Origin of the sequence: Collinsella sp. CLA-ER-H2 (genome assembly GCF_040092405.1) — a bacterium.
In the GTDB taxonomy this organism is placed as follows: Bacteria; Actinomycetota; Coriobacteriia; order Coriobacteriales; family Coriobacteriaceae; genus Collinsella.
Map to the genome: position 1 here is coordinate 1 of NZ_JBBNLO010000006.1, position 57,085 is coordinate 57,085.

Annotated in this window: 53 protein-coding genes and 2 tRNA genes (1 of these 55 cut by a window edge); 7 read left to right on the top strand and 48 right to left on the bottom strand. The window is 59.1% G+C overall.

The annotated features are described in order from the left end of the window. Window positions 1-256 precede the first annotated feature (256 nt). Window positions 257-739 (bottom strand): PTS sugar transporter subunit IIB, encoded by a 483-nt coding sequence (locus AAAX59_RS02655; RefSeq protein ID WP_349070410.1) that lies wholly within the window; start codon window positions 737-739, stop codon window positions 257-259. Between the two features lie 207 nt (window positions 740-946). On the opposite strand from AAAX59_RS02655, the gene AAAX59_RS02660 reads away from it, so the two are divergent. Continuing rightward, window positions 947-1,022 (top strand) — tRNA-Thr (locus AAAX59_RS02660). Between the two features lie 213 nt (window positions 1,023-1,235). Here AAAX59_RS02660 and AAAX59_RS02665 read toward each other — a convergent pair. The 3 genes from AAAX59_RS02665 to AAAX59_RS02675 all read right to left on the bottom strand — a co-directional run bounded on the left by AAAX59_RS02665 (window position 1,236) and on the right by AAAX59_RS02675 (window position 3,783). Then, window positions 1,236-1,709, bottom strand: a complete 474-nt coding sequence (locus AAAX59_RS02665; protein WP_349070411.1) for a YhcH/YjgK/YiaL family protein — start codon at window positions 1,707-1,709, stop codon at window positions 1,236-1,238. 197 nt (window positions 1,710-1,906) lie between these two features. Then, window positions 1,907-2,842 carry a hexose kinase gene (locus AAAX59_RS02670; protein WP_349070413.1) on the bottom strand — a complete coding sequence of 312 codons (936 nt, stop codon included), beginning with the start codon at window positions 2,840-2,842 and terminating at the stop codon, window positions 1,907-1,909. Window positions 2,843-2,901: 59 nt separating this feature from the next. Then, the gene (locus tag AAAX59_RS02675) at window positions 2,902-3,783 is read right to left on the bottom strand and encodes an aldose 1-epimerase family protein (RefSeq protein ID WP_349070414.1); all 882 of its coding nucleotides are present in this window, start codon (window positions 3,781-3,783) and stop codon (window positions 2,902-2,904) included. Between the two features lie 157 nt (window positions 3,784-3,940). Here AAAX59_RS02675 and AAAX59_RS02680 point away from each other — a divergent pair, with 157 nt between their 5' ends. Further along, window positions 3,941-4,525: a hypothetical protein gene (locus tag AAAX59_RS02680; RefSeq protein ID WP_349070416.1), complete on the top strand. Its 585-nt coding sequence runs from the start codon at window positions 3,941-3,943 to the stop codon at window positions 4,523-4,525. Window positions 4,526-4,600: 75 nt separating this feature from the next. Here AAAX59_RS02680 and nagA (AAAX59_RS02685) read toward each other — a convergent pair whose 3' ends face one another. From nagA (AAAX59_RS02685) to AAAX59_RS02730, 10 genes are all read right to left on the bottom strand, one after another. Continuing rightward, on the bottom strand, window positions 4,601-5,770 hold the full coding sequence (gene nagA / locus AAAX59_RS02685) for an N-acetylglucosamine-6-phosphate deacetylase (protein WP_349070418.1): 1,170 nt from the start codon (window positions 5,768-5,770) through the stop codon (window positions 4,601-4,603). 117 nt (window positions 5,771-5,887) lie between these two features. Further along, window positions 5,888-7,054, bottom strand: a complete 1,167-nt coding sequence (gene agaS / locus AAAX59_RS02690) for a tagatose-6-phosphate ketose isomerase (RefSeq protein ID WP_349070419.1) — start codon at window positions 7,052-7,054, stop codon at window positions 5,888-5,890. Between the two features lie 111 nt (window positions 7,055-7,165). After that, the gene (locus AAAX59_RS02695; RefSeq protein ID WP_349070420.1) at window positions 7,166-7,900 is read right to left on the bottom strand and encodes a GntR family transcriptional regulator; all 735 of its coding nucleotides are present in this window, start codon (window positions 7,898-7,900) and stop codon (window positions 7,166-7,168) included. A gap of 87 nt (window positions 7,901-7,987) precedes the next feature. Continuing rightward, a complete protein-coding gene (locus tag AAAX59_RS02700; protein WP_349070422.1) occupies window positions 7,988-8,416 on the bottom strand; it encodes a PTS sugar transporter subunit IIA in 429 nt (142 codons plus the stop codon). Between the two features lie 81 nt (window positions 8,417-8,497). Next, window positions 8,498-9,121, bottom strand: a complete 624-nt coding sequence (locus AAAX59_RS02705) for a hypothetical protein (protein WP_349070423.1) — start codon at window positions 9,119-9,121, stop codon at window positions 8,498-8,500. Window positions 9,122-9,309: 188 nt separating this feature from the next. Then, on the bottom strand, window positions 9,310-10,149 hold the full coding sequence (locus AAAX59_RS02710) for a PTS system mannose/fructose/sorbose family transporter subunit IID (protein ID WP_349070425.1): 840 nt from the start codon (window positions 10,147-10,149) through the stop codon (window positions 9,310-9,312). After that, window positions 10,139-11,026, bottom strand: a complete 888-nt coding sequence (locus tag AAAX59_RS02715) for a PTS sugar transporter subunit IIC (RefSeq protein ID WP_271743207.1) — start codon at window positions 11,024-11,026, stop codon at window positions 10,139-10,141. Before AAAX59_RS02715 ends, AAAX59_RS02710 begins: the two co-directional genes overlap by 11 nt. Window positions 11,027-11,119: 93 nt before the next feature. Then, window positions 11,120-11,584, bottom strand: a complete 465-nt coding sequence (locus AAAX59_RS02720; RefSeq protein WP_271743206.1) for a PTS sugar transporter subunit IIB — start codon at window positions 11,582-11,584, stop codon at window positions 11,120-11,122. Between the two features lie 2 nt (window positions 11,585-11,586). Beyond that, window positions 11,587-13,383, bottom strand: coding sequence for a beta-galactosidase (locus AAAX59_RS02725; RefSeq protein WP_349070427.1), 1,797 nt, complete (start codon window positions 13,381-13,383; stop codon window positions 11,587-11,589). 414 nt (window positions 13,384-13,797) lie between these two features. Next, window positions 13,798-14,028 (bottom strand): PTS sugar transporter subunit IIB, encoded by a 231-nt coding sequence (locus AAAX59_RS02730; protein ID WP_349070429.1) that lies wholly within the window; start codon window positions 14,026-14,028, stop codon window positions 13,798-13,800. A gap of 160 nt (window positions 14,029-14,188) precedes the next feature. Here AAAX59_RS02730 and AAAX59_RS02735 point away from each other — a divergent pair. Next, window positions 14,189-14,264: transfer RNA gene (locus AAAX59_RS02735), tRNA-Thr, on the top strand. Window positions 14,265-14,460: 196 nt separating this feature from the next. Here the strand turns inward: AAAX59_RS02735 and AAAX59_RS02740 are convergent. The 17 genes from AAAX59_RS02740 to tmk form a co-directional block, all read right to left on the bottom strand. Continuing rightward, a complete protein-coding gene (locus AAAX59_RS02740; protein WP_117654927.1) occupies window positions 14,461-14,934 on the bottom strand; it encodes a YhcH/YjgK/YiaL family protein in 474 nt (157 codons plus the stop codon). A gap of 32 nt (window positions 14,935-14,966) precedes the next feature. Next, complete coding sequence (gene nagA, locus AAAX59_RS02745) at window positions 14,967-16,136, bottom strand: N-acetylglucosamine-6-phosphate deacetylase (protein ID WP_349070431.1); 1,170 nt, start codon at window positions 16,134-16,136, stop codon at window positions 14,967-14,969. A 143-nt stretch (window positions 16,137-16,279) separates the two neighbouring features. Continuing rightward, complete coding sequence (locus AAAX59_RS02750) at window positions 16,280-17,011, bottom strand: GntR family transcriptional regulator (protein ID WP_195543929.1); 732 nt, start codon at window positions 17,009-17,011, stop codon at window positions 16,280-16,282. A 232-nt stretch (window positions 17,012-17,243) separates the two neighbouring features. Continuing rightward, entirely contained in the window at window positions 17,244-18,734 is a 1,491-nt protein-coding gene (locus AAAX59_RS02755) for a PTS transporter subunit EIIC (protein WP_349070433.1), read from the bottom strand. Between the two features lie 521 nt (window positions 18,735-19,255). Then, window positions 19,256-20,338 (bottom strand): hypothetical protein, encoded by a 1,083-nt coding sequence (locus AAAX59_RS02760; RefSeq protein WP_349070435.1) that lies wholly within the window; start codon window positions 20,336-20,338, stop codon window positions 19,256-19,258. A gap of 126 nt (window positions 20,339-20,464) precedes the next feature. Further along, complete coding sequence (locus AAAX59_RS02765; RefSeq protein ID WP_349070436.1) at window positions 20,465-21,550, bottom strand: isocitrate/isopropylmalate family dehydrogenase; 1,086 nt, start codon at window positions 21,548-21,550, stop codon at window positions 20,465-20,467. Window positions 21,551-21,556: 6 nt separating this feature from the next. Further along, on the bottom strand, window positions 21,557-22,255 hold the full coding sequence (locus tag AAAX59_RS02770; protein WP_349070438.1) for a hypothetical protein: 699 nt from the start codon (window positions 22,253-22,255) through the stop codon (window positions 21,557-21,559). Between the two features lie 15 nt (window positions 22,256-22,270). After that, complete coding sequence (locus tag AAAX59_RS02775; protein WP_349070439.1) at window positions 22,271-22,699, bottom strand: hypothetical protein; 429 nt, start codon at window positions 22,697-22,699, stop codon at window positions 22,271-22,273. Between the two features lie 5 nt (window positions 22,700-22,704). Further along, on the bottom strand, window positions 22,705-23,784 hold the full coding sequence (locus AAAX59_RS02780; RefSeq protein ID WP_349070440.1) for an NAD(P)-binding domain-containing protein: 1,080 nt from the start codon (window positions 23,782-23,784) through the stop codon (window positions 22,705-22,707). Between the two features lie 98 nt (window positions 23,785-23,882). Beyond that, window positions 23,883-24,836: a DegV family protein gene (locus tag AAAX59_RS02785; protein WP_349070441.1), complete on the bottom strand. Its 954-nt coding sequence runs from the start codon at window positions 24,834-24,836 to the stop codon at window positions 23,883-23,885. A 79-nt stretch (window positions 24,837-24,915) separates the two neighbouring features. Continuing rightward, complete coding sequence (gene raiA / locus AAAX59_RS02790; RefSeq protein ID WP_035137685.1) at window positions 24,916-25,500, bottom strand: ribosome-associated translation inhibitor RaiA; 585 nt, start codon at window positions 25,498-25,500, stop codon at window positions 24,916-24,918. A gap of 317 nt (window positions 25,501-25,817) precedes the next feature. After that, window positions 25,818-26,843 (bottom strand): transporter substrate-binding domain-containing protein, encoded by a 1,026-nt coding sequence (locus AAAX59_RS02795; protein WP_349070504.1) that lies wholly within the window; start codon window positions 26,841-26,843, stop codon window positions 25,818-25,820. Window positions 26,844-27,576: 733 nt separating this feature from the next. Further along, on the bottom strand, window positions 27,577-28,689 hold the full coding sequence (locus tag AAAX59_RS02800) for a hypothetical protein (RefSeq protein ID WP_349070443.1): 1,113 nt from the start codon (window positions 28,687-28,689) through the stop codon (window positions 27,577-27,579). Window positions 28,690-28,699: 10 nt separating this feature from the next. Beyond that, window positions 28,700-29,506 carry a phosphoribosyltransferase family protein gene (locus tag AAAX59_RS02805; RefSeq protein ID WP_349070444.1) on the bottom strand — a complete coding sequence of 269 codons (807 nt, stop codon included), beginning with the start codon at window positions 29,504-29,506 and terminating at the stop codon, window positions 28,700-28,702. Window positions 29,507-29,607: 101 nt separating this feature from the next. After that, complete coding sequence (ricT, locus tag AAAX59_RS02810; RefSeq protein WP_349070446.1) at window positions 29,608-31,302, bottom strand: regulatory iron-sulfur-containing complex subunit RicT; 1,695 nt, start codon at window positions 31,300-31,302, stop codon at window positions 29,608-29,610. Then, window positions 31,293-32,420 carry a DNA polymerase III subunit gene (locus AAAX59_RS02815; protein ID WP_349070447.1) on the bottom strand — a complete coding sequence of 376 codons (1,128 nt, stop codon included), beginning with the start codon at window positions 32,418-32,420 and terminating at the stop codon, window positions 31,293-31,295. Before AAAX59_RS02815 ends, ricT begins: the two co-directional genes overlap by 10 nt. Before the next feature lies 1 nt (window position 32,421). Then, window positions 32,422-33,105: a dTMP kinase gene (gene tmk, locus AAAX59_RS02820; RefSeq protein ID WP_349070449.1), complete on the bottom strand. Its 684-nt coding sequence runs from the start codon at window positions 33,103-33,105 to the stop codon at window positions 32,422-32,424. A gap of 239 nt (window positions 33,106-33,344) precedes the next feature. Between tmk and AAAX59_RS02825 the strand changes: the two genes are divergently transcribed. After that, window positions 33,345-34,334, top strand: a complete 990-nt coding sequence (locus AAAX59_RS02825) for a zinc ribbon domain-containing protein (RefSeq protein WP_349070451.1) — start codon at window positions 33,345-33,347, stop codon at window positions 34,332-34,334. A 93-nt stretch (window positions 34,335-34,427) separates the two neighbouring features. Here the strand turns inward: AAAX59_RS02825 and AAAX59_RS02830 are convergent, their stop codons facing one another. From AAAX59_RS02830 to AAAX59_RS02860, 7 genes are all read right to left on the bottom strand, one after another. Beyond that, on the bottom strand, window positions 34,428-37,019 hold the full coding sequence (locus AAAX59_RS02830; RefSeq protein WP_349070452.1) for a DNA topoisomerase I: 2,592 nt from the start codon (window positions 37,017-37,019) through the stop codon (window positions 34,428-34,430). Window positions 37,020-37,073: 54 nt separating this feature from the next. After that, entirely contained in the window at window positions 37,074-37,757 is a 684-nt protein-coding gene (gene hypB / locus AAAX59_RS02835) for a hydrogenase nickel incorporation protein HypB (RefSeq protein ID WP_117583579.1), read from the bottom strand. Between the two features lie 55 nt (window positions 37,758-37,812). Continuing rightward, entirely contained in the window at window positions 37,813-38,169 is a 357-nt protein-coding gene (gene hypA, locus AAAX59_RS02840) for a hydrogenase maturation nickel metallochaperone HypA (RefSeq protein WP_117565013.1), read from the bottom strand. 6 nt (window positions 38,170-38,175) lie between these two features. After that, window positions 38,176-38,967 (bottom strand): twin-arginine translocase subunit TatC, encoded by a 792-nt coding sequence (gene tatC / locus AAAX59_RS02845; protein WP_022093860.1) that lies wholly within the window; start codon window positions 38,965-38,967, stop codon window positions 38,176-38,178. Further along, a complete protein-coding gene (locus AAAX59_RS02850; protein ID WP_349070453.1) occupies window positions 38,967-39,548 on the bottom strand; it encodes a twin-arginine translocase TatA/TatE family subunit in 582 nt (193 codons plus the stop codon). The genes tatC and AAAX59_RS02850 overlap by 1 nt, the downstream gene beginning before the upstream one ends. Window positions 39,549-39,701: 153 nt before the next feature. Continuing rightward, window positions 39,702-40,016, bottom strand: a complete 315-nt coding sequence (locus tag AAAX59_RS02855; RefSeq protein WP_035137695.1) for an STAS domain-containing protein — start codon at window positions 40,014-40,016, stop codon at window positions 39,702-39,704. A gap of 51 nt (window positions 40,017-40,067) precedes the next feature. Continuing rightward, window positions 40,068-41,372 (bottom strand): aminotransferase class I/II-fold pyridoxal phosphate-dependent enzyme, encoded by a 1,305-nt coding sequence (locus AAAX59_RS02860; RefSeq protein WP_349070455.1) that lies wholly within the window; start codon window positions 41,370-41,372, stop codon window positions 40,068-40,070. A 150-nt stretch (window positions 41,373-41,522) separates the two neighbouring features. Here AAAX59_RS02860 and AAAX59_RS02865 point away from each other — a divergent pair, with 150 nt between their 5' ends. Continuing rightward, window positions 41,523-41,777, top strand: coding sequence for a hypothetical protein (locus AAAX59_RS02865; protein ID WP_055285533.1), 255 nt, complete (start codon window positions 41,523-41,525; stop codon window positions 41,775-41,777). Window positions 41,778-42,109: 332 nt separating this feature from the next. On the opposite strand, the gene nhaA is transcribed toward AAAX59_RS02865, so the two are convergent. The 7 genes from nhaA to AAAX59_RS02900 all read right to left on the bottom strand — a co-directional run bounded on the left by nhaA (window position 42,110) and on the right by AAAX59_RS02900 (window position 49,689). Then, window positions 42,110-43,468 carry a Na+/H+ antiporter NhaA gene (gene nhaA / locus AAAX59_RS02870; RefSeq protein WP_349070457.1) on the bottom strand — a complete coding sequence of 453 codons (1,359 nt, stop codon included), beginning with the start codon at window positions 43,466-43,468 and terminating at the stop codon, window positions 42,110-42,112. Window positions 43,469-43,733: 265 nt separating this feature from the next. Next, window positions 43,734-44,657, bottom strand: a complete 924-nt coding sequence (locus AAAX59_RS02875; RefSeq protein WP_195246639.1) for a manganese-dependent inorganic pyrophosphatase — start codon at window positions 44,655-44,657, stop codon at window positions 43,734-43,736. A 166-nt stretch (window positions 44,658-44,823) separates the two neighbouring features. Then, complete coding sequence (locus AAAX59_RS02880) at window positions 44,824-45,777, bottom strand: ROK family protein (protein ID WP_349070459.1); 954 nt, start codon at window positions 45,775-45,777, stop codon at window positions 44,824-44,826. Between the two features lie 241 nt (window positions 45,778-46,018). Beyond that, a complete protein-coding gene (locus AAAX59_RS02885; protein WP_199411192.1) occupies window positions 46,019-46,351 on the bottom strand; it encodes a PTS lactose/cellobiose transporter subunit IIA in 333 nt (110 codons plus the stop codon). A gap of 9 nt (window positions 46,352-46,360) precedes the next feature. Further along, entirely contained in the window at window positions 46,361-46,663 is a 303-nt protein-coding gene (locus AAAX59_RS02890; protein WP_055285538.1) for a PTS sugar transporter subunit IIB, read from the bottom strand. A gap of 161 nt (window positions 46,664-46,824) precedes the next feature. Next, complete coding sequence (locus AAAX59_RS02895; RefSeq protein WP_035137701.1) at window positions 46,825-48,168, bottom strand: PTS transporter subunit EIIC; 1,344 nt, start codon at window positions 48,166-48,168, stop codon at window positions 46,825-46,827. 120 nt (window positions 48,169-48,288) lie between these two features. Then, entirely contained in the window at window positions 48,289-49,689 is a 1,401-nt protein-coding gene (locus tag AAAX59_RS02900) for a glycoside hydrolase family 1 protein (RefSeq protein ID WP_349070461.1), read from the bottom strand. Window positions 49,690-49,992: 303 nt separating this feature from the next. On the opposite strand from AAAX59_RS02900, the gene AAAX59_RS02905 reads away from it, so the two are divergent. Together AAAX59_RS02905 and AAAX59_RS02910 are read left to right on the top strand one after the other, a co-directional pair. After that, entirely contained in the window at window positions 49,993-50,712 is a 720-nt protein-coding gene (locus tag AAAX59_RS02905) for a GntR family transcriptional regulator (protein WP_271759259.1), read from the top strand. Window positions 50,713-50,779: 67 nt separating this feature from the next. Beyond that, a complete protein-coding gene (locus tag AAAX59_RS02910; RefSeq protein WP_271759260.1) occupies window positions 50,780-51,718 on the top strand; it encodes a type I phosphomannose isomerase catalytic subunit in 939 nt (312 codons plus the stop codon). A gap of 239 nt (window positions 51,719-51,957) precedes the next feature. Here the strand turns inward: AAAX59_RS02910 and AAAX59_RS02915 are convergent, their stop codons facing one another. The 3 genes from AAAX59_RS02915 to AAAX59_RS02925 form a co-directional block, all read right to left on the bottom strand. Beyond that, window positions 51,958-52,725, bottom strand: coding sequence for a hypothetical protein (locus AAAX59_RS02915; protein WP_271759261.1), 768 nt, complete (start codon window positions 52,723-52,725; stop codon window positions 51,958-51,960). Continuing rightward, window positions 52,713-53,735, bottom strand: coding sequence for a hypothetical protein (locus AAAX59_RS02920; RefSeq protein WP_271759262.1), 1,023 nt, complete (start codon window positions 53,733-53,735; stop codon window positions 52,713-52,715). Before AAAX59_RS02920 ends, AAAX59_RS02915 begins: the two co-directional genes overlap by 13 nt. 469 nt (window positions 53,736-54,204) lie before the next feature. Further along, window positions 54,205-57,085: the 3' portion of a UvrD-helicase domain-containing protein gene (locus AAAX59_RS02925; protein ID WP_349070462.1), read on the bottom strand. Its footprint extends 20 nt past the window's final position; only the last 2,881 of its 2,901 coding nucleotides appear in the window; the start codon falls outside the window, past its right edge; it ends in the stop codon at window positions 54,205-54,207.

The following is a 57,085-nucleotide window of genomic DNA, read 5'->3' on the forward strand; positions in this document are numbered from 1 at the left end:
CGGGCACTTGGAACGGGGGAAACGGCGGTCGACGAAACTGGAGAGGAGGTATTACGAGCTCCTGTGCGAATTGGAGAGAACGCTCCCGCAAACTGCCTCTTGACAACTTATAGGAGCGTCGGTTTTGTTTTTCTCAAATTCGACATGTTCGGCGATAGCCGATCAAACGTAGTAAATGGGCATAGTTTTTGACAGACGGCATCGCGCGCGTCCCTCGCAAGGGCAAAATGATCCGTTTTCCTCCGTCCCCAAGGGATCAGTTGAACAGATTGCCGATGGGGTCGGGGGCGGAACTGGGGAGATAGCGGATTTCTAGCTCTACGCCAAGCTTTTGCAACTCTTTGAAGGCGGCGATGTCCGTATCGTCTACGGCAACGGCAGTCGTTGCAGAGCGCTTGCTCTCCCCCGCCTGCATATGGCCGATGCTGATCTTGCTTATTGGCACACCGCCCTTAACCAGCGCGAGCGCATCGGAGGGCGAGGCCACCATGATCAGAATCCATTGGCGCGACGTCGCGGTGTGGATAATGTCGATGGTCTTTTGCACCGAGAAGAACCGTGTCCAGACGCCATCGGGCGTGGCCACCCTCATAGGGGCCCACTTGCGAGCGTCCGCCGCGATCTCATCGTTGACGATTAAAACAAGGTTGGAGCCCACGGCTTCGTTCCACAGCTCAACGTCTTGCCCGTAAATGAAACGGTCATCGATACGCGTGAGAAGGATCTTGGGTTGAGCCATGGCTGCCCCATTCTGTTTGAGACCCATATGAGCGGGACGTCGACCACCAGCTCAATAGCAGGTCAAGCGCCAAATGGACGCCGCAGACATCACGTCTCCAATATTAGTGCATTTAAAGTGAGAAAAGCCGTCAGAGCACTTGCGCCGATGTGCGATGTCCCGTATCATAGACAGCCGTTGACGTCCCAGTTGCGTCACCACATGGCCGCCAGCGTAGCTCAGTTGGTAGAGCACCGCTCTCGTAAAGCGGGGGTCACCGGTTCGAGCCCGGTCGCTGGCTCCATTGCACAAGATAGCCGCCTTCGGGCGGCTTTTTTGTTGCCGATTTGAGTGCGCTTGCGCCAACCCACGCATCGCTGCGTCGACCGCTTCCTACTCAAAAACAGAAAACCCCACCAAACGTGATTCCCCTTGGGGAAACACGCTTGGCGGGGTTGTAGCGTGATTCCCCTAGGGGAATCACGCCATCAGACGAACAGCTCAGCCGAGCAGTTCGCTACTCCTCCCAGTAGGCGTCGACAAGCAGCTTAAAGCAGATCTTCTTGACCGGCTGTGCGCCATCGCCCGGGAACTCGAGCGTGGGCATGTGAGGTTCGCCGGCAACGAACAGTGCAAACTTGTCGTCGGCAAGATCGCCGGCGATCGAAGCGTCGGAATCGACCAGATCGTAGTCGTCCTTCTCGTCAAACTCCTGGACCAGCGTCAGGCTGCCCGTGGCAACCTTAAAGGCCTCGCGACCCTCGACGTCGATCTGCAGGTCGTGATAGCGCTGATGCGTCTCATAGTGAGCCTCGGCCTCGGGACGCGTCGTGGGAGCCATGACGTTCGCAAAGACCTTGTCTCCCAGAATCGGATGGCTGCCGACCTCGAGCTCCGCCGGGTCGTTCTCCTCGAGCCAGTCGATCAGCACGTCGAGGCCCTTGAGCATTCCGCGGTACTCCTCGATATCGCCTAATGCACCGTAAATCATCTAAATCCCCTCTCGGATCGTTTCTTTGGCGGCTACTCGGCAAACGCGTTACCGACGCTGTTGCCACCCACATGCGTCTCGACCAGGGTAAGGTCGGGATTGAACACGACAGTGTCGGCGTCGCGCCCCGGCATAATGCTGCTGCACTTGTCGTCGACATGAGCTAGCAACCGATGCCGGGGCCGCAGCACAAGCTCCTACAGCTCGGTCACGACAACGCCGTTGTAAACCTCGTCCCAACGATCCATGACCAAGTGGCCAGTCATGGGATCCATGGCATTGAGCTTGCCGCAGGTGTTGGCGGTACGCAGCACCGTCTCGTCATCGGCTCCGGCAGCAATCGCATGTGCGAAGCCGGCAATGGTCGAATCGCCAGAGCCCGTAGCGTTAACGGCGGGGATATCGGGGGTCTTGGCGCGGAACGCACGGCCATTGTGGAAGCCCACGGAGCCGGCAGCGCCCATGGACACGACGACCCAGGGGATATCGGAGAAGCGGGCGTCAGAGGCGAGCGCGGAACGGAGCTCGTCCACATCGTCGGTGGTAAAGCTCGTGCCCAGAAGGCCGTTAATTTCGGTCAGGTTAGGCTTAACCAGCTCAGGCTTGACCTCGGACTTGAGCGCGGCCTCGAGCGAAGCACCCGAGGTATCGAGCAGCACCTTGGCGCCGGCGTTCTCGGCAATGCCCGTGATCTTGGCATAGTAGTCTGCCTCGACACCGCGGGGCAGCGACCCCGAAATAGTGACGACGTCGGCCTTGCCCGCAAGCTCGGTAAACTTGGCGGTAAAGGCATCGAGCTCCTCGGGGGCAATTGTCGGGCCGCTCTCGAGCAGCTCGGTCTGGTTGCCGGCGTGGAGGATGTTGAGGCAAATACGGGTCTCGCCCTTGATGGGCACAAAGTCGTTGTTAATACCGTTGGCGTCCATGAGCTCGGCCATGTAGGCGCCCATGTGGCCGCCGAGCAGACCGGTTGCCACAACGTCGTCGCCCAGCTGACCCAGTACACGGGCCACGTTGAGGCCCTTGCCGCCGGCGGTCTTTTCGGGCGTCACACGGTTGACGTCGTCGATAATGAGCTCATCGAGCTGATAGCGCGTATCGACAGACGGGTTCATCGTAACGGTGAGGATCATTTTTAGCTCCTTATCTCGCAGGCTCCTTATGCCTTGCAAAACGAATTGGCTACATGCGACTACAGAATCTCGATTGTGAACGAGCGCACGATGGTTTCTTTGGGCTTGGCGATAAGGCAGCCGCGCTTATGCTCAAGCACGTCATCCTCATCGGAACAGGTCGAAAGACCGCCCCAGGGTTCAACTGCCACAAAATCGCCCTCGGGCTTACTCCACACAATGAGATACGGGAAACCCTCAAAGCTCAAGCGAACGCCCTTGTCCTCGCCCTTCTTGGAAAGCGTGACCTGACGGCTCTCGAGCACGTCAAAGATGGTCTCCGCGAAATCGAAGAGCTCGTGCGATAGGGGCAGCGTCTTTCCCACCATGGGGTTCTTGGAGCGGTTAGCTACATCAATCAATCCGGTCGAGGGTACGGCGGTGCAAAGCTCCGCTGCCTCGTCTTTCTCGAAGCGCAACTCGTAGTCCGTATAGGCCTCGCCCTCGTCGAGCGGGCACCTAAAGCCGGGGTGTCCACCGATAAAGAACGGCATGTCCTCGGCGCCCTCGTTGGTCACTTCATAGGAGACACGCACGGCAGCGTCCTCGAGCGTATAGCGGGCGACGAGCTTAAACGGATATGGATAAGCGCTCAGCAATGCAGCGTTATCCTCAGATGCCAGGCACATCGCCAGCTCGTTTGCGTTTTGGCTCAACAGCTTCCACTCCTGCTTGCGCGCAAAGCCGTGGCGGGCGAGCTTCACATGATGCCCGGCAAACGTCATGGCGCTACCATCGCGCAGGCCTCCGCAAATCGGAAAGCAGACCGGCGCCTGGCCGGACCACACCGCGGGATCACCCTGCCACAAATACTCGCGTCCGTCAGCCTCAATCGAGGTAAACGAGCCGCCAGCCGTGGAAACCTTAATAGAAATCGAATCGTTGGAAAGAGCGTATTCCATTGCCCATCCTTTCGAACAACTGCTTTTTGCTCGCAAGTACCCGTCTCGGCCCTGACCAAGGGACAAAACCCGCACGCTCATCGATGTGCCCGGTATCCCAGCCATGCAACGGGGCACCATACAGACATTGATGCAATTACAGCTGAAAGGCCTTCTTATGCGAACCATCATCCTCTACGCCTCGCGCCATCACGGCAATACGAAAAAGCTCGTGGACGCCGTCGTTGAGGCGCACCCCGAGATCGATACCCTCGACGTCAAGACGCTCGGCAAAAACGAGTATTCCGACCTGCACGAATATCATCTAATCGGTGTTGCCACGGGCATCTATTACTCCGAGATCGACAAGGACATGGCGCATGTGCTCACTAACGTGCTGCAGCCGCAGGACAAGGTGTTTGGCCTTATGACCTGCGGTGGCAAAAACAAGTGGTACGGCAAGGATATCGATGATATCTGCCGCATGAGGCGGGCCATCTTTATGGGTGCCTACGGCTGCCCCGGCTTTGATACGTGGGGGCCGTTCAAACTCACCGGCGGTGTCCAAAAGGGACACCCGACCGCTGAGGAAATTAAGGGCGCCGTCGACTTCTTCGACAAGATCGAAGACGAGTATGGCGACATCATCGTCGAAGAGTACGCCAAGCGCGAGAAGCGCCTAGCATACGAGAAGGAGCATCCTGCAGGAGGCCTGGTGGCCGGCGTTAAGCGCACGGCAAAGAAGATCGCTAACAAGCTGTAACTGTGAAGGTACTTTTGAGCGTTTAACCCATACGGCGGGTCCGAGCAGATTCGGGCCCGCCGTCTTTTTCTATCGTTACTCGGTAAAGGCGTTGCCGACGCTCTGGCCGCCAACGTACGTCTCGACGAGAGTGAGCTCATGGTCGAACACGACAAAGTCGGCGTCGCGACCCGGCATGATGCTGCCGCACTTATCCTCGATGTGCGCAGAGCGAGCCGGCACCTCAGTTGCCATGCGAATGGCGATATCGGCGCTGGCAATGCCCCAGTCGACAATGTTCTTAACACCCTGGGCAAGCGTGAGCACCGAGCCGGCAATGCTCTTGCCGTCGGCGAGCCAGCACAGGTTGTCCTTCATGATGACGTCCATGCCGCCGCTGGTGTAGCTGCCCTCGGGCATGCCGCCGCAGCCAAGGCAGTCGGTAATGAGCACCGTGTGCTGCCAGCCCTTGGCCTGCAGCAGCGCCTTGATGGCGGCAGGGTTTACGTGCTTGCCGTCGCAGATGATCTCGGCGTAGGTCTCGGGCGTGGACATGGCGGCGCCCACGACACCGGGCTCACGGTGATGCAGGCCGCGCTGGCCGTTATAGGTATGCGTAAAGCAGCTGGCGCCGGCGTTGATGGCGGCGATGCACTCATCGTAGGTGGCGTCGGAGTGACCGATGCTGGTCACCACACCCTTGGCGTTCAGAGCAGCCGCATAAGCAGCGGCACCGTCGCGCTCGGCCGCCATGGCGCTCTTAACGATGCGACCACCCGCAGCCTCCTGCCACTGATCGAAGACCTCCTCGGAGGGATCGATCAGGTAAGCGGGGTTCTGCGCGCCCACGTGCTTCATGGTAAAGAAGGGGCCCTCCAGGTAGATGCCCTGAATGCGAGCACCGCAGAAGTCGGGGCCGCGACCCTCGTCCGCCTGAGCGATAGCGGCGCAGGCGTCCTTGATCTGCTCGACGCCATCGGTGAACGTCGTGGGCAGCCAGCTGGTGGTACCGCGACGGGCGAGCTCGGTCGAGCTGATATCGATGCCCTCGGGATCGTTATCGGTAGTTGAGTGGTTATAGAAGCCATGGATGTGAGTATCGACCATACCCGGTGCGATCCACGATCCCGTGTAGTCCTTAATCTCGCAAGAGGGCCCGTCGGCCTGCCAGGCGCCAAAAACGCCATCTTCGACCATAAGATAGCCGCCCAGTTGCGGGCCTGCCGGCAAGAAGAACTTGTCAGCCTTAATTGCGTACGCGCTCATATGCACTCCTCGCTTCTAAAGCAGTTGACCGTGGTGATGCTTATACCCAGCTCACGTAAAACAAAAAGCGCCCGCCCGCCGTTATGAGCGGACGGGCGCCCTTACAGTGGGACGCGATTAAGCGGTGAAGGGGTGGATCGTCACGCCCTTAACCACGCGGTTGACCGTGCCGGTGGGGCTCGGCGTATCGGGCGTGTTGCCCACGCGCACGGAGTTGAGCAGGCTGATAGCCTGGGCAAACATCACGAACGGCAGAGCAAGGTAGCCCTCGGGAAGCGCCTCGTAGCCCTTAAAGGTGAAGGACTCGCCCTCGTAGACGGTGGCACCTTCCTGCTGAACGGCGATGGTGTGCTGAGCGATCTCGTCGCCACCAATCTCGTTGAGGATGTCGATGTCGTACTGACGGGTGTAGGCGTCGTTGTTGACGAACACGAAGACGAGTGTCTTATCGTCGACGAAGGACTTAGGTCCGTGACGATAGCCCATGGAGGTGTCGTAGGAAGTAGCGACCAGACCGTGAGCGAGCTCGAGGATCTTGAGCTGGCTCTCCTGGGCAAGGCCACCGAAGGAGCCGGAGCCCAGGTAGGTCACACGGTTGAAGTCGCCAGCCAGGTAATCGGCAATCTCGGGCTCACGGGAGATGACCTCCTCGCCCATCTTGGCGATGGTCTCGACCCACTCGGCCTTCTGCTCGTCAGAGGCAGTGTCGAAAATAAGGGTGGAGAGCAGGGTCATGCAGGAATAAGAACCGGTCATGGCGAAGCCCTTGTCGTTGGCGCGCGGAATGAGCAGCGTCAGCGCGTTGGGATCATCGGCAGACTCGACGGCGAGCTTGCCCTCGGGAGCGCAGGTGATGTTGAGGAACTTGACGTTGTGGACGAGCTCCTTGGCAACGGCAACGGCGGCAAGGCTCTCGGGGCTGTTGCCGGAGCGGGCAAAGGAAACCACGAGCGTGGGATCCTCGGCGCGCAGGAAGTCGCGCGGGGCGCTCACGATGTCGGTCGTGGCGATGGGCTTAAAGTCGTAGAGATCAGTGTTGCCAGCGTGACGCAGGTACGGGGCGCAGGTATCGCCAACGTAGTCGGACGTACCGGCACCGGTGAAGACAACGGACAGACGGCCCTCGCCCATAGCGCGAGCCTCGGCCAGGAAGGCCTCGATGGCCTCCTTGTTCTCACGATAGATGTTGAGCGTATCACGCCAAAGCTCGGGCTGCTGGGCAATCTCGGCCGTGGTGATCTGGGCGCCGAGCTTGGTGAGCTCCTCGACACTCTTCTCGAACATTTCTAATACCTCTTTCTTTACTAAATTGTCTGATCTATAAAGACTTAATCTGAAAAGTTAAATCGGGTAGTAGTCATAGGCTGTTTTTCTTTCGATAGCACTCGTATCCGATCACAGAGTATCTCGATAATGAGAAATCCTGTACTTAAACTTGTCCGCACGAGCCACCGAAAGCGTGAACTCGACAACATCATTTTGGGTGTTGTGAGTAGTTCGGACTATGTCCAGAACTGGCGCACCTTCACCAATACCTAGAAGCCGAGCATCACATGGACGTGCTATACCCGCAGAGAACTCCTCATCCGCTACTCGAATTTTCTGCTGATAATCCCGCTCAATGACATCGTAAAGGGGCTTTTGTTCGAGTAAAGGACGCTTGAGAGAAATAAAGAGCCTTGCTGGAAGATAGCTACGCTCAACCATCATAGGTATACCATCTGCCATCCGTAAACGTTTGAGCTTTAATACCTTTTCACCCAAACGAATCCCCATTTGCATCGAGAGCGTTTTATCTGCTTCCACTTCACAGAACTCTAAGATGGTTGTTTCTGGCAGCCGGCCCATCGCTTTCATCTGTTCAGTAAAACTGTACGATTGGGTAAGATTTGTTGCTTGGGCTAGTCGATCGGCAACAAACGTACCGCGACCTTGTTTTCGCACAATCCGACCAAGATACTCAAGTTCCTGAATTGCAAGTCGGACAGTCGATCGCGATAGCCCGTAACGTTCGGCAAGTTCACGTTCGGACGGAATCAAATCACCTGGCTGATATTCATGATCAATTTTCTCGATCAGAATATCTACGAGCTGATCGTATAGCGGTTGCCTGTGCCTCTTGCACGTCATGATATTCTCCACGTAATTAGCAATTGACCAATACTTCAGCCTTCAGGTAATGCATCAACATGTCCCATAAATGGGCTAATAGCGACACTACATCTCATCGTCTTCATCAACGTCAGCAATCTCGAGTTTCTTGAGATCGACTCCCTCACGACCAACAACCCGTGCGCGTTCGGCAAGTTCATCAAGCGTTGGATCTCCAAACGCACGCGTCATAACGAGCTCCACCAACATAGGCAGATTTGTTCCGGTGACAACGGTCACGTTATCGAGCTCAGTCGTCATTGGGATAGCTTGATTGAACGGAGTACCGCCAAGCAAATCAACAAACACCAATACGCCATCACAAGCTTGACGCATCTCGGCAATGCAGGTTCGCAAATCATCACCAAAAGTAACCGCCTCCGAGCCCGCAAAAGGAACTACCTCGAAATTAGGCTGTTCGCCGGCAACCATATCCACAGCGCTTTTCAAACCAGTTGCAAACTGACCGTGACCAGTTAGCACAAATCCAATCATTCTATCTACCTTTCTACCGTTCGCTTTCTCTAGCCAAAGAACCCCTCAAAAGGGCTCCTACGACCACTGCATCATTAAAGTTTAGTGAGTATTTTGTTTTATCGTGGGAGGTCTGTGAGCGTCTCTAAGCTGCTTTTCAAGGTTGCGATATCTAAGTGCTTCGCCCTTGTTCCCGCTGCTCTCATATTGATATGAAAGCAGCAGATAGAGCTTTCCGCGTAACCCAAGGTCGTTCGTATCCAGCATAGCTTCCATCTCATCGATCTTATCATGCCGACGACGAAAGACTATGTCGTAGGTCAATTGACTGTCCGCCAAAATGCCCTTCGACACGATGGGGCGCATCTCTTCCAACATGGACGCCGCCCGCTTCCGGTCACCCGTCTTGATATAGAAATTAAAGGCGCGAACCGCAAGCTGTCGACGTTGTTTATCGCTGCACGACATCTCCAGCAAGTGGTCCAGCATTCGATCTGCATATGCGTCCATATCAGCAGCTTCATAGATCGTGAAACGCAGGTAATACTGCTTATACGTAGACATTACTATACGCGCAAGTTTGCGATCGAGCAGGTCTATGCAATCTTGGTATAAGCCCAAGTTAAACAATACCTGCAATTTCATATCGAAGTATTTTTTCGCTCCTTCGGTCACAGCGAAATAAGCCACGACAACACAAATGAACAGGACGATCCAAAATGGCATTGCACTATATTCCCTTCAAGGCAGCCTTAAGGAATTAATCGAACACGATGACTGCATAACCGCCTATGAACAGCGGTGCCCAACAAAACAAAAGAGGCGCACACTCCAGGGGATATGGCGATAAAGTCGCCTTGGAGGTGTGCGCCACGTCTCAATTGAGGCTCAAATGCCGTGACAATATTAGGTACTTAGCCCTTGCAAATGATACCGAATGCACCCAAGGCAATGGACAGAACCAAGACGATAAAGATGGCCTTCGTCGAGGTCATGCCCTTCTTTCCGAGGAGCCAGTATACGAAGCCGACGAGTGCGGCAGGAACCAGCTTGGGGCAAATCATATTGCAGATGTTCTGCAAGTCAACGGTAACGCCGCCGATAACAGGCTTCGCTGCAATAACGATACCGACATTGGTTGCGACCAGAGCACCGACCATAAAGACACCCATTACGGAGGCCGCGTCGGTCAACGCGTTCAGGCGATCGCTCATGGTGGTGACGAGCTTCATACCCTGCTCATAGGCCATGTGGGTCTGCTTGCAGCGGAACCAGTCAACAAGAATGTTAACGGCGACCCAGATGAAGATACCCAAGGGGTTGCCGTTCATGGCCATATTGGCAGCCAGGGCGCCGAAAATGGTCGGGAGCAGCGAACCGAAGATGGAATCGCCGATGGAAGCCAGCGGTCCCATGAGACCAGTCTTGAGACCGGCAACAGCATCGAGGCCCTCAATGCCCTCCTCTTCCTCGATCGCCAAATCGATACCGGTGATGATCGTGTTGAGGAAGTTTGAGGTGTTGAAGAACGGTGCGCACTGGGCGCGGCAGGCTTCCTTTAGCTCCGGCGTGCCGTCGCCGTACAGCTTACGCAGTGTGGGCAGGATAATCCAGAGATAACCAGAGTGTTGCATGCGCTCGTAGTTCCAACCATCCTGGAAACCAAGCAGGTTACGACGGTTGATCTGCGCAAGGTCGTCCTTGGTAATCTTGTAGCCAGTGGTGCCATTGGCGAGTTTCTCATTAGAGCTCATCGTCGTCGTCTCCCTCCGCAGCGCCAGCAGCAGCGACGGGACGCTGGTTGTTCTTGTAGTACAGCAAAGACAGAGCAAAGCCAATAATAGCGATCGCCAGCATCGACATGTTATTGAACATACCGACCATATCCACGGCGCCCTTACCAAGCGCGGCGTTCACAGCGACGATGTTGGTGTTGAGGTTAATGATGCTCGTGAAGGCCGTACCAAACAGGGCGGCGATTACAAAGCCGAGCAGCAGGTAGGCGACGTGCTTTTTGACTGGCAGGTAACGGAGCAGGATGGCGAAGCCAACGGCGGGCAAGGCACCGCCAGCAACAGACAGACCGTCACCCAGCCACTTCAAGTCGCCGTTAAGGGCGGTGGTGATGCCCTCGACCAAGCCCTGGCCAAATGCGAGAGCCAGGAAGACCGGAATCATGCGGGACAACATCCAGGAAACTGCACCGAGCAAGTAGTGTACGTTGTAGGCGCCCCAGTTCATCTTCTCGATATCGGCATCGCACATGTGACCGAAGAACGTGTTGGCGAAACGACCGGCGATATCGGTGTAAACGAGAATGGCAGCGACAGGTACGCCGATGGCGGCAAGAGCCGTCTCGGGATTCATGCCCGCGCCCACGGCAAAGGCAGTGGCGACCAGAGTGCCAGAGTTGGCATCGATACGAGAGGCGCCGCCAAAGGTGCCAACGCCCAGGACGGTGAGCTGCATGCTGCCGCCGATAAACAGGCCAGTCTGTAGGTCACCCATAATCAAACCGGTAATCATACCAGAGAAGACGGCTGAGCCGGCACAGGTGTACCAGTTCAGCTCATCCAGAATCTGATAACCCGCATACAGGGTTAACAGAAGAATCTGCCACCAAGCAATCATGGTTAACTCCTTATTTAAGGTGTAACAGTTTCTACAATACCAATACGCTTATATAAACCGCGCATCCCCCTTCACGGCCTAGCGTTAATTCGACTAGAGCGTGAAAGCCTCTGGGTTATCCTGCGGCGTCAGCTGAATGACAATAGGAAGATTATCGGCCTTGAGTTTGGCAAATGCATCAAGGTCCCCCTGGTCGCAACTAATGTTGCGAGACAGCTTCTTGACCGGCTCCATTGTCGTCATATTACCGACGATGAGCTGCTCAAGCTTAACACCTTGTTCCAAAAGTCGAACGTAGACCTCAGGCTTTTTCGCAACAATAAAGAGACGTTGCGCATCATATTTGCCAGCAGTGATGTTGGCAGCGGCCTTGTCGACAGGAAGCACGGACAACTTCACAGTTGCCGGGCAAGCCATGCGAAGAACCTGCTTTTGGGTAGCATCTTGCGATACCTCGTCGTCAACTACCATGAAGCGGCTTACCTGACGGGCGTTAGACCAGAGGTTTGCCACCTGTCCGTGAATCAAGCGAAAGTCGATTCGTGCGCCTACAATCATTTCTACTCAACTCCTTCTTGTTCAAGTGTACGGATAACGGGCTCAGAGCGAAGGGAGATTTTCGCATCATACACGCCCTCTGTTTCGAACATAACGAGCTCATTGGTACCAGGGTGCAATAAACCGTGCGGAACATAGAGCGTCATGATGGGACCCTTATCCCAAAAACGTCCGACATTCGTTCCGTTTACGAATGCCACACCCTTTCCAAAACCCGTAGTGTCGATAAAGGTATCAGCCGGCTCAGATATATCAAACTTTGCGCGGTAAAAGGAAGGCTGCCCCTCTACCCAGCCGGCGGAATAATCAAGATTATCGATGTTATCGAGTGGCAGACAACGCATCTCCCAACCGGTAACGAAGTGAAGATCAACGCAAACTCCTGTCCTAATGCCCTTATGCTGCGTATCAGCGAGCAATTTGTGACCATAATTGACGCGACCCATATCCTCGGTCAGAACATCCAGGCGGTTTTGTTCACAGGGAAGAACGCAGTGAATATCTTCCCCGATGTGCTCCTGATACTGCGTCGCCACTTTGTCACCGTTCACAAACACCTGTGCACGGTCGCGGGCGTCAATAACCCGAATACGCTCTTCATCTGCACGGTCACGCTCGACAGTCGTGGTATATAACGTATATCCATACGACTGACCCATCTCTTCCATGGGCATAGGATATTGGGCTTCGATCGGCTCCGAAAGAATATCGAGCACATTAAAGAGACTTACGCGCTCACTCACCGAAATATCGGGCATGGAAAACGCCTTTTTTGTTAACGGCTTGCTTTGCGCGATATCGGGAAACAGCTCGTGAACTGTCCTTTGAATTGCGAAGTATTTCTCGGTCGGGTTGCCCTGTTCGTCCAATGGGGCATCGTAGTCATATGATGTCACCTGGTGCAGGTCGTGCGTATGGCGTGCAGAGCATCCGTTCATAAATCCAAAGTTGGTGCCTCCATGAAACATGTAGAGGTTTAAAGATCCTCCAAGCTCGAGCACCTCGCGAACGCAAGAGGCAAGATCTTCGGAATCGCGTCTGATGACGTTCTCCCCATAGCGATTGAACCAGCCGTCCCACAACTCCATGCACATAAGAGGCCATTGTTTTCCATGCTCCTTGTGAAAAGCAGAAAGAGCCTCAAAGTTCTCCTTTGCATGAGAACCAAAGTTGCCAGTGCACAACACATCATCGTCAATGAGCGTACCGGCACGAAGGCACCCGCGCCACGGACCATCGGAAGTACAAAGGGGAACGGAAACCCCACGCTCGACCATAAGGCGGCGAATCGCGCGAAGATAGTCTTTATCCTCGCAATATGATCCATACTCGTTTTCAACCTGCATCATGATGATGTTTCCGCCCTTGTCAATCTGACGCGAAACGAGTATCGGCATGAGATGGTCGTAGTAATGCGCAACGTGAGCAAGAAATTTGGGGTCGCTGCTACGCGGTCTCATATCATGTTGGCGCAGCAGCCATGCTGGCATGCCGCCAAATTCCCATTCTGCACAAATAAACGGAGAGGGCCGAACAATTGCATACAGACCGAGTGATGCTGCCTCATCAAGAAATGCCGCCAAATCGATTGAGCCAGAAAAATTGAAGACGCCAGGCTTTGGCTCATGAAGATTCCACGGTACATACGTTTCGACCGTATTAAACCCAAGAGCCTTAAGGTTATAGAGCGAGTGGTGCCAGTCGCTCGGATGAACACGCATATAGTGAATCGCCCCCGACAAGATGGTGAACGGCTCATCATCGAGTAGGAATTGATTGGTGATCTTAAACGAATGCATGCTACTCCCGATCTTCGTGCTCCGCGACGCGTATGCCGGTTCCTTGATCCTCAGCTAAACGCCTTGCCTATTATGGACGCATTGACGCAATTATGTAGCCAGAATCTGAAGTGGTCCGTAAACGGTAGCCAAATGACGATGAACGGCTTTAATGAACAAAATATAAACCCGCTGGTAAATTACTTTTTAACTATAGGTTTCTAACGATTCTATATTTGAAAGGTGATATGTACCAGCTATCCACTATTTCATACTAGTTACATTATGCTTCAATCGCATTTCTTCAAATGCTTATCTACTTTGGATTCACCTAGATGAGCATTAGAGATCTGTTGCCTTCCTATTTCCAAGACTGAAAATATCCAGAATCGAACCAGACTTTCTTACGGCTGACTCGACGCGTTCGAAGACTCGTTAATACAGCAGAGCATTAATGGAGACGGGTTTGTCACTGGGTAGATTGCGAACTTCCATTTTCACGCCAAGCGCTTGCAGCTCTTTAAGGACGGCGATGTCCGTATCGTCTATGGCAACGGCAGGCGTTACAGGGCGCTTGCCCTCCCCTGCCTGTATATGGCCGATGCTGATCCTAGTTATGGGCACCCCGCCCTTAACCAGCGCGAGCGCATCGGCGGGCGACGCCACTATCTCCGCAGCAGGTCAAGAACCAAGTGGACGCCGCGGGCATCGCGTCTCCGATATCAGTGCATTTAAAATGAGAAAAGCCGTCAGAACACTTGTGCGGATTTGCGATGTCCCGTATCAGAGTCAGCCGTTGACGTCCCAGTTGCGTCACCACATGGCCGCCAGCGTAGCTCAGTTGGTAGAGCACCGCTCTCGTAAAGCGGGGGTCACCGGTTCGAGCCCGGTCGCTGGCTCCATTGCACAAGATAGCCGCCTTCGGGCGGCTTTTTTGTTGTCGATTTTGAGTGCTCTTGCGCCAACCCAAGCACAACGCCGCCGGCAACTCCCCTACTCAACAAAAAGCCCCGCCAACCGCAATCCCCAAAGGAACCGCGATCAGCGGGGCTCAAGCGCGCTCCCCAAGGGGAATCACGCTAGCTCACGAGTAGCGCGCTACTCTTCCCAGTAAGCATCTGCAAGCAGCTTAAAGCAGATCTTCTTGACCGGCTGTGCGCCATCGCCCGGGAACTCGAGCGTGGGCATGTGAGGCTCGCCGGCAACGAACAGCGCAAACTTGTCGTCGGCAAGATCGCCGGCGATCGAAGCGTCGGAATCGACCAGATCGTAGTCATCCTTCTCGTCAAACTCCTGGACCAGCGTCAGGCTGCCCGTGGCAACCTTAAAGGCCTCGCGACCCTCGACATCGATCTGCAGATCGTGATAGCGCTGATGCGTCTCATAGTGAGCCTCGGCCTCGGGACGCGTCGTGGGAGCCATGACGTTCGCAAAGACCTTGTCTCCCAGAATCGGATGGCTGCCGACCTCGAGCTGCGCCGGGTCGTTCTCCTCGAGCCAGTCGATCAGCACGTCGAGACCCTTGAGCATTCCGCGGTACTCCTCGATATCGCCTAATGCACCGTAAATCATCTAAATCCCCTTTCGGATCGTTTCTTTGGCGGCTACTCGGTAAACGCGTTACCGACGCTGTTGCCACCCACATGCGTCTCGACCAGGGTAAGGTCGGGATTGAACACGACAAAGTCGGCGTCGCGACCGGGCATAATGCTGCCACATTTATCCTCGACGTGAGCAGAGCGCGCGGGCACCTCGGTCGCCATGCGAATGGCGATATCTGCGCTCGCAAGACCCCAGTCGACGATGTTCTTTACGCCCTGTGCGAGCGTGAGCACCGAACCGGCGATAGCAGAGCCATCGGCGAGCCAGCAAAGGTTGTCCTTCATAATGACGTCCATGCCGCCGCTGGTGTACTTGCCCTCGGGCATGCCGCCGCAACCCAGGCAGTCGGTAATCAGCACCGTGTGCTGCCAGCCCTTGGCCTGCAGCAGGGCCTTGATAGCAGCAGGGTTCACGTGTTTGCCATCGCAAATGATCTCGGCATAGGTATTGGGCGTGGTCATAGCGGCCCCGACGACACCGGGCTCACGGTGATGCAGACCGCGCTGGCCGTTATAGGTATGCGTAAAGCAGCTGGCGCCAGCATTGATGGCGGCGGCGCACTCATCATAGGTGGCATCGGAGTGGCCAATGCAGGTCACGACGCCCTTTGCGCTCAGAGCCGCGGCGTAAGCGGCAGCGCCGTCACGCTCGGCCGCCATAGCGCTCTTGACGATACGACCGCCGGCGGCCTCCTGCCACTCGTCAAAAACTTCCTCGGACGGGTCGATCAGATAAGCGGGGTTCTGGGCGCCCACATGCTTCATGGTAAAGAACGGACCCTCCAGGTAGATGCCCTGAATACGGGCACCACAGAACTCGGGTCCGCGCTCTTCGTCCGCCTGTGCAATAGCGGCACAGGCGTCCTTAATCTGCTCCACGCCGTCGGTAAAGGTCGTAGGAAGCCAGCTGGTGGTACCACGACGAGCAAGCTCGGTCGAGCTGATGTTGATGCCCTCTGCATCGTTATCGGTCGTGGCATGGTTATAGAAGCCATGAATGTGGGTGTCCACCATGCCCGGCGCAATCCATGTACCCGAATAATCTTTGATCTCACAAGCGGGCTCATCGGCCTGCCAAGCGCCAAAGACGCCGTCTTCGACCATCAGGAAGCCGCCCAGCTGCGGCCCCGCCGGCAAAAAGAACTTGTCGGCCTTGATAGCATACGTGCTCATCTATGCTCCCGTACCCGCAGTGCGTTTTAGGGCGGATCAAAAACCACTGCATTGTTAATTCGAGCGATTGTTCGTTGCCTTCTACCGCTTGGCACATTTTGCACCCGCCGCAAAACACGCCAAGCCGTTTATACCCAATAACTCTAGACTGCGCGGTTGTGGTAGACCTTGTACTTAAACTGGTCGGCGCGCGCAACCGAACGCGTATACTCGATGACCTCGTTGTTCATGTCATATGTGGTACGAATCAAATCCAGCACCGGTGCGCCTTCGGTAATCTCGAGCAGACGAGCGTCGGAATGGCGGGCGATACTCGCGTAGAATTCTTCCTCTGCCACGCGAACTTTCTCGTGAAAGTCCTGCTCGATCATGTCGTACAGCGATTTGTTCTCGATCATGGGGCGCTTAAGCGCAAAGAACTTGCGACTTGGCAGATATGTACACTCAATCATCAGCGGCACACCATCGGCTATACGCAGGCGCTTGATCTTATACAGACGCTCGCCCAGGCGCGCGTTCATCTCTACGGCAATATTCTTGTCAGCCTCGACCTCGGTAAACTCAAGAATCGTCGTCTTGGGCACACGGCCGATCGCCTTCATCTGCTCGGTAAAGCTATAGGTCTGCGTGAGGTTTGCCGTTTGCAGAGAGCGGTCGCATACCATGGTTCCACGGCCGCGCTGACGAACCACCAAGCCCAGGCGCTCAAGCTCCTGCAGGGCAAGGCGAACCGTCGTACGCGAGAGCCCGTAGCGCTCCGACAAGTCGCGCTCGGACGGCAAATAGTCGCCGGGTCGAAGTTCGTGATCGATTTTATCGGTCAGCAAATCGACGAGTTGATCGTACAGAGGTTGTTTGCGCGCTCCCATTGCCATAATGATACCTGCCGGATAAATGACTCGAAATTGGTTGTAACCAGACACCACGTACTATAGCAGTTTTATTGGAATAACAGCAGGTCAACCAGCATATTTCAATATTGTTTGCCGGTTGATAGCCTGCGCACTGTAATACCAATTACAACGCTACATCAGGTATCGAGGTAACAAAAAGGGCCGCCCCCGCGGAGCGGGACGACCCTTTGCAAGACAGATACGTCTTTAAGGCTTAGAGAAGCTTCTTGAGCTCCTCGGCAACAGCCTGGACCTGCGTGCCGATGATGACCTGGGTAGCACCCTTGTCCATCTTCATGACACCCAGAGCGCCGGCCTTCTTGCAGGCAGCCTCGTCGACCAGAGCGGAATCGCCGAGCTCGAAGCGCAGGCGAGTAGCGCAGCAGTCAACGGTCTTGACGTTCTCCTTGCCACCGACGGCAGCGAGAACAGCGGCAGCCAGAGCGGCGAACTTGTCGTCGCCAGCAGCGGCGGAAGCGGAGGTCTCCTCGACATCCTCATCCTCGCGACCAGGGGTCATGAGGTTGAACTTGGTGATGGCGAAGCGGAACACGAGGTAGAAGACCACGAAGGCAGCGATGCCCAGCGGGATGATCATCCAGGTGTTGGCGGCAGCCGGGAGGCTAGAGGAGAACAGGAGGTCGGTAGCACCAGCGGAGAAGCAGAAGCCAGCACGGAAACCAACATAGTAGGTGACGATGGTGAAGATGCCGTACAGGGCAGCGTACACGACGTAGAGCGGGAAGCACAGGAACATGAAGCCGAACTCAAAGGGCTCGGTGACGCCGCAGACGAAGGCGCAGATGGCAGCGGAGACAACCAGGCCGATAGCAGCCTTCTTGTTCTTAGCGGTCTGAACCATAGCCAGGGCAGCGCCCGGGATACCGAACATCATGCAGGGGAAGAAGCCGGACATGTACATACCGAGGCTCCACTTGACGTCAGCAGAGGTCTCGCCAGCCCAGAAGTGGGTCAGGTCGCCCAGGCCGATGGTGTCGAACCAGAACACGTTGTTCAGAGCGTAGTGCAGACCGGTCGGGATGAGCAGGCGGTTGAGGAAGGCGTAGATGCCAGCGCCGATACCATCCATGGCGGCGATACCCTCACCAAGAGCAACAAGAGCACCGAAGATGAGCGGCCAAGCAAAGAGCAGGACGACGGAGACGACGATGCAGATGACGGCGGTCATGATGGCAACGCAACGCTTGCCGGAGAAGAAGGCCAGCCAGTCGGGAAGACGGGTGTCCTTGAACTTGTTGTAGCAAGTGCCACCGATGATGGCGGACAGGATGCCGATGAAGGAGTTACCAGCGATCTTGGAGAACGCGATGCCCTCGGTCGTGGCAAGCCAAGCGGTCTGAGCATCGGCGTCCATACCACGAATGGTGCCAACAACAGCGGGGTTCAGGAGCTGCTGGATCATCAGGAAGGCGACGAGGCCAGCGAGGCCAGCGGTGCCATCGTGATCGTCGGCAAGGCCGACAGCGGCGCCGACTGCGAACAGCCAGGCCATGTTATCGATAAGAGCGCCGCCTGCCTTGATGAGCAGGAAACCGGCGGTATAGGCAAAACCGGTAGTGTCACCGGCAGCACCCATGACTGCGGGAGCGAGCAGGTAGCCCACACCCATAAGAATACCTGCGACGGGAAGCGCCGCGACGGGAAGCATCAGCGCTTTGCCGAGCTTCTGGAGGTACTTCATCATATTGGTATCTCCTCCAACCTTTCTTTCGTTGTTCACCAACGAGTTCCATGTCCGCGCCTTGTGCATACCGGCTTCTCCGCTTGCCGGCATTGATGCGCAAACTTAGACAACCCAGTCCCTATTTGGGGTTGCTGGTATGTACGGTAGCGCACACTCAATTCAAACGTCCACCACATTTCGTTCAAATTACTATATCGTTGCCAAACGGTTATTTTTGGCCCGTAAACGGTAATTTGCGCAGGTAGACATGTTGCATATATTTCATTACCAAACTAATTCTTAGCAATTTCCATTCGATTTCGTCTCAAAATTGGTTACTACCAGATGAACAGTGGTACCACATTGTTACTACCAGTTTAGCCGAAATCGTTTTCACTTTATATGAATAAAGTGTCCAAAAATTTGCATACAACCACCCCCTCTCATCGCCCTCCCCACAGTGCAAAAAGCCCACTAGAACGATGTCCGTTCTAGCGGGCTTATCAGATTTTTGGCTACGCGCTCGGCGGCTCAGGCAAACCCTACGCAAACAGGCCGTAGATGCTGATGTTGGCCTTGGCGTAGAGGCCGTTAGCATACTCGGTCCACTTGGAGCTGGCGCTCGAAGCCTGCAAAGAGTACTGCTGGTAGGCGGTGTAGTAGGCGGTCATGGCCTGCTTATAGGTAGCGCTATCGGCCGTAAAGGCATCATCGGCAAAGGCCTTGGCATAGGTGCTGTCGGCATCCTTCCAAGTGCCCTTTGAGCTATCCCACTCATCGCCGGCAAGGTTGATGATGTAGTCGGCGTAGTCCTTGCTCGCGGTCTCCTCGTTGCCGTCAGCAGGCTCGGTCGGGGCGGTCGGCATGCTTGCGGAGCTATCGCCCACCTTCTTCTTGTAGAGCTTCTGCAGCGTCGCGGACTGGCGGACGATCTGCTTGGCCTGGTCCTTGGACACGCCATACTGCGTGGCCATGGTCTTGTAGTCGGAGGTGCCGATGGAATCCTCAGCGTACTTCTTCATTTCCTTGGAAGAAACGGTAATGCCCTCGTCCTCGGCAGCATCGAGCAGGATCTTGTTGCGCACGTAGGACAGGATGACATCGGCAGAAGGAGCGGTGTAGTTGCCATCGCCATCCTTGACGGTATCGAGGCTGTACTGGCTCTCGATGGCCTCACGCGCAGTGATGTCGCTCTTCTTGCCGTTGTAGCTGTAGCTTGCCACGGTCGAATCGAGCTGGTCCTCGGTGAGGGTCGCCGAGCCGACACCCTTGCCGCCAAAACCACCGTTGCCGATAAAGAAGCCGACCACAGCAGCGATCACGACTGCAACCACGAAGGCGGCAATCATCGTCTTCTTGTGCCTGGATGCGCGGTCGTCTTCATCGGAGTCGTCCTCGTCCTGCTCCTCGGGCATGAGGTTCTCGTCAGCGGCATCCGCGGCAATCTGAGCCTCCAGGCGGGCGTCCTCCTCCTCGGCCGTCGTACCGGCAGCAATGTGCTCAGCGGACGTGCCGGCGACCAGGTCAATCTTCTCGTCCTCGTCACCGTCGGGGCCTTCGCCGCGCTCGATGATCTGGATGCCGTCGATCTCGTCCTTCTCGTCCTTCTTTTGAATCAGACCCATATCAGTTACTCCTTGTTAGGAAACATAGTCCGCAATAGAATACGCCCGACAGAGCGCCGGGCGTATTGATTCTTAGGTTATACGCAAACACTTAAGTACTATTTAGGCGTTTGCAGCCTGCATGCCTTAGGCCAGGTGCGCAATAACGGCATCGGCAAAGGCCTGCGTACCCACAGCGCCCTCGACGGAGCCGGTCTGGGCACGACGCAGGTCACCGGTAACCTGCTCGCCCTCGTCGAGCGTGGCAGATACGGCGGCGCGAATGCGATTAGCAGCGTCGTTCTCGCCCAGGTGATCGAGCATCATCGCAGCAGAGAGGATCTCGGCCGTGGGGTTGGCGATATCCTGGCCCGCGATATCGGGCGCGGATCCGTGCGTTGCCTCAAAGATTGCGCAGTCGGCACCGATGTTGGAGCCAGGGGCCATACCCAGACCGCCCACTAGGCCGGCGCACAGGTCGCTCACGATGTCGCCGTACAGGTTGGGCAGCACCAGGACATCGAAGTCGTTGGGGTTCTGGACCAGGCCCATGCAGGTGGCGTCGACGATCTTATCGTTGAACTCGATATCAGGATAGTTGGCGGCCACCTCGCGCGCTACGCGCAGGAACAGGCCGTCGGTCGCCTTCATGATGTTGGCCTTGTGTACGGCCGTCACCTTTTTGCGGCCGCAGCGGCGGGCATACTCAAAGGCATACTCCAGAATGCGGCGGCTCTTGGCGATGGAGATCGGCTTGATCGAGATGGCGGAATCGGCGGCGAAGGTCTTCTGACCCGAGCGCTCGACAAGCTGCGAGAGCTCCTCGACCTCGGCAGCGCCCTCATCGAACTCGATGCCGGCGTAGAGGTCCTCGGTGTTCTCGCGCACGATAACCAGGTCGACGTCACGGAAGCGCGAGCCGTCGCCCGGCTGCGACAGGCAGGGGCGCACGCAGGCGTACAGGTCGAAGTGCTTGCGCAGGGCCACGTTAACGCTGCGGAAACCCGTGCCAACCGGCGTGGTGATGGGGCCCTTGATGGCAACCTTGGTCTCGGCGATCGCATCGAGCACGTGCTGGGGCAGCGGTGTACCAAACTCGTCCATGACGCCGGCGCCGGCCTCTTGGACGTTCCAGTTGATCTGGACACCAGTGGCCTCGACCACGCGGCGCATGGCCTGCGTAATCTCGGGACCGATGCCATCACCGGGAATCAGGACTACATCGTGCGCCATAATCTGTTACTCCTCGTCTTCGGCGTCGTCAGATTTTTTAACGCTAGCACGCTTCTTCTTTTTGGAGAGATCCAGGCCAAAACGTTTAACAAGCATTTCGCAAATCTCGCTCGAACGGGCCTTGAGATAGCTGCCCTTACCGTTCTCGGCATCGAACTTAAGGCGCAGCGCGAGCTTCTCGGCAACCTCGGCGTCGACCTCGCCCTGGCAAAACTCGTACAGACAACCGAGCATGTCGCGATACTCAAGGTCGCCGTGGTAGCACTGGATGGCCTCGTCCAGGATGGGCCAAGCCTCGCGCGAACGCTCGACGCTCGTGGCACCCCACACGCACAGCAGGCGGAAGGCGGCATAGCGCAGCGTAGAGGAGATCTCGTCGAACAGTGCAGTCTCGGCGCCCTCAAAGGCATCGCCCAGCTGCACGGGGCAGGTGGTGGCGAGCGCCGTCAGGGCATCGAGGGCCTCCCAGCGGGTCTGAGCCTCGGGGCGGTCGAGCGCCTCGATCAGCGCGGGCACGCAGGGCACGACGCGCTGCGGATCGCGCTCGGCAAGCAGGTGCAGCACACGGGCGGCAAACTGGCGGATGCGGCGCGTGGGGCAGCCGAGCTCCTTGACCAGGCGGTCGACGGCGTTCTCGTTCTCCTCTGCCAGCTGGAGCTGTGCAAGCTCCTCGTCGGTGAGCTGTTCGTCTTTGTTTTCTGCCATAGTTACCTCTTTTTACTATTTCTTAGCGTGCTTGCCAGCACCCTTGCTGTCATCGGTGACCGAGATGAGCTGTCGGTCGGCCGCGCCATTACGACGCGCACGGCGGCGTTCCTCGGCATCGCCCGCGTCGGCGGCGGCGCGGTGTGCCTTGTTGACGTTAAAGACCTCGTCGTGCTTGCGCCACGGACCGACGGTCTCGCCAAAGCTCATCTTAAGGCCGGCGATAAAGCCGCCAAGCCAGCCGATCGGCGCAAACTGCACCAGCGGGAACAGCGAGAACACCCAGGTCAGCAGGACGACTGCCGCCGCTCCCGCAAAGTTGGCAATCCAGTAGTCGCGCTTGGTGATGACGCGCTTTTCGCACGCCCACTGGCCGCACAAAAAGCCGATGTAGATCGCAAAGAGAAAGAGCACCAGCGCAAGCACCACGAACGTCAAGCTCATAGGCGCTACTCCCCGTGATGGTGGCCGCAGCAGCACTCGTGGCCGTCGTCATGACCGTGGCCGCCGCAGCACTCGTGGTCCTCACCATGGTGGTGGCCACAACCGCACTCGTGATCGTCGTCATGCTCGCCGCAACCGCAGCCTTCCTCGTGAGCGCCATGCTCCTCGGGACGATACTGCGACCAGTCCAGACCGGCGGCGATGGCGTCGGCCTCCTCCTTATAGAGGACCGTGACGGCCTGGGTGCCCAGCTTGGCGCCACCGATGGCATCGAGCATGTCGTAAAGCGTAAAGGCCACGTCGGCGCCGGGCAGCGCAAGCTCGCGGTCGTCGGCATAGGCGAGCGCCAAGCGCAGGTCCTTGATGAAGTGCTCAACCATAAAGCCGGGCTTGTAGTCGCCGTCGAGCGCCTTGGGCGCCAGGCTCTCCATGGCGCCGGACTTACCGGTGCCGCCCAGAATCATCTGACGGGTCTTCTCAAGATCAAGGCCGCTCAGCTCGGCAAACGCCAGCGCGTCTGCCATGCCGACCATGCAGGCGCCCAGCGACACCTGGTTGGCGAGCTTGGCAGCCTGACCCTTGCCGGCGCCATCGAAGCAGCAGATGGTTGCCGCAAAGGTGGAAAGGATGTCGCGGACCGGCGCGATGTCGTTCTCGGTGGCGCCCACGATAGCCGTGAGCGTGCCGGCGATGGCACCCGACTCGCCGCCGGTGACGGGGCAGTCAAACGCCATGCGGCCGGAGACCTGGGCGGCCTCGGCAATGTCGCGCGCCAGCTCGGGCGAGCTCGTGGTGAGGTCGATCAGGACCGCGCCGGGCTTAGTGCACGCGAGCAGACCGTCACCCGCCAGGTAGAGCTCCTCGACCTCGGAGGGATAACCCACCATGGTAAAGACGACGTCGGCGTTCGCCGCGGCACCTGCCGGCGTATCGGCCCAGACGGCACCGCGCTCAACGAGCGCTGCGGCCTTGGACTTGGTGCGGTTGTTGACCGTGACGGGATAGCCGGCATCCAGGATGTGACCGGCGATGGGGGCACCCATGATTCCGGTGCCGATAAATGCGACGGAGAGCTTGTTTGCCATGAAACCTTTCCTTTTGGGTTGGGTGTTGTTACCAGGTTGAATACTCGATGCCAGCGTTTGGGCAGTGAGCTGGGATCGATTACGGCCGCGTTACTTGCCTACTGACCGCGCACGCGACGGGCGATGCGGTCGGAAAGCGACGCCTTGTCGGCGCGGTTCTTACCCCAAAACGCGCAGGCCACCATGCCGGGGCCCACGTGCGAGCCGATGGTGGGGCCCACGGAGCTGCGAATGATCGTGACGTCGGCGCAACCCTCCTCCTTGCGGATGGCGGCTTCGAGCCAGTCGCCGTCCTTTTCGGCATCGGCCGTCATGATGGCGATGGGCATGGTGCGATCGGGCACGTAGTTCTCGCGGAACGACTTGAGGATGGACTTGAGCGCCTTCTTGCGGCCGCGGTTGACGCCGATCAGCGACAGCGAGCCGGCCAGGTCGTAGGACAGCTCGGGTTTGACATCGAGCTTTGCCGTGAGCTGCGCCGCCGCGGGCGGAATGCGGCCGCCGGCAGCCAGCGCGTCAAAGCTCTCGAGCGTAAAGTAGCCGTGGACGTAGGTCTTTGCCTCGTTTGCCCAATCGACCAACTGCTTGGCGGTCAGTCCCGCCGAACGCTGGCGCACGGCCTCGAGCGCCAAGAGCGCACCGGTCGCGCAGGGCAGAGCGTTGTCGACCACGTAGAGCTCAAAGTTGGGATACTCGGCGCGCACGGCATCTGCCGCCTGGCACGCGGAGTTGTAGCTCGACGACAGCGCCGAGGTAAAGCACAGGTAGACCGTGGGCGTGCCCTCTTTGGCGCACTCGGTAAAGAACTCGATATAGCGACCGAGCGACACAGCCGAGGTGGACACGCGGGCACCGGCGCGCATGCGATCGTAGAACTCCTTGGGTGTGATGCTCGACCAGATGTCATCCGTGCGCTCCTCGCCATCGATAATGAAGGGGAAACCCAGGATATCGACATCGAGGTTCGCGGCGACCTCGGGGCTAAAGTCGCAGCAGGTATCGACGACGATGCGGCAACGGTCCGAATGACCGGTAGATGCAGCCTTGTCCATCAAAGCGACTCCTTACGTAAAAAGGCGGCCACCCGCATGGGATGGCCGCCAACCGTTAACTCATGCAAGTTAACGTATTTTACTCGTCAAGTGTTTCGATGCGGGGCTTGATGATGCCATATCCACCATTCTTACGGTGATACACCACATTGATGAGGCCAGTCGTCGCGTTCTCGAACACGTAGAAGTCATGACCAAGCAGATCGGTCTGCACCAGCGCCTGCTCCTCGGTCATCGGGGTGACATCGATGACCTTCTCGCGGACGAGCAGGTCGTCCTCCTCCTCGGGCAGCAGCAGGTCGGCCAGATCCTCGACGCGCTCGACCGGTGCGACATCCGCTGCACTGGCACCGCCCTGGCGGTTGTCCACGACCTTGGTCTTGAACTTGCGCAGCTGGCGGGTGACCTTATCGGCGGAGAGGTCGATGGCGGCGTACATATCTGCACCGTGCTCGGCAACGCGAATCACCGAACCGCGGGCACGAACCGTAACCTCGACGATTGCCGGGTTGGGGTTCGAGGGGTTCTTCTCATAGCGAAGTACAACGTCGACCGTCATGGGCTCGATATCGAAAACCTTGAGCGCCTCGCCGATCTTCTCATCCACATGCGCACGCAGAGCATCGGTTACCGTCGTCTTGCGTCCAGAAACCTTGATATCCATACGTGGCTCCAATCTGCCTCGGGGACTTACTGTACTGGCTATGTACCCATTGCCGTGCATTTAATCACGCGGATTCCTAAAGACCCGAATAACGATTGCTTGATACCGCATACCGAAGTCTCGCACTTTTCTGTGGCAAAGTGCGCTATAGGAGGGGGCCGGCGGCTTTGTATTTGGTCCTGAAAATTGGCTTTGACCTGCTAGTTTTATTGGGATGAAAAAGCCGGGCTCCCCCATCGGGGAAGCCCGGCAGTGCGTGTTGAAACCGTGAAGAGGTGTCCTTTCCAACGTATAGGAGACACCACCCCTAGCAATAACTAGCTATTGAGTTTGTTAATGTCGTCGTCGGTGATGGTGCCTTCCTGGCTGGACGATTTGTCCTCGGAGGATGCGGTCTCATTGTTGGAATCGGAGGACTCGCTGCCGGAGGACGTGGTCTCACTGGACTCAGAGTCACCCGGCTGCACGCTAGCGCCCGAAACCGTCTTAGTGGTGAGGTCGTAGGGCATCGTGCCATACCAGACAGAGTGGACCGCCTCGAGCGTACCGTCGACCGTGATGTCGTCGAGGGCATCGCTCACGGCACGGCACAGTTCGTCATTGGACGAGAGGCCCGCAACACCAAGCGTCGAGGGCGCCTCGAGCGCACCGACATAGGAGACCTCGCTCATCAGGCGTGCAAGGTAGCCGCCGGCCGTGGAGTCGCAGATCACATAGTCGACCTCGCCGGACTCGAGCGCCTCAAAGCACTCGTTGATGTTGGAGTAGGTCTTTTGGTTGGCGGTAATGTTCTGCTTAGCAAGCGCCTCCTGCGAGGCCGAGGACATCTGAACGCCCAGGGTGGACGTGCTAAGGGTATCGGTGGAAACGCTTAGCGACCCACCATCGTTAGTTTTACCGAACACGGAAGTGGCATCGTACAGGCAGGTGCCGAGCGAGCTAATGTCCCCGTCCGTGGAGTTAATCTCGCCGATAAAGATATCGGCCTTTTTGTCGCCGAGCGCGGAACCTGTCGAGGACGCGTCGACGAAGGCGACCTTAAGGCCCATGCGGCTTGCGAGGGCGCGGGCGGCGTCAACCGCATACCCCGTGAGCTCGCCGTCGGCGCCCTGCATGGCCTGCGGCGCATCGGAAGTATGGAGGGCGACCGTCAGGGTTCCGGGAGTGACCAGGGCGTCGTCCGACACCGCCGGCGTGACGGTCTCGTACTCGATCTGGTCGATCGTGGGAATCGTGAACGTAGACAGCGGGTTGAACGCGCATCCGCTCAGGCCCAAAACGGCGATGACCGCTGCGGTCCCAGCACCTAACCGAGCCGCGTGCATCAAGCTGCCCCTCACCATGTCCACTACCCTGCCTTCTGTGTCGTATATAATCCGTGCGTTGCGCGGAATATCAGGTTGTTCCCACCAGCTGACCTGGTATTTGACCCCACACTTGCGCACCGGGGTGTTTGCTCGGGAGGCCGCAGCCACCTTCACGACTGACCCGCTCGCCCGCGAGGCGGTATTGCCCCAAAGAAAGTAGAACGGACGGTGCGGCTTACATCTAGGACGCGCCATGATCGCGCCGCGCGCACGCGGTCGCTTACGTGGATCCCTTTGACCGCGTCTGTCTTGGACTAGGACGGGCATTTCGTCCGTCCGCAACCACAGCCTGGTAGGAACGAAGCGCATTATAGCTAAGTTCAAGCTAAAGTTTAAGGTTAGGGGCGTCATTCGCATCGCGAGTACAGATTTCGCAGGTCGGAGCGGGCTATTCGTGCCCCCATGAAGCCCGGAGCTCCCCCACGGGGAGCTCCGGGGCACCCGTCTCAGGGCGCCCTGTGCAAAAAACGGCAAATATGAGTACTGTCACCAATTTAGTAGCAGCGTATTACCGCCTCACGAGCCCTTTTTGAGTTCCGCACAGCCTGCTTGGCGCCAAGATATTCCACATTCGTTTACTATCTCTTCGCTGAATCCAGATTTTCGGCCCAAGTTTCTTTGTTTTTGCTGTCACTAATCTAGTAACAGTACTCATATTTGCCGTTTTTTGCACAGAGCATATAAACAGACCCCCTATAAAGCCATAGTTTTACGCTGGCTTGAGCCCAAAGCACGCTCGGAGCGTATTCAGCAGAGCATCTTGCCTCTTTCGACGAGCCTCTACGCGATTCTGATATCGCTTACCCATACGCTGGTGGATGCGCCATGCGAGCGCTTCCATCGCTTCCATGTCGCAGAGCATTTCGTTGTTGACCGTCGCGACCTCGATTCCCATAGTAATCAAGCCCGTGTTGCGTTTTTCATCATGGATACGTCCCCTCCGGGAGGAATGGCCCAGCTCACCGTTGTATTCCAGGTCAAACCGGGCTGCTTCCTGATGGGCATCGCAAACCGCATACGGCATCCCCGAGATCGCCTGCGCTCGGTCGTTGAACTCGATCTTGTGGTCGGTCTTAAAGGGACCGCAGGCAAATCCGCCATAGGAAAACGGAAGCGAAAACATGGCAAGCATGATGCATTCCATGGGTGAGCGCAGGTTTTCCGACAGAAAGGGGCACAGCCGCCGCAGCTGCTTGGCCGCGCTCCCCTTGCATGCCGCAAGGTAATCTGCCAGGCGATCGGGCGTCAGCACTGGCTCTACCTCAAAGTAGCCCACATCTGACGGCTGGTCCTTATCCTTTGCAAGCCTGTTCACGGTAGGCGAGCTGTAGGGAGGCAAATACTGCCCGCGATCGCTCAGCGAAATCTTGGAGCACAGCTCCTGGGCCAGGGCAAATGCCTGGATACAGCCGACTTCGCGCGCAACGGCGGCACAGAGGGCCTCGGGAGACAAGCTGTACACCCCCGGCTCCACCTCCAAAATCGAAGCGTCCGGCAGGCCTGTAGAACAAACGGACCAGCTTGCACCAGGCATGCGGCGACGCTGCTTTGCAGACCCCACCAGTAGGCACAGGTCTTCTTGAACCTCGCCACTCACGACCCCGATCCTCACCAAATCGGGAAGATAGATGTCCTCGGCCGAGGGCGACGATGCGCGCAGCACACGGCACTCTTCATCGGGAGCGAGGTCCCTCCAACTGATGTAACCCATTTGTCGGCGCTCGGCGCGCATCATGCGCAGCGCCGAGGCGCCAGTCAGGATTACAGAGGCCGCCAGTTGCTCGCTTGTCGGCTCGATGCGTCGCGCTATCTTCACTGCCACAAAACCACCCCTACCAAACGCGTGCGATAGCGAGGCCATCGACGGCCGCGGCACCGGCACGTTTGAGCTCCGCCGAGGCTGCTGCCATGGTCGCGCCCGTGGTAATGACATCATCGATGAGCAGCAGACGGCGGCCGCGCACATCCTCGACCGTCTCGTACACGCCCCGGGCATGCTCCCGGCGCTCATCGCGGCCGAGCTCTCGCTGGTCACCATGACCGTATTTGACCAGGGCGTCCAGCAACGGGACGCCCGAAAGATCGCAAAACGAGCGCGCAATTGCTTCCATATGGTCGAATCCACGCCGCCGAAACGCCGCCGCAGTCGCGGGCACAAACACCACCGCGTCCGCACCGGACAGCACACCGCCGTAGCGATCGGGGGCTGCCGCCTGGGCATGCAAGACGGTGTCGTAGAATAGCTCCGCCAGATACGGTGCCAGACGGCGCTCGCCCGCATCCTTGTACGCCTTGATGATGCGCGGCAGCGGATGTGCGTAGACGGCACACGCCAGACAGCGATCGAGCGCCTCGGCCATTGCCGAAGACGCGCCCTCGACCGAGCACTCGGTGCACAGCAAATCCCCAAACGGGGCACCACATCGGATGCAGCTATGGCACGGGTCGATGAGCGCGAGCGATGCCAGACAATCCTGGCAGATCAGCGCACCGGAGCGCTCGCAGCCGGCGCATCGCGTGGGCGACAACGCCTCGAGCGCCTCGTATGTCGCGCGCTCGGCAAGCGGTAGCAATTCGTCCGCAAACGGTAGGACACCTGCGTCCTGCAAGCGAGTCAATACGTTCAGATGTCTCTTCATGACACAACCCTCCCTACGCGAAGACGAAGGGAGGGTTGTCGGTGTAGAGCCATGATACCCAGAGGCACTGGGGTCAGGCGGGTTACATCCGCTTACGGGCACTATTCGCCGGCAGGCGGTTTCGGTGCGGACGAGGTATGGGTCGAGCCTTCGCTACCGTCCTGGCGCGGCTTGCGGGAACGACGGCGACGGCGACGCTTTTGACCCTGGTCGGTCGAGCCCTCGCCACCGCGATTCTCACGCGGTTCGCGCTCGTCGCGAGCGCCGCCGTGCGAAGCCTTGGCGGCAGCTCCCCCGCCATCGCCGGGGCGACGACGCGTGACCTTGACTTCGCCATCGGAAACCTGATCGGCCACAGAAGGAACCGAGGGCTTCTGCTGCGTGCCCGAGGAATGGCGGCGGCGCGGACGCGGCGCGCGTTCCTCCTCGCCGTGCGGCTTGCCGCCCTTGTCGGCAGGCGCATCGGAAGCCGAGGCGCCCTTGGGAGCGGCACCGGCCTCGCGAGCGGCTGCGGCACGGAAGGCATCCTCGCGCTCCTCGCTCGACAGGTGACGGCGGCGACGGCGCGTGGGGTTCATGCCGCCGCCGCGGTTTTGTTGCTGGGGCTGCTGAGCCTCGCACTCGCGGGAAGCGTTCTTGTCTGTGGTCTCGCCGTTGTCGACGGACGCCGCGCGCTTGCGGCGGCGACGACCACCGGCTGCCTCCTCGGCCTCGGGTGCCTCGGCCTTGCCGCGGCCCTTTCCGCGGCCACGGCCCTCGCCCTGACCCTGGCCGGCGCGGGCATCGGATTCGGCATCGCGACGACGGCGCTTGGGCATCGATGTGCCGGCCAGACGGTCGGCACTCGACAGGCCATCGCCCACGTCGACGCCGCTCTCGCGATCGAGTTCCATGAGCGCCAAGCGCATCTCGGGCGACTCGATGCGCTCGAGCACGTCACGCGTCACGCAGTCGGGGCGGCAGTTGCAGCCCTGCTCGGCGGCCTTCTTTTTGCAGCCCTCCGAGCACGTCATATCGGCCAGGTTGACCTTAAAGACTTTGCCGTTCTCCAGGCGCAGCACCAGCTGCTCACGCGGCGTGTCATATTCCTGAATACGCGCCTTGCCGAGCGGCGTATCGATGAGTGTCTTCTTTTTGGGCGCACGGCTCTTAAAGTCCTTGTACGCCTCGAACTCATAGCGCAGACAGCACATCAGGCGGCCGCAAACGCCGCTGATCTTGGACGAGTTGAGCGGCAGGTCCTGCTCTTTTGCCATGCGGATCGAGACGGGCTCAAACTGTCCGCCAAAGCGCGTGCAGCAGAGCTCCTGTCCGCATTGGGCATAGCCGCCCACCAGACGGGTCTCGTCGCGCACGCCGATCTGGCGCATGTCGACGCGAATGTGCAGCGTCGAGGACAAGTCCTTGACGAGCTGACGAAAATCGACGCGCTCCTCGGCCGCAAAGTAGAACACGGCCTTCTCGCCGCCAAACAGGTACTCGACGCCGACCGGCTTCATCTCGAGGTCGAGCTCTTTGACCAGACGGCGGAAATCGACCATCGCCTCGTCGCCCTGGATGGCCAGGTCGTCGGCAAGCTGCAGGTCAATGTCGCTCGCCACGCGCAGCACGGGCTTGAGCGGCTGGCCGATCTCGTCTTGCGGCACCTCGAAGGGATCGGCCGTGACCAGGCCGATCTCGGTTCCGCGCTCGGTGGAGCAAATGGCATAATCGGCCTCGAGGATATCCAGATCCTGCGGGTCGAACCACAGGTCGCGCGAGGCGTAGGTAAACTTAACGGGTACGACTAACGGCATTTCAGTGCCTTCCTGATATCGAACAGCATGACCTCGATGGCCAGCTGGGGAGTAACGTTTCTGGCGATGTTGCGCTCGGCAATTGCGACCGCCTCGAGCGCCCGGGTGGCACCCGCAACATTCGTCGCGGCGGCAAGCCGACCGATCGTGTCGCGCACGTCTTCGTTCACCACGTCGGCCGCCTCGTCCTGAAGCGTCAGCAGCACGTCGCGCATGAGCGTCCGTGCGCTCGCCAGCGCTTCCATGATACCCGAACGCTCGCGCGCGTTGAGTTCGCGCTTGTTGCGGTCCTCAAGCTGCTTCAATGCTCCACGCGACAGGTAGTCGGCGTTTTGCTCGAGCACCTTTTCCTGCGTGGACTTGACCTCGGCGAGCGGTGCCTTAACGGCGACGATGAGCGACTTGGCGCGACTGAGTACATCGGCCTCATCGGCAGCGATGAGCGAGTCGATGGCGCGGACCATCTGGCGGCGAGCATCCTGGCGCTCGGCACTCTTAAGGAACTCGATGCCGCGCGTGGGGCTCCCCGCCACGGTAACCGCCATGCGGCAACGCGCGAGGTCCTGACCCGTCGCGCGGCTCACGGCACGAGCGGCCACGGTGGGCGACACCAGCCGAAACGGCACGCACTGGCAGCGGCTCACGATGGTGGGCAGCATCACGTCTGCCGAGGTGCCCAGCAAGATGAACATGACGCCCTCGGGCGGCTCCTCGAGTGTTTTGAGCAGTGCGTTGGCAGTGTTAGCACGCAGCTGCTCGGCACGGTCGATGATGTAGACCTTGGCCTTGGCGCGGATGGGCGCCAGCGGCACGTCATCGAGCAGCTCGCGGGTCTGGGCAATGAGGTAGCCCGTGGCGCTCTCGGGCGTGTAATAGTGCACGTCGGGATGCGTGTGCCGTGCAACGCGCACGCAGCTGTCGCATGCGCCGCAGCCGTCCTGCTCGCACAGGAAGGCCTGGGCGAGCGCCCATGCGGCATCGAGCTTGCCGGCGCCGGGGGCGCCCAAAAACAGGTAGGCGTGCGACGCGCGGCCGCTGGCGACGGCGTTGGTCAAAAAATCGCGCACGCGCTCTTGGGTGTCGAGCTTGGCCAGCAGGCTTGCCTGAGCGGGAGCCATGTTACTCGGCCTCCTGGGCAAGCGCGGCGGCGACGGCATCTTGCGGAATGTCGAGACCGTACGCGCGAACCTGCTCGATCGTCTTCTCGAAGACCTCCGCGACGGGCGCGGTGGCGTCGATGAGCTTTACGCGATTTGGTTCCTCGGCGGCAATGGCGCTAAACCCCTCGTAAACACGCTCCTGGAATGCCATGCCTTTTGCCTCCATGCGATCTGCCGCGCCACGGGCTGCCATGCGCAGCGCCGCCTGCTCGGGCGTGATGTGGTAGACGAGCGTGAGCGCCGGGTGTGTTCCCGCGACGGCCAGGTTATTGGCATCGCACACTATCTGGCGATCGAGGCCGTCGGCAAACGCCTGGTAGCAGGTTGTGGAATCGTAGAAGCGGTCACACAGGACCACCTTGCCGGCAGCAAGGGCGGGTGCGATGACCTCGTGCACCAACTGGGCGCGCGCCGCCTCGTAGAGCAGCAACTCGCAGGTGTCGCCCATCGCCGTATTGGCGGGGTCGAGCAGCAGAGCACGGATCTTTTCGCTGATGGCAGTGCCGCCCGGTTCGCGCAGGCTCACAACCTGGTGGCCAGCGAGCTCGAGCGCACGGGCGAGCAGGCGCGCCTGCGTGGACTTGCCGGCACCGTCGACGCCCTCGAGCGTGATAAAGCTATGTTGAGCAGGCTCAAAAGCCATGGGCGCAGCCCCTTCCTACAAGGCGCGTAAATGCAGATATATCAACCAAGCCATGATACCCCAGCGTCCGGCGCGCCCCCAATGACTAAAGGTGCCTTTCCAAAGTTGCGGTGAAATAGGGATTGATTGAAGCTCTGAGACCGCCAAACAGTCCCTATTTCACCGCAACTTATGATGGGGAATTTTGGGTGGTGGGTATAATCGTCATATTGCATTGAAATGTGGCGAAAGGAGTGGCAATGTCTCGGTATTGCGCCTCGTGCGGCAAGCTTCTTGCAGATAATGCCAAGTTCTGCACCTCGTGCGGTGCACCCGTTGAGCAAACAACCGCGAGCGATAGCCAGCCCGCTTTTGAGCAGACCGGCTCCCTTGATACGCCGCAAGCCAAGGCGGACGACCCCCTCGCCTATCGCCCCGACCCCGCCGCAAGCCCTGCGGCCGTCGAGACCACGCAGCGCATACCCGTCGCGAGCGGCTCGCCCCAACAGCAGCCGGCTCCCGCATACGCGCCCGCTTCGCCACAGACCCCCACTCCCAAAAAGAGCGGCACCGGACCGCTTATCGCCGTTATCGTTGTGCTGGTGGCGATCATCATCGCCCTGGTCGTTTTCTTTGTGATCAAGCCTTTCGACAACGCCGACACGCAGACGACTGCCGAGGTAGCTAAGCTGCACCATGACGTCGACGACGATGACCTAAAGCCTCTCGGCGATCCCAACAGCCTGTACGACGATGATGACGATGACGATGACGACGAGGATGGCGGCGAAGCAACGCTCTCCGAGCAGAATCTCTACCGCCGACTGAGCGAATACTACGACTTGCTCGAAGACCTCGACAACTACGTCCGTGGCTGCGCGCAGAACTTCAACGGCAGCTATCTGGAAGAGGATCGAACCACCCGTCAAAATCTCGCCGACGTCGCCGAGCGCACGGAGGACACCATCGAGCAGTATTACGACATCGTCGAGGACCTAGACGTCCCGACGAGCTCCAAGAACTACAGCTCCTGGAAAGACATCGTTGCCCTGTACGACGACCTGGATCACCGCATTGACGCAATCTGTGATGCCTGGGAGATCAGCCTGAAATACGCCAAGCCTGCGGACCACAAGAATGAGATCGTGACGCCACTGTCGCGCGACAACGTGGCGGGCACCAATGACAATAAGTACCGTCTAGACTTTGAGGAGCGCTATCCCGGCGCCAAACCCGTCGAAGTGAACTAGCGCTTTGTCGTTCCCTAACTGCCAGATAAAAAACGAGCGAGGATTTTGAGGTCCTCGCTCGTTTTTGTTTTAGGTGATGTTTCGACCGTGCGGCTACTTATCGGCAGCGGTCTTTTTGGTAGTCGACTTCTTGGCCGTCGTCTTTTTGGCGGTCGTCTTCTTGGCGGCAGTGGCTTTCTTAGCCGTCGTCTTCTTGGCCGTGCTCGCCTTAGTCGTGGTCTTGCGGCCGCGGACGGGCTTCTTCTCCTTGGTCGGACAGTCCATGTTCACGCAGATGCGCCACGGGCCGCGCGCCGTGTTGACCACCACGATGGGGGCGCCGCACTCGGGGCAGGTCTCACCCGTCGCCTCGAGCTTACCGCGCGCCGGCAGAGGATAACTCACACCGCAGTCATCGTAGTTGGTGCAGCGGATAAAGCGCTTGCCACTCTTCTCGCTCTTGTGCGCGATCAGGTCGCCATGGCGTCCGGCCTCGGCGCACACCTTGCACTCGCCCACCTTAAGGTCAGGCTCGTAGTTGGTGGGGCACGTGGGGTTCACGCAAATCTCGAAGGCCTTCTGGCGGAACGGCTGGCACTTAATGCGCGGCGCGCCGCACTCGGGGCACACGGCCGCCTCGCCCTCGAGCGGGCTTACCTTGACGCCGCTCGGCACCGGATAGGTCACATCGCAGTCGGGCCAGCCCATGCAGCCAATGAAGCTGCCACGGGTCTTGGCGCTCGTCTTCATAACCAGGTCCTTGCCGCACTTGGGGCAAGCGCCCACGCGCGCATCGGCCGTGACGGCGTCGCTGATGGCGTCGCCCAGCTCCTGCGTATGCTTGAGCAGCTCATCGAGCACGCCAGCCAGCAGCGCGCGCGAGTGCGTCACGACATGCTCTTCGGTATCCTCGCCGCGCTCCACACGGGTCATATCGCCATCAAGCTCGCTGGTCATATCGGGGCTCGTGATGCGCGGGGCAAACTGCGTCAGCGCATCGATGATGGCGATGCCCAGCTGGCTCGGCTCAACGGGATCGTTTTTGAGATAGCGCACGGCATACAGGCGCTCGATGATGCTCGCGCGCGTGGACTTGGTGCCCAGGCCGCGCTTCTCCATCTCCTGCACGAGCTTGCCCTGACTGTAGCGCGCGGGCGGCTCGGTCTGCTTGGCCTCGAGCTTAATGTCGAACACGTCGACCGTATCGCCCTGCTCAAGCGGCGGCATCTGCTCGTCGCGTTTAAGGCCATACGGGTAGGCCTCGCGGAAACCCGGGGTCACGAGCACGTCGCCCGAAGCCACGAACGGCTCGCCGTTCACATCGAGCTCGAGCTTGGTGTTCTCGATGGTCGCAGGACCCATAAGCGTCGCCAGGAAGCGGCGGGCGATGAGGTCGTAGAGCTTGCGCTGGCCGCCGTCGAGCGTGGACGGATCGCCCTCTCCCGTGGGGTAGATAGGCGGGTGGTCGGTGGTCTCGACTTTACCGCGCGTGGGCTTCATGGGACCAGCGAGTACCTTTTTGCACACGGGCGCCAGCGCCGGGTTGATCTTTGCCAGGTCACTCACCACGGCGCCCAAATCGAGCGTCGCGGGATACACGGTGTTGTCGACGCGCGGGTAGCTGATAAGGCCCGCCATGTAGAGGGACTCGGCGATGCGCATGGTACGCGCAGGCGAGATGCCCTCAGCAGCGGCGGCGGCCTGCAGCGAGGTGGTCGCAAACGGCGTGGGCGGCTGCTGCTTGCGGGAGCGCTTGGTCACCGCGGCGACGGTTGCCGTCGCGACGCCGTTAACATGGCCGTACGCCGTCTCAGCAGCATCCTTGTCGGTAAAGCGTGCCGTCTTGTGCGCAATCTTAAATCGGTCGTCCTCGGCAGTACCCTGTGCGGCGCCCATGCCGCGGATCTGCCAATAGTCCTCGGGCACAAACGCCATGCGCTCGCGCTCGCGCTCGACCACCAGGGCAAGCGTCGGCGTCTGCACGCGGCCGGCGGAACGCACGTTGCCAAAGCCGCCAAACTTGGCGAGCGTCAGGTAGCGCGTGAGCACCGCACCCCAAATGAGGTCGATGTGCTGACGGCTCTCGCCGGCGTCGGCCAGGTTCTGGTCGAGCGAGACAAGGTTATCGAAGGCCTGCGTGATCTCGGCCTTGGTAAACGAAGAATACTGGGCGCGGGCGACCGGCAAGTCGGGCGCAACCTCGCGCACCTTGTTGAGGGCGTCCGAACCGATCAGCTCGCCCTCTCGATCGAAGTCCGTGGCGATGATGACGCTGTCGGACTTTTTGGCGAGGTTCTTGAGCGAGCGGATGAGCTCCTTCTCAGCCGGCAGCTTAATGACGGGTGCCCAGGTGAGATAGGGCAGGCTCTCAAGCTTCCAGCCCTTGATGGAGATGCCATCGGCAAGGAACGGCTTACGCTTGGTGTCGTAAGGCGGACGAGCCAGGCCATCGGGCATGTCGGCCGGCAGCATCTCGCCGTCCTCGGTAACCGAATACCAGCCCAGCTTTTTATCGAACAGCACGCTGTCGCAAAAATCGGGCGCAAGGATGTGACCGGCCAGGCCGATGGTCACGCACTCCTCGCCCTTCCACTCAAAACGGTAGATGGCGGTGTTGTACACCTTATCCTTTTTGGGTTTACCCGTGGACAGACGCTCGGCGATCTGACGCGCGGCGTCGTTTTTCTCGGCGATGATGAGCTTCAAAAGAGGCTCCTATCTCGTGTCTCTGCGGCTACGCCCGCCCGTATGGCGGCCGATTTACGCCCTTGCTTGCTCGATCTGCCCGATGAGCCAATCGCACCAGGCATCCATGCCCTCGCCCTTGCGCGCGCTCACGGCAAACCGCGGCGCCTGCGGATTGAGGTCATCGAGTGTCTTAGTATACCTATCCATGTCAAAATCGAAAGCCGGGGCCACGTCGACCTTATTGAGCAGCTGCGCGCCGGCGTGCTGGAAGATGCCCGGGTACTTGATGGGCTTGTCGTCGCCCTCGGGCACCGAGAGAATCATGATGGACAGGTTCTCGCCCAAGTCAAAGTCGACCGGGCAGACCAGGTTGCCCACATTTTCGATAAAGATGACGTCGATGTTCTCCAGACCGACGGCCTGGTCGAACGCGTCAACGGCCTCCATGATCATGTTGCCCTCGAGGTGGCACAGGCCGCCCGTGTTGATCTGGATGGCAGGCATGCCGGCTTCCTTCATGGTGATGGCGTCGACATCCGAGGCAATATCGCCCTCGATGACGGCGCAGCGCAGGCCCGCCTTGTCACGCAGGCGCTCGTTGGTGCCCAGGATCGTGGTGGTCTTGCCCGAGCCAGGGCTCGACAAGACGTTGATCACATAGGTGCCTGCCTCATTAAATCGCTGACGCAGCTGATCTGCCAGGCGCTCATTGCGCGACAGGATCGGCGACGCGATATCAATCGTTTTCTCAGCCATACTCAGCGCTCCTTACTTTTGCCCCTTTATACCCCGTCCCCAGCTGGCTGATGGGCTAATCGTCGGGGGTTTCGATTTCGATACTTGCGATGTCGAGTTCGCGGCCGTGCAGCAGGCGCACGTTGGCGCCGCCACATTGGGGACAGCGGCAATGGAAGCGATCGTGCTCAAAGACCTCCCCGCAGTCCAGACACTCGCTTTGTGGATGGACTTCCTCCACGGCAAGCTCGCAGCCTCGCGTGAGCGGGTCCTCATCGCGAAATGTCTCCCACGCAAAGTCGAGCGCCTCGCGCACAACTTCGGTCATATCCCCGATACGCAGCGTTACCAAAACGGCGCGCGAGGCCCCCGCCCCACGCGCCGCGCGAATCACTGTATCGAGTATGCCGTTGACAATGCCAACCTCGTGCATACCGATTTACTCCTCGTCGTCCTCATCGTCCGAGAACAGGTCCAGACGGCTCACAAACAAGCCCTCCTTGCCCTCGCGCGCGGTAATGACCACGCGGGCAATGGCGAGCGAAATCTCGTAGAGCGAGAGCAGGGCACCATACATGAGGCCCAGCGTAACGGGCGAGCCGTCGGGCGTAATCACAGCCGAGCCCACAAGCAGGCCCACGTACACGTAGCGCCAGGCGCCGCGGAAGGCCGCGTAGGACACGATGTGGAAGACGGACAGGTAGAAGATGATAAGCGGCAGCTCAAACGCCACGCCAAAGCCGATCATAAAGAGCAGCTCCATGTTGACGTAGTTCTCCAGGTCGGGCAGCGCCGTGGCGACGGCCGAGGTCTCGCCGATAAGCCACTCAAAGCCCGCCGGGATGATGATGAAATAGCAGAAGATGGCGCCCAGGAAGAACAGCACCGTCGAGGCGAGCACCGTGGGCACGACCCATTTGCGCTCGTTGGGACGCAGCGCCGGCAGGAAAAATGCTAGAATCTGCCAGATGATCATGGGCGTGCACATGACCACGGCCATCTTGATGGCCAGCGAGAAGCGCAGGCCAAAGCCGCCGAGCGTGGTGGTGATGTAGAACTTACCGTCCGGCACAAAGGAGCGGATGGGGTCTTCCAGGATGTCGAGCACCACGGGCGTGGCGAAATACAGCACGATGGCGGCGGCAAACACCGACACGACCACGATAGTCAGGCGGCGACGGAGCTCTCCCAGGTGATCGAAGAGCGGCATGCGCGCAGGTCCGATAGGCATTACTCATCGCCTCCCTTCGAGGCGTCGGCGGCAGCGGCGTCGTCCTCGGCCTCGAGCTCGCGGGCGAGCTGGTCGACGACGGCCTTGCGCTTGCGGGGACGACGGGCGTAGAGGTCGGCCGTCGTGGGCTCTACCGGCTCGGGCTCGGGCTCCGGTTCTGCAGCAGGCTCGGGCTCGACGACAGGCTCGGCGGCAGCGGCAGGCTCGGCACCCTCGGCCTCCTCAGCAGCACCCTCGCCCTCGGCGGCAGCCTCGCTCGCGGCCTTCTCGGCAGCAAGGCGGGCACGGCGCTCGGCAAAGGTCTCCTTCTTGGCGGGCGCTGCCGTCTCGGCGGCATCCTTGTCCGCATCGGAATCGTCATCGACGGCAGTCTTCTTGGGCTTGACCGGTGCCGAAGCGGCCTCGCTTACCGGATCGATAATCTCAGACTGAACAACGGCCGTCATCTTTTCCTGCGTCTCGCGGAACTGACGGACGGCACGGCCGATCGTGCGGCCCATCTGCGGGAGCTTATCCGGGCCAAACAGCAAAAAGCCGAAGACCACGATGATCGCGAGCTCACCCTCTCCAATACCAAACACACATACCTCCAAGGCTCGATGTGAGTCGAGCCCGCACCGCGCCATTCGGCCGGAACTCGTCTATTCATTCGGTCAAGTATAGCGCCCAGACGCCAAAACGTCCGAGCGCATCACAAACATATGCCAAACGGCACGCCCTTTTGGGGGCAAAGATTATGCAGCGGTGATCGAAATCTCCTGGTCGACACCCAACAGCTGAACCACGCGCATTACCGGGGGCTGCACATTGGTGCAGCTAAAACGCTTGCCGTGGTCGACCGCGTGGTGCGCGGCGCCCACGAGCACGCCAATGCCCGTTGAATCGATGTAGCTCACCTGGGCAAAATCGAGCTCAACGGCCTCAGTGGGCTGCTCGAGCGCCAGGTCGATGGCATTGCGCAGGCTATCGGCGTTAGAGATGTCGATCTCGCCGGTTACCTTAATGGTGTAGAGCTCTGGCGTGGGGTTGGTGGAAATACCCAAATCCATGTATATGCTCCTTTACGTATCGAAGGTGCGGATAGTACGGGAAGCCGCGCGTTAGGCGCGCTCGGCACGCGCGAGCTCGGCAGCGACAAGCTTAACGGCCAGCACCAGCACATCGAGCGCGGCCTCCAGGTCCTCGACCGTGGGATAGCTCGGCGCGATGCGGATGTTGGTATCGCGCGGGTCCTTGCCATAGGGCCAGGTAGCACCGGCCGGCGTGAGCTTGACGCCCAGGTCAGCACAAAGCGCAGCGACCTTTTGGGCCGAGCCCTCGGGACCATCAAAGCTCACAAAGTAGCCGCCGCGGGGATGCGTCCAAGTGGCGCAACCCGTATCGCCCAGGCCCTCGGTGAGCTTGCGCTCAACGGCCTCAAAGCGCGGGCGCAAGAACTCGGCGTGCTTTTTCATGTGCTCCCTGACCGCCTCGATGGTGGGAAGGAAACGCACGTGGCGCAGCTGGTTGAGCTTGTCGGCGCTGATAAGGCCTGCCTTCAGGCGCTTGGAGAACTCGGCGATGACCGCGGGGCTCGCACCGATAAAGCCGATACCGGCGCCCGGGAAGGTGATCTTGGACGTCGAGGCGAAGGCCACCACGCGATCCTCGGTGCCCGCCGCGCGAGCGAGGTCGAAGATATTGGCGAGCTCGTCGGTCTCGTCGTACAGGTCGTGCACGCAGTAGGCGTTGTCCCAGAAGATGCGGAAATCGGGCGCGGCCGTGGGCATCTCGACCAGGCGACGCACGGTGTCCTCGCTAAAGGTAATGCCCGTGGGGTTGGAATACTTGGGCACGCACCAGATGCCCTTGATGGAATCGTCGGCGGCAACGAGGCGCTCGATTTCGTCCATATCGGGGCCGTTGTCGGTCATCGCGACGGGAACGTTCTCGATGCCCAAGTCGGCGGTGATGCCAAAGTGGCGATCGTAGCCGGGAACCGGGCACAGGAACTTGACCTTCTTGCCGTCGTGCGCTGCCTCGTAAGCCTCCCAGGGCTCGCTGCCGCACGAGCCACAGCGCCAGAACATGCCGGCGATGTCGTGCTCGATCAGCAGGCTCGACGAGCCCAGCACGAGTGTCTGCTCAGCGGGGCAGCCCAGGAACTCCCCTGCCAGCTTGCGTGCCGAGGGAATGCCCTCAAAGCAGCCGTAGTTGGAACAATCGACGTTGCCGTCGTGCAGATCGGCATCGGCATTGAGGATATCGAGCATGGGTCGAGAGATATCCACCTGGGAGGGCGACGGCTTGCCGCGGGCCATATCGAGCGCCAGGCCCTTGGCCTTGACCTCGGCGACCTCGGCTTTGAGCGCCTCGATGGCGGCATCGAGTTCGGTGGTTTCCATCTTCTGGTAGATCGTCTGCATGGGTGCGACCTTTCACGAAGCGGTACGTTGCAATTCTTCTAAGTATAGACCGCCACCGTCGCAACGTTATGAAGCCGTGATAGATTAAGTCCATCGCAATGAATTACGAATCGCCGCGCATGCCGGCATGAAGCGCCCAAGGAGGCACTAATGGAGTACGGATCGTTCCAGGCCGAGGAATTCGGCGACCTTCAGCGCCTGGTCGACGGACTGTTTTACGACCGCCACGCCATCGACCGCCTGGATCTGATCGTACAGGCCGAAATCTTGGACCTGGCGCCCGATCTCATGGAAATCGTGAACCTGCTACCGCCCGGCTATTACGACCGCCAGTCACTTTGCGACCAGCTCAACTCCGCCTTGGCCGCCCACGGCTGGGGCGCCATCTACGGCACCGTGGAATAAACCTAGTCATTGGGGCCTGTGGTCAAAAAATAGCAAATATGAGTACTGTTACTTTTTTAGTAACAGCGATTTTGAATTAAAAAGGCCAGTCTTGGCCTTTTGTGTCCGGTTTTGGAAGGATGCATCAGCATTTTTCGTCCAGCCACGCAATCGTTAATGCACAGACAGAATAGATTTGTACATTATTTTTCGCGCCTAAAATGAAACGCCGTTTGTGACAGTACTCACAAACGGCGTTTTTTGGCCACTGGGGTGTCCGGCAGGTGGCAAGTACCACTCAAAACCGCGTTTTACACGCGCTCGAGCAGGCTCTGGCGTCTGTTTCTACGCGCCTACTCGTTCTTGGGCGCGGGGTGCTTGCAGATCACACTCATGTAGATCATGCCAAGTACGGCCGCGGTGACAGAGCCGGCGAGAATAGCGGCCTTGGCAGCCAGAACCTCAAACTGGGCCGTCGGGAAGGCGAGGCCGCTGATGAGAATCGACATGGTAAAGCCGATACCGCCCAGAATGCCCACGCCGGCAATCATATGCCAGTTGACATTGTGCGGCAGCTCGCAGGCCTTGAGCTTGACCAAGGCGAACGTCATGCCAAAGATACCGATCGGCTTACCCAGCAGCATGCCAAAGTACACGCCGAGCGTCACCGGGTCGGTGAGCAGCGTGCTCATGTCCACGCCCACTAGGCGAACCTGTGCGTTGACGAACGCAAAGATCGGCAGGATCACAAAGTTGACCGGCGTGGAGATCAGGCGCTCCATGCGGATGAGCGGCGGGGTCACGCGGTGCATGACGCGCTCGACTTTGGTGGTCGAGACGGTAAAGTCATGCTGGCCCAGGATGTGCGCCTCGTCGTCGTAGCGGTCATCGAGCAGCGGCAAGCACTCGCCCAGCCAATCGGTGAGGCTATCAAGCTTAACACCGCACTTGGCCGGGATGGTGAAGGCCAGGATGACGCCAGCAAGCGTAGCGTGCACGCCGCTCTTGAACATGCAGAACCACAACAGCAGGCCCAGTACCGAATACGGGGCAAGGCGGTAATGCTGCGTCTTGTTGAGCCACACGAGCGCACAGGTCACAAGCGCGGCGGCGCCCAACCAAAACGGATTGGGGCTCTGACCGTAGAAGATGGCGATGGCGGCGATGGAGATGAGGTCGTCGGCGATGGCGAGCGTCGAGAAGAACACGCGCACGCCGTTGGGCACGCGGTTGCCCAAAAGCGACAGCACGCCCAGCGCAAAGGCAATATCGGTTGCCATGGGAATGGCCCAGCCGTTGTGCGCGCCGGCATGGTTAAAGATCAGATAGATGCAGGCGGGAACGACGACGCCGCCCACGGCCGCCAGCATGGGAAGCATAGCCTGGCGCGGGTTTTTGAGCTCGCCGACCGTCATTTCATATTTGAGCTCAATGCCCACCAGCAAAAAGAAGATCGCCATGAGAAAGTCGTTGACGAAAAGCTCAACGGTGAGACCGGCCGTAAGGTTGCCCAGACCCACATACAGCGGGGTCTCCAAAAAGTGATGGATGACCTCGTAGGCATCGGTGTTGGCGCAAACGACGGCGGCGATGGCGGCGAAGACCATGACGGCGGCGGAAATCGTGCCGTTCTCGGCGATGCGCTCCCAAATGTCGTGGCGCTCAAAACGCTTGCGCTCACGAACGTTGAACAGCTGCTCGGGTGCTGCCATGGGCGGCTCCTTTCACGGGAAGGCTCCCGTCTTAAAAAAGCACGGCCCGCCCAAGTGGCGGCGCCGCGCTCTAACGTATTACGCTTGTATCTAGCCTACCCTGCACGACAAGCACGCAGGCGTGGCCGAAAAGCGGAACCACAGGTTGAACATTATTTGCCCAACGACACGGGCGCACCTGTCCAAAAAGCATGGCTCCATGCACAAAAAACGACCGGAGCGCGGGGCGTCCGCGGTCCGGTCGTCGGTGTTAGGTCAAAAGAACCTAGCAGGCGGCCATGATGGGGGCAGCGACCTGCTTCTTACGGGAGAGGACGCCCGGCATCCAGACGCCGTCGTGCTCGTCGGCAATGCCCAGGCCCTTCTGAGCGGCCTCGGTCTCGCCCTCGAGCAGGACCTGCGAGCCCTCCTCCATAATGTCGGTGATGCACAGAACAATGCCGTCGGCACCCTTCTCGGCGGCGTAGGCGCGCATGGCCTCGCGAATCTCGTCAATCATGCCAAGCGCACGGCTCTTGTCGACGGTCTCGTACTGGCCGATGAGCAGCTTCTTGCCGGCGGGCTCGAACATCTTGATGTCGTTGCCGACCATCTCGGCTGCGGTGAAGGAGCCGGACGGACGGGTGAGGAAGACTTCCATGCCAAACTTGACCGGGTCGACGCCCACCTGCTCGCCGAGCTTGGCGGCGACGGCGCGGTCGACATCGGTGGTGGTGGGGCTCTTGAGCATGAGCGTGTCGGTCATCATGGCCGAGAGCAACAGCTTGGCCTGGACGTCGGAAAGCTCAACGCCGAGCACGCCGGCGAGCTTGGTGACGATGGTGCAGCTGGAGCCCCAGGGCAGGCAGATGTAGTGCAGCGGGCCGGCGGTCTCGAAGTCACCGATGCGGTGATGGTCGACAACGCCAAAGACCGTGGCGTCCTTAAGGCCGGCGACGGACTGGGCGGACTCGTTGTGGTCGGTGAGGACGACGAGCTGACCGGCCTCGACGGACTCGATCGCGCGAGGCTCGGCGATGCCGGCGTCGGCGAGCAGCTTGGCGGACTCTGCCGGAAGCTGACCAAGGGCGCAGGCCTCGTAGGTGTTGCCGGCATACTCAACCTGGTTGAGCAGCTGGGACAGGACGACGGCGCTCATGATGGCGTCGTTATCGGGGTTCTGGTGACCAAAGACAAGAACGTTTGCCATGGATATCCTCCACTTGATATGTGTACTTGGACGTAGCTATGGTAGCACGCCGATGCCGAGCCTTCGCAGACGGAAAGGCCACGGCATTTTTTGGGGCAGGCACGGGGGCCAAGGCTGTCCCTTTTGCACCGTGTTGGTGCAAAGCAACCTGACCCCCTTGCACCAGCTATTTGCCGGCGGCGCGCAGGGCTACGTAGGCGGCACCGATGATGCCGGCGTCGTTTCCGAGCGAAGCGACCTTAATCGGCGTCTCGCGCGAGGCGGAAAGCGCGTAGCGCTGGAAGTGCTCGCGGACCTTGTCGAGGTAGACATCGGCCGAGGCAGACGCACCGCCGCCAATCAGGAACATCTCGGGGTCGACCACGTTGGCAATAAGCGCCAGGGCGCGGCCGAGGTAGTCGGCCATGGTATCGGCAGCTGCTAACGCGAGCTCGTCACCCTCGCGGCAGGCCTGGAACACGTCCTTGGAATCGGAGGGGCCGGTGAGCTCGATGGGCTCGACGCCCGCCTTCTTGCACTCGGCAAGGTAGTTGCTCACCACGCCGGTGGCGCTGGAATACTGCTCCAGATGGCCATGGCCGCCACAGCCGCAGGTGCGCTCCTCAGCCGGGTTCAGGCACATGTGGCCAATCTCACCGCCAGCACCCACAACGCCCGATACCACGTCGCCGTTGACGATTACGCCGCCGCCCACGCCGGTACCGATGGTGACCATCACGACGTTCTGCACGCCCTTGGCAGAACCGAGCCAGGCCTCGCCCATGGCAGCGGCGTTGGCATCGTTCTCGTACTTAACGACCGCGTCGGGGCAGTGCTGCTGAATGGCGATCCTCAGCTCGGGCAGGTTAATGGCAATGTTGGCCTTGACCTTGGCATCGCCCGACGCCGGGATGGGGCACGGAACGGCCAGGCCAATGCCCGCCACAAAGGCGCGCGGAATCTGGGCCTTGGCGACCACCTGGTCGATAGCCTCGGTCACCGCGGCAAAGCCCGCAGCGTCAACGATGGGAGGCGTAGGCACGCTGGCCTTGGCCAGCAGGTTGCCGTCCTCGTCGAACAGACCCTCCTTAACCGAAGTGCCGCCGACGTCAATGCCGATGTAGTACTGCTTAGGTTCCATGGGAGCCCACCTTTCTCGTTTAAACATTGCCTGTATGGTACCGCTCCCAAGGCAAAAACCTACCAAAAAGGGACAGGTTTGTTTTGGCAGGTTTTATCTGGGGAAACGCAAATGGCCACTCAACCGGCCGCGCAAGACCATCCCCAAAAATAAAGGCGCCGGGAGGCGGAGACTCCCGGCGCCCGTCAAAGGGACTATGTTGTCTGTCGGGCCGCATGGTCCTTCGCGGCGATAACGCCGACTAGGCCTTAAGTGCCTGCAGCTGCTTGTGGATTTCGATGAGCTCCGTCGCCATGACGCGCATGGTCTCGGTGCCGGCCATCTGGTCCTCGGCATGCAGCAGAATCAACGGGGCCTCGCCGTTACGCTCGCCGTTGGCCTCCTTCTTCAGAAGCCCCATGTGAACATCGTGGCCACCGTTATAGGCCTCGTCGCCCTGCTTGATAAGCTCCTCGGCGGCGTCAAAATCGCCCTCCTTGGCCTTTTGCACGGCATTGATGTACATGCTCTTGGCGGTACCGACGTAGCTGATGATCTCAAAGCAGGTCATCTGCAGTTCGTTCATATCCTCCATGCGGAGCACCTATCCCATCACGCTGACGCAGTGGTCGATGATGCCGGCAGCGTTCATGCGGCCGTAGTCGACCATGTTGATGACCTCGACCGGAAAACGACCGGCGGCCTCCTTCTCAAAATCGCCCTTGGTGTAGCCGATCTGCGGGCCAAGCAGCAACATGTCGCACTCGTCCAGGTGATCGTGGGCCTCGTTCATGGGACGAGCCTCGATCTCGATATCCAGACCACGGTTTGCAACCTCGGCCTGCATCTTCTGGACCAGCAGGCTCGTGGACATACCGGCATTGCAGCAGAGCATGATCTTCTTCATGGTTTCCTCCTTATAACTGCGCGGCGCGCAGACGACAACTGGTTTTATTCCTTGCGGCTATTGTGCCCACCCCCCTGCATCTTTACACAAGGGAGAGAGCCGCGGGCACCGGCACCGCGTACCGGCGCCCGCAAAGGTGAAAGGGACGAACGTTAGGCGTTCTACTCGGCGAGAGTCTCCTGCTTGGCGATTGCCTTCTCGGAAATCTTCATAAAGGGCAGGTAGACGGCCATGCCAATGACAATCTCGAGAGCCTGCCACACGCCGGCGCGCCAGTCAAAGCCCGTAGCGAGCAGGGCATTGATGACGGGAGGCATGGTCCAGGGCACCTGGGCGATGCAGGGGCTGATGATGCCTGCGCAGGTAAGGCCATAGGTGATGCCGATGAACAGGTCGGGAAGAAGGACAAACGGGATCATAAGCGGCAGGTTGTACACGATGGGGTAACCGTAGATAACCGGCTCGTTGATGTTGAACAGACCAGGCAGGATAGCCATCTTAGAAACGGTCTCGGAAGCCTTGTTCTTGGAGAACAGGAGCGTGTCGAGCAGAAGCATGAGGGTGCAGCCCGAGCCGCCGATGAGGGCAAAGCTGTTAACGATCTGCATGTTCATGTAGTGATCGGGCTGGATGGTGCCACCGGCGGCGAAGGTAGCCATGTTGTCGACAATGAGCATGGTCAGGATCGGCTCGACGGTAGCGCCAGAGATGGTGGACTGGTGAATACCGACGCAGAACAGCAGGTTGGCAAGGGTGTAGATGAGGATAACAGCCCACGGACCGGCGTTCATGATGTTCTTGAGCGGGTTGGAGATGCACGTGGAGATGATGGCGCACAGATCGGTGCCGGCGCACACGGCGAGCAGGGCTGCGGCAAGAGCGAAGATTGCGAGGTTGAGCAGCATCGGGATCATGACGTTGAAGGAGTTGGAGACCGCGGGAGGCACGCCCTCGCCCAGCTTAACCTTGAGCTTCTCGACGCCAGAAATCTTGATGAAGAGCGAGACGGAGAGCAGAGCGATGATAATGGCCGAGAACAGACCGTTGGTGCCGGTGTTGGCAGTCGAAAGGGCGCCCGTGACCTCGGCGGAGGTGATCTTGTCGGTGAGCAGCGGGCTCGTGGCGGCAAGCGAGGCGGTGATCTGCTGCGGCATCATGATGACGAAGGCAGAGATGGCGACGACCACGCAAGCGAGCGGGTTATCGAAACGCTTGTTCTTGGCGAGGCTGTAGCCAATCAATCCGGCCAAGATAATGGCAGAGACATTGAGGGTGCCCAGCGTAATTGCCGAGCCCCACGTCTGAAGGTTGGCAAGGCCCGCCGCATCGAGCGGGAACAGAGGGAACACGACGTTGTTAATAAGAACCGCGATACCCGCAAGGATATAGAGCGGCGTGATGGTCGCGAAGGCGTCACGCAGGGAACGCAGGTGAACCTGGTTTCCCACCTTCGCAGAGACCTCGGCAAACTTGTCGAGGAAGCTCTTTCCGTTGTCACTGGCCATGATTGCTCCTAACTTTCAAATCCGGCCTTTTCCTATGCGCACGGTGGTCTGTCGCCCTCTGCCACCAGATGTGCCATGTGTTGCACGCGGCGACGCGCGGTCTGGGCGTTCGCCCGGTCGCTAATCAACCACGTGGGTCGTGGCGACCTGTTTGAGCCAGGCTGCCGACTTCTTAAGGCGGCGCTTGTAGCCGTCCATAAGGTCGACCTCGACAAAACCATAGCGATTCTTAAAGGCATTGGCCCAAGACCAGTTATCGATGACGGCCCAATAATGGTATCCGCGGCACTTGGCGCCCTCGGAGATTGCCTTGGCAACCCACTCCAGGTGCTGGCGCACAAAGTCGACTCGGTAGTCATCCTGGATGGTTCCTTCGGCGTCACGGTTCTTGTATTCGTCCATGATGCCGATGCCGTTCTCGGAAACGAACCACTCAAGATCGGGATAGTTCTTGGCGCAGTCCATGCCAAAGTCGTAGAGGCCCTGCGGGTAGATCTCCCAGCCGCGGCTCTCGTTCATAACGGCGTCGGGCCACACGTACTCGTCGGCAAAGTGCGGCAGACCGTACTGGTCGACCTTGCTCGTCGGTGCCTGAACACGCGTGGGGTGGTAGTAGTTGCAGCCGAGCCAGTCGACAACACCCTGCTTGAGAATCTCTTGGTCGCCGGCACGGAACGGGAGCTTAACGCCGCCCTCGGCCAGGCTGTCGAGCACGTCGGCGGGAAGTTCGCCCTTGGTAATAAGGTCGAGCCACCAGCGATTGTTGATGCCGCTGGTCATACGCACGGCCTCGAGGTCTGCCTCGCTGGGGTTCTCCTTGGTGTAGACCGGGGTAAAGCAGTTGATCATGCCGATCTTGGCATCGGAGCGAATAGCGCCCTCGTCATAGGCGCGACGATAGTTGGCCACGGCCAGCGCATGTGCCAGCGAGATGTGATACTGCACGGTGCGAGCGCGGCTAAAGTCGTGGAGTTGCGGGAACCACACGCCCTCCTGATAGCGCTGCTCGGGCTCGACGATGGGCTCGTTAAAGGTGAACCAGTACTTAATCTCCTGGCCAAACTCGTGGAAGGCGACGTCGGCGTAATGCGCGTAAGCCTCGACGACCTCACGGCTCTCCCAGCCGCCACGGTTAAAGAGGTAGGTGGGCATGTCAAAGTGGTACAGGTTGACGAACGGCTCCAGACCAGCCTCGCGAGAGGCGCGGAACAGCTCGTGATACCACGCAGCGCCCTCCTCATTAAGGTTGCCGTCGGCATCGAGCAGACGGCTCCACTGAATGGAAGTGCGATAGGTATCCAGGCCCAAGTCCTTCAAAATGCGAAAGTCTTCCTGGTACTTGGCCATAAAGTCATTGCCGGCATAAGAGCCAACGCAGTTGTAGAACGAACCCAGATCCTGGATGGACCAGGTGTCCCACAGGTTCTCGAGCTTGCCGCCTTGGTTCCACTGACCCTCAGTCTGCGGGCCGGACATAGCAGCGCCAAAGAAGAAGTCGTTGGGCAGCTGATACTGTGCCATCAAAGTCCTCGCTTTCGTGTTCTAGAGCTTCCGGTTGGAGACGGGTTTGCTTTGACAGGTTATCCGGCGCGGGCGCGCACCGGTCATACCGATATCCAACCTGCCAAAACAAAACCGTCCCCAAACAGTCAATCCTGTTCTGCGGTAGGATTCCGTTTGTTGCTTAAACTATAGCGTTCTAATTTTAAAAGTAAAGCGTCTTTTTCTTTTTTCTTTATCGAACTTCTTAGATAAAAGTAATATGGGTGCCCTGTTGAGGGTTATACTTACTTTTGTATTCAAATATGTCGGAAAGGAGGTTCCATGATTCCCAAATACGAGGCGATAGCTGCAGATATTCGTCGGAGTATTGAGGATGGCGCTCTTAAACCGGGCGACAAGCTTCCCACCGTCGTTGAGTTCTGCGAGCTCTATAGCGTTTCCAAAATCACCGTCAAACGAGCTATTGAACAAATCACCGAGGAAGGCCTTATTACCAGCCGGCGCGGATCGGGTACCTACGTTAAGGACACGGCGGGACTTCCCGGCCAGGCGTTTTTCCAGGGCAAAAACGACCGTGCCCAAGGTTTTTCGTATGAGCACCGCGGGGAGAAGGTGACCTCGGTGGTCTACGATTTCTCGATCGTTAATCCACCGGCGGACATCGCAGCCCAGCTGGGAATTGCCGAGGATGACTTTGCCTATCACGTCGTGCGCGTGCGTCAGGCCGATGAGAAGCCCATCGTTATCGAGTACACCTACATGCCGCTCGAGCTGATTCCGGGCCTTAAAAAGAAGGACCTGTACGGATCGGTCTACCGCTTCATCCGCGAGCAATGTGGGCTGAAAATTTCGAGCTTCCACCGCACCATTCGCGCCGTGGCAGCAACCGAGGAAGAAGCTGAGCGTCTGGGCACCAAACTTGGCTCTCCCCTGCTCGAGCTCACCCAGATTGGCTTTTTGGACAGCGGTGCCGCCTTTGAGTATTCGGTCTCGCGCAACGTTGGCGACCGCTTTGAGCTGCACAACGTAACGTTGGCATAGGTTTTTGTAGTCATGCGAGCGCTCGCTTTGAGCTGTTTTGCACAGCGCCCGCGCAACACAATGGGGTATGAACATGTCCGATTTGATTAAACTGACGCCGATCTTCCACGAGAAGATCTGGGGCGGTCGCCAGCTCGAAACCGTATTTGGTTACGACATTCCCGAGGGTCCCATCGGTGAGTGCTGGGCCATCTCGGCCCATCCCAATGGTGACTGCCAGATTGCGGAGGGCCCGTATGCAGGCCACACGCTTTCGTGGCTGTGGGCCGAGCACCGCGAGCTCTTTGGCAACTGCGAGGGCAAGGAGTTCCCGCTGCTCATTAAGATTCTGGACGCCAAGGATGACCTTTCGATCCAGATTCATCCCAACGACGAGTACGCCGCCAAGCACGAAAACGGCAGCCTGGGCAAAACCGAGTGCTGGTATGTGCTGGACTGCGAGCCCGACGCCACGATCATCGTCGGCCAGCGCGCGCATGACCGCGCCGAGGCCGCACAGATGATCGAGGGGGGCCGTTGGGACGACATGCTCAACGTGCTGCCGATCCACAAGGGCGACTTTTTCCAGATTGATTCCGGTACCGTGCATGCCATCAAGACCGGCACGCTCATTTTGGAGACGCAGCAGTCGAGCGACGTGACGTATCGCCTGTACGACTACGACCGTCCCGGCACCGACGGCAAACTGCGTCCCTTGCACATTGAGCAGAGCCTCGACTGCATAAACTTTGACGCTCAGGCTCCGACCAACGGCACGGTGACCGCGCCCGAGGTGGACGGCGTGACCGAACTCGAGTCTAATTCCTGCTACACCGTCGATCGCGTACGTGTTGACGGCAACAAGACCCTCGACCAGCGCTGGCCCTTCATGTGCCTGTCGGTCATCGACGGCGAAGGCACCGTCTGCGGCGACCCCGTCCACAAGGGAAGCCACCTGCTGGCTCCGAGCACCGTGGACCAGATCGAACTCGAAGGCAAAATGGAACTGATCATCAGCCACCTGTAAGCTACCGGTCCCCGAGCGCCCGCCGGGAAGGGGCGCGGGGTTTGATCGCCTGCTCGGACAGTCCTGCTCGCACGGAGAGCGCATTAAGTGCTCTCCGGCTCGTGCGGAACTCGCGATCGACCAAACCCCGCGCCCCTTCCCGGCGAGCCTCTGGCTAGTAACGACAATCAAAACGCAGCAAGGGGCTCTTCCGTTCATCAACGGAAGAGCCCCTTGCTATACATAACGAATCAAGGTGCCTATAGGTAGACCTTTTCGAGAAACGATAACGTGTCCTGAAGCCGCGCCCTTTCCTTACGGTTGGTCTGCCGATTTACATACGAAGCAAAGTCCGTAAGAAAAACCTCCGCATCAACCCTCATTTGCCCCGTTAGCTCCAAACGCGCCGAAGGCGACAACAAGTCAGCAAGTCGAGCAACATCCGAACGGTGCTTCCGCCGATCAATGTTGTTGCAACGACGTCCCTCTTCATAACTTCTGTTGATATCAATGTGCGCACGCATCTTAAGGGGAATGATATGGAGTGCATCGAGCAACGTAATGCCCTCTACGTTCGTAGCGTTATCGCGAATAAATTCGTAGTAGCCATCGTCGAGAATAATTGCCGAGAGACTTGATACGGCCCCGTCAAAGGAAAGAGGAGCTACCTCGCTCGTTTCATCTTCGAGCACAAAATCAGGATGTCGGGCAAATAGCTCAATTTGGCCGGGATAGTCTAGGACTTGCCTTGATCCTTCGGACAAACAGAACCGATAGTAAGTGCACTTTCCATCGCCGACTTTTCCAGTCTCATATCCGGCAGCTTTGATAAATGCCCACAATGCAGTGGCAAATTCAACGCCTTCCCCATCAACAATTACGACGACATCCAAGTCTTCGGTAGCTCTAAACGAATCGCCCTCATTGTCAAACAGAACGCTGCAGGCTCCCCCGCCAATAAGGACGTAACCGCCTTTACAGCCGCTCATGGCATCAGCAAATCGCTCTATTCCCCTCACTTTTGACATATCGTCCTCCTGAGCTGTTCGACCGCGTCGAGCAGACGATCTTCTTTGTAATCTGCTTTTGCGCAAGCAACGTATAAGGAAAACGGGTCGACACACTGCAAACCCGACGTGTCAAAACTAATATCGGACGGCGCGTCCACGGGATACGACCAGATCTCAATCTCGATAGCGGCCGGTTCGTACCACTGGGCCTCCAACCATCTGTCGCCCATGTGCCCTCTTAAGGCATCTACCTGATACTTTTCGAGAGCAACGGTTGGGACAGCATCATTATGAGCAAGGTCGGACATATAGCTAAGGGCAGACACACCGGAAAGCAGCGCATCAACGGCACGTAGCTCTGTTCTCTCGATGACCTTCTTGAGCCGGATTCGCTCTAAAACTGGTGTGCGAAGATAGTCCTCAAACCCATTTAACAGCGCCTCGGTCGACAAATCGGCATCGGACAGCACACGCTTTTTGCCGTCCCGTGCGATTAGCCCAGGAGCAATAGCGGCGATTTCCGAAAGATAGCCGCTGACGCTTGCCGCGCTTTTGCCACACAGACGCGCTAGGTCGCCGGCGGAGCAGTCAACCCATCGTCCCGCGATGAGATTTAGGACGATTCGTTGAGATTGGGGCGAAAGCGGGGCAGCGGGAGAAGCGCCCAGCACTTCATCGGAAATAACGGCTCCGATAAACGGCAGGAACGCATTTCGCTCATCTCGAATATATGCGATTCCCTCCGAAGAAAGCGCGCGCATAAAACCTAAATCCATAGCATCCCAGCAAATTGCCACCGGGCGAGTATCTAACTTTCGCACTGCATTGACGAGATTTCGCGCCGAAATCACACTGGGCGGCTCTTTTGGTTCGGCGACAATAAAACGGCCTTGCTCAGACACGCCAAGCCGTGCCAAGTGAAGCGAAAACCGCTCAAGATACATGCGAGGAATCTGTATCTCAACTGGCTCCGGGTCGATGGCGAGCTCTAAAGAGAAGAGCCTTTTTGGGAGACAATTTAGCAGCATGTCCAATCACCATTTTCATTTCAGTTATATTTTAGTATCTATCTAAAATTATACTGAATCGTATAAAACGCTCAATCCCCAAAGTCATAAGAAACAATCCGAAACGTAATAAGGGGCTCTCCCGACCATGTACGGAAGAGCCCCTACTCGTATCTATCTATCAGCCCACCCGGCTCTCCAGATCAAAAAGCGAACGAGCAGAGCAACGCCAGCAAGCAACGTTATCTAAGGACCTGGGCGGGCGTATAGGGCAACATCGATCGCGAGTTCCGCACGCAAAGGAGGCCACTTAATGTGCCCTCCGTCTTGCGCAGGACTGTCCGAGCAGGCGACCAAAGCCCCCGGCGCGCCCGTCTAGCCAGATGTACGGGTTTTCCAGGTGCGGCAGATCGGCCTGAAAGAGGAGGGCATAGACCTTGAGGTCATGCCCGACGATTGAAGGCCGAGGTGCCGTGCCTGGGAAAGCCGCCTAGGTCAGTTTCACTATAGGTGCAAAGCCTTTCATTAGCTTTTTGGTCTGGCCGGTCTTTTCGAATTGGACCTCGATCATGTCTCCGGCGACCGAGATCACAGTGCCCGTGCCAAAGGTCTTGTGGCTCACGGTATCGCCCGCGGCAAAGTCCTGCGATGCGCTGGCGCGATCGACCTTGCGCTCCACCGTCGGGGACACCTTGGACGAGGGCTTTTTGGCTCGCGGCGCGCCCGAGCCAAAGGTCGAGGCAACACGGCCGGCGTCGGGCGAAACCCCACGATGGCGCTCGGTCCCATAGCTGCTGCCGCCAAAGAAGTCGTCAAAGCTCGATCCGCCGCGCGAACCGGAACCGCCGGTCGAGCGCGTATGCGAACCGAACACCTTGCCGCCATACATATCCGAGCCCATGCCCGAGCCAAAGGTGCCGTGACGGTCGCCGCGCTTCTCCCAGCCCGTGCCCTCAAAACCGGCAGAGCCGATACCGCTAAACTCGATATCCTCAAACGGAATCTCGTTGAGGAAGCGCGAGCGCGGGTTGGCAGAGGTCGAACCGTAGGTGCGACGCGTGGCCGCATAGGTCAAGAACAGGCGCTTACGGGCACGCGTGATGGCGACGTAGGCCAGGCGACGCTCCTCCTCGAGCTTGCCCGGGTCATCGCTGCCGCCAAAGTCGTGCACGTGCGGGAAGATGCCCTCCTCCATGCCGGCCACGAACACCGCGGGGAACTCCAGGCCCTTGGCGGAGTGGATGGTCATCATGGTGATGGCATGCGTCTCGCCGGCCAGAGAATCCAAGTCGGAGCGCAGGGCCAGCCACTCCATGAGTGCCGGCAGCGCCTTGCAGGTGAGCGGACCGTAGGTGCGCTCGATCTCGTCGGCATGCACGGCGCCCACCGGCATCTCCGTCGGCGCGGCATAGGCGTTACCCGCGATGGCGGCGGCCAGGGCATCCTGCGGCGAGAGCGCCGGGGCGGCTAGGCTATCGAGCGGATTGGAACCCGCGGCATCACGCGCGCCAACGAGCGCCTCAAACGAGGATGCCGGGGCAGACGGCCCCGGTTCAGGCGCAGGCGCGCTCACCACGACGGGCTCGGACTCGGCGCCGGCCGGTACATCGGCAACGCCAGCCGCGCGCAGCTCTTCCAAGCTCTCGAGCGTACCTTCGATATCCTCGTGCGTCTCCTCAAATTCGGCGGCGACGCCCAGGAATTCCTGAATGTTCTCGGCGCGGCTCTCGGACTCCATGGTGCCCTCGGCGCGGAAAGCCTGCAGCAGGCCCGTCTTATCGACAATCATCTCGACGACGTCCTTGAGCTCGCCGTCCATGCGGCGACCCTCGCGCACCAGCGACACAAAGCTCGACAGGCCATTGCGCACCTTGGCGCTAAACATGCCGGTCTCGGCGCACGCGATCTCGCAGGCCTGGAAGAACGAGCAGCGGTTGTCACGCGCCAGCTGCTCGATCTTTTGGATCGAGGTGGAGCCGATGCCGCGGCGCGGCGTGTTGATGACGCGCTTGACGCTCATCTCGTCTGCCGGGTTCACGATCATCTTGAGGTAAGCCATGACGTCGCGGATCTCGGCACGGTCGAAGAATCGCGTGCCGCCCACGATCTTGTAGGGCACGCCCGCGCGCAGGAACATATCTTCGAGAATGCGCGACTGGGCGTTGGTGCGGTAGAACACGGCGATGTCGTCGTAACTCGTGCCCTTGGCGTGCAGCTTTTCGATCTCGCCGGCAATCCAGCGGCCCTCGTCGCGCTCGTCGCTCGCCTGGAAGGCCTGGATCTTCTCGCCGTCGCCCTCGGCCGTAAACAGGCGCTTGTCCTTGCGCTGCGAGTTGTGGCGCACCACGGCGTTGGCGGCGCTCAGGATATGGCCCGTAGAACGATAGTTCTGCTCCAGCTTGACGGTCTTGCAGTCTTTAAAGTCCTTCTCAAAGTCCAGGATATTGGTGATGTCGGCGCCACGCCAGCTATAAATGGACTGGTCGTCGTCGCCCACGACCATGAGGTTTTGGTACTTGGCGGCCAGCAGGTTGGCGATCTCGTACTGGACGTGGTTGGTGTCCTGGTACTCGTCGACGCTAATGTAGCGAAAGCGCTCTTGGTACTTTTCGAGCACCTCGGGGCGGGTGCGCAGCAGCTCGAGCGCGCGCACGAGCAGGTCGTCAAAGTCCATCGCGTTGGCGGCGCGCAGGCGGCGCTCCAGCTCCAGGTAGACCTGCGCGGCCTTTTTGTCGTTGGGGCTGTCGGCGGATTTGAGCATGTCCTCGGGCCCGATCATGGCGTTTTTAGCCGAGCTGATCTTGCTGCGGATCATGTTGATGGGAAACTGCTTTTGTTCAATGCCGAGCGCCTGCATAATGTCACGCACCATGCGCTTTGAGTCGTCATCATCGTAGATGGTGAACTGACCGGTGTAGCCCAGCAGGTCGGCGTCCTCGCGCAGCATGCGCACGCACATGGCATGGAAGGTGCACACCCACATGCCGCGGGTGCCGCTGGGGATGAGCGCTGCCAGACGCTCGCGCATCTCGGCCGCGGCCTTGTTGGTAAACGTGATGGCCAGGACCTGCCAGGGCTTAACGCCCAGGTCGCCAAGCATATGTGCGATGCGGAAGGTCAGGACGCGGGTCTTGCCCGAGCCGGCGCCGGCAAGGACCAGCAGCGGGCCCTCGGTGGTCAGGACCGCCTCGCGCTGAGCGGGGTTCAGGCTATCGATATCGACGAGCGGCTTGGCGGGTTTGGGCGCCGGAGCCGGGGCGTCGTAGATATCGAGCGGAACGAGCTCGGGTTCCGGCGCGGCGGGGGCGGTGTACGCATCGAGCGGCACGGGTTCCGGCGCGGGCGGCACGGGCGCAGCAGTGTTCTTTTCC

Excerpts from the sequence above, each read along its gene's own strand:
- AAAX59_RS02760 (WP_349070435.1), bottom strand. The coding sequence starts at position 20,338 with ATGGGTCTGATTCAAAAGAAGGACGAGAAGGACGAGATCGACGGCATC.
- AAAX59_RS02765 (WP_349070436.1), bottom strand. The coding sequence starts at position 21,550 with ATGGCGCACGATGTAGTCCTGATTCCCGGTGATGGCATCGGTCCCGAG.
- AAAX59_RS02675 (WP_349070414.1), bottom strand. The coding sequence starts at position 3,783 with ATGGAATACGCTCTTTCCAACGATTCGATTTCTATTAAGGTTTCCACG.
- AAAX59_RS02670 (WP_349070413.1), bottom strand. The coding sequence starts at position 2,842 with ATGATCCTCACCGTTACGATGAACCCGTCTGTCGATACGCGCTATCAG.
- hypB (WP_117583579.1), bottom strand. The coding sequence starts at position 37,757 with ATGGCTGAGAAAACGATTGATATCGCGTCGCCGATCCTGTCGCGCAAT.
- AAAX59_RS02740 (WP_117654927.1), bottom strand. The coding sequence starts at position 14,934 with ATGATTTACGGTGCATTAGGCGATATCGAGGAGTACCGCGGAATGCTC.
- AAAX59_RS02910 (WP_271759260.1), top strand. The coding sequence starts at position 50,780 with ATGAACATGTCCGATTTGATTAAACTGACGCCGATCTTCCACGAGAAG.
- AAAX59_RS02805 (WP_349070444.1), bottom strand. The coding sequence starts at position 29,506 with ATGAAGAGACATCTGAACGTATTGACTCGCTTGCAGGACGCAGGTGTC.
- hypA (WP_117565013.1), bottom strand. The coding sequence starts at position 38,169 with ATGCACGAGGTTGGCATTGTCAACGGCATACTCGATACAGTGATTCGC.
- agaS (WP_349070419.1), bottom strand. The coding sequence starts at position 7,054 with ATGTTCGAGAAGAGTGTCGAGGAGCTCACCAAGCTCGGCGCCCAGATC.
- AAAX59_RS02815 (WP_349070447.1), bottom strand. The coding sequence starts at position 32,420 with ATGGCTCCCGCTCAGGCAAGCCTGCTGGCCAAGCTCGACACCCAAGAG.
- AAAX59_RS02795 (WP_349070504.1), bottom strand. The coding sequence starts at position 26,843 with ATGGTGAGGGGCAGCTTGATGCACGCGGCTCGGTTAGGTGCTGGGACC.
- AAAX59_RS02915 (WP_271759261.1), bottom strand. The coding sequence starts at position 52,725 with ATGTCAAAAGTGAGGGGAATAGAGCGATTTGCTGATGCCATGAGCGGC.
- AAAX59_RS02695 (WP_349070420.1), bottom strand. The coding sequence starts at position 7,900 with ATGACGTGCAAGAGGCACAGGCAACCGCTATACGATCAGCTCGTAGAT.
- AAAX59_RS02875 (WP_195246639.1), bottom strand. The coding sequence starts at position 44,657 with ATGGCAAACGTTCTTGTCTTTGGTCACCAGAACCCCGATAACGACGCC.
- AAAX59_RS02710 (WP_349070425.1), bottom strand. The coding sequence starts at position 10,149 with ATGAGCTCTAATGAGAAACTCGCCAATGGCACCACTGGCTACAAGATT.
- AAAX59_RS02890 (WP_055285538.1), bottom strand. The coding sequence starts at position 46,663 with ATGAAGAAGATCATGCTCTGCTGCAATGCCGGTATGTCCACGAGCCTG.
- tatC (WP_022093860.1), bottom strand. The coding sequence starts at position 38,967 with ATGCCTATCGGACCTGCGCGCATGCCGCTCTTCGATCACCTGGGAGAG.
- tmk (WP_349070449.1), bottom strand. The coding sequence starts at position 33,105 with ATGGCTTTTGAGCCTGCTCAACATAGCTTTATCACGCTCGAGGGCGTC.
- AAAX59_RS02725 (WP_349070427.1), bottom strand. The coding sequence starts at position 13,383 with ATGCATTCGTTTAAGATCACCAATCAATTCCTACTCGATGATGAGCCG.
- nagA (WP_349070431.1), bottom strand. The coding sequence starts at position 16,136 with ATGAGCACGTATGCTATCAAGGCCGACAAGTTCTTTTTGCCGGCGGGG.
- AAAX59_RS02750 (WP_195543929.1), bottom strand. The coding sequence starts at position 17,011 with ATGGCAATGGGAGCGCGCAAACAACCTCTGTACGATCAACTCGTCGAT.
- nhaA (WP_349070457.1), bottom strand. The coding sequence starts at position 43,468 with ATGGCAGCACCCGAGCAGCTGTTCAACGTTCGTGAGCGCAAGCGTTTT.
- AAAX59_RS02885 (WP_199411192.1), bottom strand. The coding sequence starts at position 46,351 with ATGGAGGATATGAACGAACTGCAGATGACCTGCTTTGAGATCATCAGC.
- AAAX59_RS02895 (WP_035137701.1), bottom strand. The coding sequence starts at position 48,168 with ATGGCCAGTGACAACGGAAAGAGCTTCCTCGACAAGTTTGCCGAGGTC.
- AAAX59_RS02860 (WP_349070455.1), bottom strand. The coding sequence starts at position 41,372 with ATGCAGACGATCTACCAGAAGATGGAAACCACCGAACTCGATGCCGCC.
- AAAX59_RS02755 (WP_349070433.1), bottom strand. The coding sequence starts at position 18,734 with ATGATGAAGTACCTCCAGAAGCTCGGCAAAGCGCTGATGCTTCCCGTC.
- AAAX59_RS02720 (WP_271743206.1), bottom strand. The coding sequence starts at position 11,584 with ATGATTGTAGGCGCACGAATCGACTTTCGCTTGATTCACGGACAGGTG.
- AAAX59_RS02665 (WP_349070411.1), bottom strand. The coding sequence starts at position 1,709 with ATGATTTACGGTGCATTAGGCGATATCGAGGAGTACCGCGGAATGCTC.
- AAAX59_RS02905 (WP_271759259.1), top strand. The coding sequence starts at position 49,993 with ATGATTCCCAAATACGAGGCGATAGCTGCAGATATTCGTCGGAGTATT.
- AAAX59_RS02825 (WP_349070451.1), top strand. The coding sequence starts at position 33,345 with ATGTCTCGGTATTGCGCCTCGTGCGGCAAGCTTCTTGCAGATAATGCC.
- AAAX59_RS02900 (WP_349070461.1), bottom strand. The coding sequence starts at position 49,689 with ATGGCACAGTATCAGCTGCCCAACGACTTCTTCTTTGGCGCTGCTATG.
- AAAX59_RS02700 (WP_349070422.1), bottom strand. The coding sequence starts at position 8,416 with ATGATTGGATTTGTGCTAACTGGTCACGGTCAGTTTGCAACTGGTTTG.
- AAAX59_RS02775 (WP_349070439.1), bottom strand. The coding sequence starts at position 22,699 with ATGAGCTTGACGTTCGTGGTGCTTGCGCTGGTGCTCTTTCTCTTTGCG.
- AAAX59_RS02855 (WP_035137695.1), bottom strand. The coding sequence starts at position 40,016 with ATGGATTTGGGTATTTCCACCAACCCCACGCCAGAGCTCTACACCATT.
- nagA (WP_349070418.1), bottom strand. The coding sequence starts at position 5,770 with ATGAGCGCGTACGCAATTAAGGCTGACAAGTTCTTCTTGCCGGCAGGC.
- raiA (WP_035137685.1), bottom strand. The coding sequence starts at position 25,500 with ATGGATATCAAGGTTTCTGGACGCAAGACGACGGTAACCGATGCTCTG.
- AAAX59_RS02865 (WP_055285533.1), top strand. The coding sequence starts at position 41,523 with ATGGAGTACGGATCGTTCCAGGCCGAGGAATTCGGCGACCTTCAGCGC.
- AAAX59_RS02770 (WP_349070438.1), bottom strand. The coding sequence starts at position 22,255 with ATGGCAGAAAACAAAGACGAACAGCTCACCGACGAGGAGCTTGCACAG.
- AAAX59_RS02655 (WP_349070410.1), bottom strand. The coding sequence starts at position 739 with ATGGCTCAACCCAAGATCCTTCTCACGCGTATCGATGACCGTTTCATT.
- ricT (WP_349070446.1), bottom strand. The coding sequence starts at position 31,302 with ATGCCGTTAGTCGTACCCGTTAAGTTTACCTACGCCTCGCGCGACCTG.
- AAAX59_RS02880 (WP_349070459.1), bottom strand. The coding sequence starts at position 45,777 with ATGGAACCTAAGCAGTACTACATCGGCATTGACGTCGGCGGCACTTCG.
- AAAX59_RS02920 (WP_271759262.1), bottom strand. The coding sequence starts at position 53,735 with ATGCTGCTAAATTGTCTCCCAAAAAGGCTCTTCTCTTTAGAGCTCGCC.
- AAAX59_RS02705 (WP_349070423.1), bottom strand. The coding sequence starts at position 9,121 with ATGCCATTTTGGATCGTCCTGTTCATTTGTGTTGTCGTGGCTTATTTC.
- AAAX59_RS02680 (WP_349070416.1), top strand. The coding sequence starts at position 3,941 with ATGCGAACCATCATCCTCTACGCCTCGCGCCATCACGGCAATACGAAA.
- AAAX59_RS02715 (WP_271743207.1), bottom strand. The coding sequence starts at position 11,026 with ATGATTGCTTGGTGGCAGATTCTTCTGTTAACCCTGTATGCGGGTTAT.
- AAAX59_RS02785 (WP_349070441.1), bottom strand. The coding sequence starts at position 24,836 with ATGGACAAGGCTGCATCTACCGGTCATTCGGACCGTTGCCGCATCGTC.
- AAAX59_RS02780 (WP_349070440.1), bottom strand. The coding sequence starts at position 23,784 with ATGGCAAACAAGCTCTCCGTCGCATTTATCGGCACCGGAATCATGGGT.